Consider the following 54,380-nt stretch of genomic DNA (forward strand, 5'->3'; position numbering starts at 1 on the left):
GACACCGCCGCTACTCCCGCTACCAACTGCGCATCGCGGCCCGCGCGCGCGAACTCGTCGACCACGGCACCCCCATCGAGGCCGCCTGCCGCATCCTCATCCTCGAAGACCAACTCGAAGAAGCCCAACGCATCAACGCCGAATACCGCCGCGCCACCGCCACGGCGGGCAACCCGACCACCACCGCCTGAAACGGCAGCGCCACCGTCGCCGGTTGGGCCCGGTCCGCCGACCGCCCGCGCGGTGCACGACCACCGGATGAGGACGGAACCCGAGCCGGCCTGTTCCGGGGGCCCCGGCCGATACGATGCGGGGGTTTCGACAGTGCGGGACTACGGGGGTGGGTGGCGTGAGCGGTCATGGCGGGGGCGCGTACGGGAGTCCGGTGCAGGGCACGGGCAGCGGGCCGCCGGCGGGGTGGGCCGGCCACGGCTCCCCGATCCAGCCGCCCGGATATGCGTATCCGCCGCCCGGATACGCGTACCCGCCGCCGGTCCCGCCGCAGGGGTACCCGTACGCCCCGTCCTACCCGCCGGTCCCACCGCCGTCGATTCCGCCGCCCGTTGAGCCGTCGCGAGGTCGAAAGATCCTGCGGGGCATCTTCAATCCGTTCTACGCCGCCCAGCGGGCGTTCCGTCCCTCGCGACCCGGGATCGTGGAAGATCCCGACGTCCGTAGGCTCCAACTGTGGCGGACCGTCTTGGGGATCGTCGCCTGGGTGGGCCTGATGGTCACCTACAAGGCCGTCGTCAGCGCCGATGACGTCAAGGCGATGGCGGACGACCGCCTCGACCAGAGCTGGTCCAGTGTCCTGGTGCTGGTCTGCACCTTCCCCGTGGTCGTCGGTGGTTTCACGGCGGCCGCACGGGCCGGGTTGCGGCGCGTCTACCTGCGTCGGGCCCTGCGCTCGTTCGGCGCGGTGGTCGCCATCATGGCGTCCATGGGGACGTCGGCGCTCGCGATGGCGCCGGAGTCGGCGGGGTTGCGGGACGCCGTCGGTCTGCCGGGAAAGATCGCCATCGGGGTGCTGTGTCTGTGGTCGGTCGGGTTCGCCCTCTACGGCATCGGCCTGTCCCTCGTACATGTCTTCCGTACCGCCGACATCCACGAGGTGGTGCCACCGGTCCTCGCCGGTGTGCTGGTCTGGGAGATGGCACTGCTGGACGTGGTCACGGGGGCCTACACCCAGGTTCCGGGGGCTGCCAGGGCGGTCTTCATCCTGGGCGCACCCCTCACGGTCACGGCGCTGTCCTGGTGGGAGTTGCGCCGACTCCGCCGTCACCACGGACTGACGATCCGCAACGCACTGGGGCGCTGAGCGCCTTCTACTGCCCGGTTGGCCTGGTGGAAACACATAAGAATCGACAGAACCGGGTGGAATCGGGTACCAGGGGTATCCGGGGGACAGCCGGGGCGGTCGCCGTGATGCAGCAGGGGACCTGCTCACCTCCGATGATCGACGGCCGTCCCGGTCCGGCCGCTCCCTATGGCGTGCGGAGGAGGGGGGAGTTGTCCGCGGGGGAGGCGCAACCGCCGTTGAGGACGTCGAAGGGGCAATCCCCGCCGGGGCGGGCGGCGCGGCCGGAGCGGTGGCGGTGCCCGAGGGGGCGGAGTCCGGATGATGCCGGCGACCGCGAAGCCACGTCGCAGGTCAACGCCCGGGCGGGCGCGCCAGCCGCGCTCGCCCACCGTGGGATCCGTCTCGGTCATGGGGGCCACTCCTTGCTTCGGGCCTGCCCCGTACGAGCCGCTCGGATCAGCGGTGCACGCGGGCATACGGCGGTGGGATCCGACGCCCCGTGGGTGATCGTGGATGTGATCAGCCACGCGATTGCCCGTCAGTTGCCGCCGGCCCGACAAAGGTTGCCGTTCGAGCGAATCGGCCCGGGAATGCGAAATCCCCAGGGCGGTCGGTATGACCGACCGACCCGGGGGCCCTGCTTCCGCGAGGTTCAGCCCGTGCGCAGGACCGCCGCCAGGGCTTCGCGCAGCGCCGCCTCCGGGTCGGCGGCCGCGCCCTCGGCCCGCCAGGCGACGAATCCGTCGGGGCGCACCATGACCGCACCCCCTGCCGTGGTGCCATGGACCTGCGCCCAGTCGGGGGCGCCGTCCCGGCCCTGCGCACCCTGCCCGTCGTACACCAGATCGGCGTCGGTGCCCGCACCGATCCGATAGGCGTCCAGCCGCACCCCGCCGGCGTCCGCGATACGGCGCGCGGCCGCGTGCCAGCCCCCGGGGTCACCCGCGCCGCTGAGCAGCACCATCGAACGCTCGTAGAGGTCGAGCGTGGAAAGGCGGCGCTCGCCGCGCCGTAGCCACATGTGCGGGGCCCGGCTGCCCGGCTCTCCCGTCAGCCGCATTCCCTCGGGCACGACCTCCTGCTCCGGGTCGGCGCCGACGACGGCGCCCTGCGGGTAGCGGTAGGCCAGTACGACGTTCAGGATGCCGCCCTGCCGGCCGCCGCCCACCCCCGGCGGGGGTGCGAAGCCGGGGTGGCTGTGTTCCACGGAGCGAGCCGAGGCGCGTGCGCTGGTCGCCAGCGCCACCGGCCGGCGCTCCGCCTCGTACGTTTCCAGCAGTCCGGGGCCGGCCCAGCCCTCCACCACCGCGGCCAGCTTCCAGGCCAGGTTGTGGGCGTCCTGGATCCCGGTGTTCGAACCGAACGCCCCCGTCGGGGACATCTCGTGCGCGGAGTCGCCGACGAGGAACACCCGCCCGGCGCCGTACCGGTCGGCGACGCGCTCCGCCGCGTGCCACGACGCCTTGCCGGTCACCCCCACGTCGAGGTCGGTGACACCGACGGCGCGGCGGATGTGCTCCTGGCACCGTTCGTTGGTGAACTCCTCCAGGGTCTCGCCGTCCTCCGGGTGCCAGGGCGCGTGGAAGACCCAGTTCTCCTTGTTGTCGACGGGCAGCAGCGCCCCGTCGGCGTCCGGGGAGGTCAGGTAGCACACGATGAACCGCCGGTCGCCCACCACGTCGGCGAGCCGGCGCGACCGGAAGGTGATGCTCACGTTGTGGAACAGGTCGCCGGGGCCGCTCTGCCCGATACCCAGCCGCTCCCGGACCGGGCTGCGCGGGCCGTCCGCGGCGACGAGGTAGTCGGCACGGACGGTGTGGCGCTTTTCGGTGATCCGGTCCCGCACGACCGCGGTGACGCCCTCGGCGTCCTGCTCGAACGACATCAGTTCGTGCGAGTACCGCAGGTCCCCGCCCTGCTCGCGGGCGCCGTCGAGCAGCACGGGCTCCAGGTCGTTCTGGCTGCACAGACACCAGCCGGTCGGGCTGAACTTCGCCAGCCCGCCGCCGGGGTCGATGTCCTTGAACAGCCACTCGCCCGCGTCACCCACCAGGGACGGGGTTTGGAGGATGCCGTGGTTGTCCGCCAGCAGCGACGCCGCGCTCTTGACGTCCGCCTCGATGCCGGCCACCCGGAAGAGTTCCATGGTCCGGACGTTGTTGCCGCGTCCGCGTGGATGGATCGAGGTCCCCGCGTGCCGCTCGACCAAGGCATGCCGCACCCCGTGTCGCCCCAGGAACAGGGACGTGGACAGGCCCACCAGGGAGCCGCCGACGATGAGGACCGGAACCCGGTGGTCGAATTCGTGCTGCATCGATGCCTCCAGAGGCAGGCGTTCGGGGCGGGGCGCGGGAGTTCCACGTCCTCGTGACAGCGCATCCGCGGGCCCGTCACCCGCGTGGTTCATACGGGTCGCGCACTTCCCGGGACAGGCACAGGATCAAGGCACGCTGACGTCGCGACCACGCGAGCGGCGTTCACCTCTGCCCTCGAAGGAGTTGTACGCAGGATGACCACCACGTCTGAACGTGTTTCAGAACCGCTGAAGCGACAGATGCCGAAACGTGTCTCCCAGTCCGTGTTCGACGGCTCCAGGCTCCGCGTCGTCCTGTTGGTGGATGTGTACGACGGCGCCCAACAGCAGTTCCTGGAGGCGTACGAACAACTCTGCACCCAGGTCTCGTCGGTTCCGGGGCACGTCAGTGACCAGCTGTGCCAGTCGATCGAAAATCCATCCCAATGGCTCATCACCAGCGAATGGGAGAGCGCCCCGCCCTTCCTCGCGTGGGTGAACAGCGAAGAGCACGTACGGATGGTGTCGCCGCTGCACGGCTGCGTCCGGGACACCAGGTCGCTGCGCTTCCACGTCGTACGGGAGACGGGCGGCCCGGCCACCGACACCACCCCCGACCAGCGCCGCCTGCAGACCTCCCCCCGCGTCGGCGACGGTGTGGTCCGCCACGCCCTCACCTTCACCGTCAAGCCGGGCAGCGAGGAGACCGTTGCCAAGATCCTCGCGGACTACGCCTCACCCGAGCCGCGGGTCGACGACACCACCCGGCTGTGCCGCACCTCCCTGTTCATGTACGGCAACCGGGTGGTGCGGGCCGTCGAGGTCAAGGGCGACCTGCTCGCGGCGCTGCGCCACGTAGCCCGGCAGCCCGAGGTGCGGGCCGTCGAGGAGGCCATCAACCCCTACCTGGAGCAGGACCGGGACCTCAACGACCCCGAGTCGGCGCGTCTCTTCTTCACCCGCGCGGCCCTGCCCGCCCTGCACCACGTGACCGCCGGGCACGAGCACCCCGAGGCACAGCGCCACGCCCTCTACTACGAGGCCCGCCCGGACTGCGGCATGCGTCTGGCCGAACTGCTCGCCCAGCACGACGAGGCGGCGGCCGACGACCCGCGCAGCCCGGTGCTGCGCAGCACGATCTTCCAGCGCGACGAGGTCGTGGTGCGCCTGATCGACGTGCACGGCGGTCTCGAAGCGGCCGACCCCGCGCTCTGCCTGGGCCTGACCGACCCCGTCGAGGCGGCCGAACTGACCACTCTCTTCGAGGGCGGCGCGCCCGGGACCGACCTCTCCGCTCTGCGGAGCGGCGACTTCGCACGTCTGCTGGATCTCGCCCGCATGGAACTCATCACCGACCGCCGCTCGCCGGACGCCTGACACGAACGCGCGGGTCGCGGCCACACCACGCCCGGCGCGGCACACAACGGAGGAACGTCGTGATCACATCCAAGCCCCGAATCGTCGGACTCGACGACGTCGAGTCCAACCGCCGGCGCGGCGGCGACCTGCGCGCCCTGCTCACCCCGGCCACGGTCGGCTCGACCAGCGGTTTCATGGGCGTGGCCATCGTGCAGCCCGGAGACCGCATCGGCGAGCACTACCACCCGTACTCCGAAGAGTTCGTGTACGTCGTCTGCGGGCGGCTCGAAGTGGACCTGGACGGTGAGCCGCACCCCCTGCGACCCGAGCAGGGCCTCCTGATCCCCGCCCACGTACGCCACCGCTTCCGCAACGTCGGTGACACCGAGGCCCGAATCGTCTTCCATCTGGGACCGCTGGCCCCGACCCCGCCGCTCGGCCACGTCGACACCGAGGGCACCGACGCCGTGGCGGACGGCGCCCCCCCGGCCGACCTCTCCCAGGTCCGTTCATGACTCGGAGGGTGGCCGTCACAGGTCTCGGCGTGGTGGCTCCCGGCGGCATCGGCGCACCGGCGTTCTGGGACCTGCTCGCCGCCGGGCGAACCGCGACCCGGGGCATCACCTTCTTCGACCCGACGGGCCTGCGTTCGCGGATCGCCGCCGAGTGCGACTTCGACCCGGCGGCCCACGGGCTGGACGCGGAACAGGAAGCCCGCGCCGACCGCTACATCCAATTCGCGCTGGCCGCCGGCGACGAGGCGGTCCACGACGCCGGCCTGGACCTCGCCCGGGAGGACCCCTGGAGGGTCGGAGTCTCCCTCGGCACCGCCGTCGGCGGCACCACCCGCCTGGAGAAGGACTACGTACTGGTCAGCAACGGCGGGCAGCGCTGGGACGTGGACCCACGCGAGGCGAAACCGCACTTGCACCGGGCGTTCTCGCCCAGCACGCTGGCCTCCACGATCGCCGAGCGCTTCGGGGCCCGCGGCCCGGTCCAAACCGTCTCCACGGGCTGTACCTCCGGGCTCGACGCCGTCGGCTACGCCTTCCACACGGTCGAGGAGGGCCGGGCCGACGTCTGTATAGCCGGCGCGTCCGATTCCCCGATCTCACCCATCACCATGGCCTGCTTCGACGCCATCAAGGCCACGTCGCCCAACAACGACGACCCCGCCCACGCCTCCCGGCCGTTCGACAACGACCGCGACGGATTCGTGATGGGCGAGGGTGCGGCGGTCCTGGTGCTCGAGGAGCTGGGACACGCCCGCGCCCGCGGCGCGCAGGTTTACTGCGAGATCGGCGGATACGCCACCTTCGGCAACGCGTACCACATGACCGGGCTGACCGGTGAGGGTCTGGAGATGGCCCGGGCGATCGAGAGCGCCCTCGACCACGCGCGCGTGGACCGTTCGGCGATCGACTACGTCAACGCCCACGGCTCTGGCACCCGGCAGAACGACCGTCACGAGACCGCGGCCGTCAAACGGGCCTTGGGACACCACGCCTACGCCACACCCATGAGCTCCATCAAGTCCATGGTCGGGCACTCCCTCGGCGCGATCGGGGCGATCGAGTTGGTGGCCTGCGTACTGGCCATGCGCCACCAGGTCGTCCCGCCGACCGCGAACTACGAGACGCCGGACCCCGAGTGCGACCTGGACTACGTCCCCCGTGTCGCCCGCGAACGGAAGCTGGGCGGCGTGCTGTCCGTGGGCAGCGGGTTCGGCGGCTTCCAGTCCGCGGTGGTCCTGAACCGGAAGGGGTAGAGGACACGATGAGCCAATCGCACCCACGGCGTGCCGCCGTCACCGGAATCGGCGTGATCGCGCCGAATGGACTGAGCACGGACGCCTTCTGGAAGGCCACCCGGGAAGGCATCAGCGTCCTCGGCCCCATCACGCGCGAGGGCTGTGACCACCTCCCGCTGCGGGTGGCCGGCGAGGTGCGCGCCTTCGAACCGGCGACGGCGGTCGAGGAGCGCTTCCTCGTCCAGACCGACCGGTTCACGCACTTCGCCATGGCGGCGGCCGACTCCGCCCTGGAGGACGCCCGGCTCGGGCAGACCGCCACCGGCGAGGCGCCCTTCTCCGTGGGCGTGGTCACCGCTGCCGGATCCGGCGGCGGTGAGTTCGGCCAGCGCGAGCTGCAACAGCTGTGGGGCAAGGGCAGCCGGTTCGTCGGCCCCTACCAGTCCATCGCCTGGTTCTACGCGGCAAGCACCGGCCAGATCTCCATCCGCCATGGCTTCAAGGGGCCCTGCTCGGTCGTGGCAGCCGACGAGGCCGGCGGCCTGGACGCCCTCGCGCACGCCGCGCGGGCCGTGCGGCGCGGCACCGACGTGATCGTGGCCGGCTCGACCGAGGCACCCCTGGCCCCGTATTCGATGGTGTGCCAGCTCGGCTACCAGGAGCTGAGCACCGAAGCGGACCCCGACCGGGCCTACCGCCCCTTCACCTCCGCGGCCTGCGGGTTCGTACCCGCCGAGGGCGGCGGGATGCTCGTGGTGGAGGAGGAGGACGCCGCGCGAGAGCGGGGCGCCACGGTGCGCGCCGTCATCGCGGGACACTCAGCGACGTTCACCGGCGCCTCCTGCTGGGAGGAGTCCCGCGAAGGACTCGCGCGAGCCATCGACGGGGCCCTGGCCGAGGCCGGCTGCGCCCCCGAGGAGGTCGACGTGGTCTTCGCCGACGCCCTCGGCGTACCCGAGGCCGACCGCGCCGAGGCGCTGGCCATCGCCGACGCCCTCGGCCGGCACGCCAAGCGCGTCCCCGTCACCGCCCCCAAGACCGGCATCGGCCGCGGCTACTGCGCCGCGCCCGTACTGGACGCCGCCGCAGCGGTGCTGGCCATGGAGTACGGCGTCATCCCACCCACCCCCAACGTGTTCGACATCTGCCATGACCTCGACCTCGTGACCACCCGCGCCCGCGCCGCCGAGCTGCGCACCGCGCTGGTCCTGAGCCGGGGACTCATGGGGTCGAACTCGGCGCTCGTGCTCCGGCGCGGCGCTACGGGTGCCCCGTAGCGGGGCACCCCGGAACACAAGGAGAGGAATGCCATGAGTGACCGCATCACCGTGGAAGAACTGGCCGAACTCATGAAGAAGGCCGCCGGGGTCACCGTCGACCCCGCCGAGCTGGAACAGCGCGGCGACTCCGGGTTCGACACCTTCGGCCTCGACTCGCTCGGGCTGCTCGGCATCGTCGGTGAACTGGAGAACCGGCACGGTACGTCGATGCCCCCCGACGCGGAGCGCTGCAAGACCCCGCGGCAGTTCCTCGACCTGGTCAACAGCAGCCTCGTGGCAGGAGCGTGACGTGGCCGGCCACACGCAGAACGAGATCACCATCGCCGCGCCGGTCGACCTGGTCTGGGACATGACCAACGACGTGGCGAACTGGCCGCAGTTGTTCAGCGAGTACGCGTCCGCCGACATCCTCTCCGTCGAGGGGAACAAGACGACCTTCCGGCTGACCATGCACCCGGACGAGAACGGGACCGTGTGGAGCTGGGTGTCCGAGCGCGAGACCGACCGGGACCGGCTGAGCGTCACCGCTCGCCGCGTCGAGACCGGTCCCTTCGCCCACATGAACATCCGGTGGCAGTACGAGGAGGTGCCCGAAGGCACCCGGATGGTGTGGACGCAGGACTTCGCCATGAAGCCGGAGGCGCCGGTCGACGACGACTGGATGACGGACAACATCAACCGGAACTCCAAGGTCCAGATGGCTCTGATCCGCGAGCGCATCGAGCAGGCCGCCGCCGAACGCCGGCCCGCGCCGGTGCTCACCGACTGAGCCGGACGGAGAACCCGATGCACCACACGTTGATCGTCGCCCGGATGGCACCCGGATCGGCCCCCGACATCGCCGAGGTCTTCGGGTCCTCGGACCGCGGGGAGCTGCCGCACCTCGTCGGGGTCGCCCGGCGCAGCCTCTTCCAGTTCGGCGACGTGTACCTGCACCTCATCGAGAGCGAGCGGGACCCCGGCCCCGCCATCGCCAAGGCGAGCGGGCACCCGGAGTTCGTCGACGTCAGCCGTCGGCTGTCCCCGTACGTCACGGCCTACGACCCCGACACCTGGCGCTCGCCGAAGGACGCGATGGCGCACTGCTTCTACCGCTGGGAGCGCGACCGCCGGTCCTGAAGCACGCCACTCACGCCACCGGTCGCCGGGTCCGCTCCTCCGCGGACCCGGCGACCGGCGTCGTACGGGCTGCGACCGGCGTCGTACGGGTTGCGACCGGCCGCCCGCCGCGCGCGGGGCGACCGCGGCCGGCAGGCGTCAGATCTTGACGCAGACCCGGTCTTCGATGGAACGGAACCGGTTGTGGTGTGCGGTCATCACGCAGATGTACTTGCCGCAGTGGCTGTCGACCGAGGCACTGGCAGGGGTGGCGACGAGCAGGGGGAAGGCGCAGGCGGCGAGGAGGGTCACGAGCTTCCTGATACGAGTCATGGGCCGGTCAACGATCAAGGCGGCAAAGGATCACGCCCGGCTCGCGGGGCGCAGAGGGCGGCCCGTTGCCCGGCTCGGCCCCGCTCGGCGTGTGACGGCCATGCTGTCGGCGACCTTGTCGTGCAGGCACTGCTGGTACGGCTTGTCCCAGCAACACCACAGCAGATTCAGCAGGCCGAGTACCGGCACGATGGCGGCCGGCAGCCAGAAGGCCTCACGCCCGACGGCCCGCCAGAAACCGATGGGGGCGGCCGTCCCCCGGCGCACGATCCGGACCCCGCAGATGCGCTTGCCCAGGGTCGAACCGGACTTCCATACGGTCAGGGCGAAGTACAGGACGAACGACGCGACGAGCCAGACGATGAGCAGTGCCTGCGCGAGGGCGCCGCCGCCCGCGTCGATCCACATCATCAGGGGGATGGCCGAGACGAAATATCCGAGGTACCAGAAGATGAGGTCCAGTATTCGGGCGCCGAGCCGTGCGCCGACGTTCGCCAGACCGGCCGGCACCCCGTAGGCGGGGCCGACGGGCGCCCAGCCGGGCGCCGGATACCCGTACCCCTGGCCGTACCCCTGGCCGTACCCCTGGCCGTATGCCGGGCCGTAGCCCTGGCCGTCGGACGGCTGGAACTGCGGCGGGGCGGTGGGCCCGGGCGTTCCGGCGGGGGACTGCGGGTGCTGCGGATACTGCGGGGGGATCGACATGCTGCCTTCCGGGTGGAGAACCGTCTGCATTGCGCGGTGATGATCCTATTGACATCGCCTCGGACGGCTCGGTAGGACTCCCGCCGGCGGTCGGCCGGGGAAGGCCGCCTGACCGGACTGACCTGTCGCGAAGAGCGGCATCGACGCCCACGACAGCATTGCTGACCGGCCGCGTCGGCAGGCGCCGCCCGTCGGTGACCGCGGTGCGGCGCGAGCAGGCCACGGACCGCACCGCGGTCGGGCCCCGCCGGCTCTCGCAGAAGTACCTCGGCGCGGACCCGCCGGCCGAGCCGGAAGAGGTGCTCCGGCTGGTCGTCCGGGTGAGACCACACAAGATCACCGGCTTCTCCGTCTGAGCCCCGCCGCCCGGTTGGCCCCTGTGTGACAAACAGGGGCCAACTGCCGTCAATCCAGGCAGAATTCGTTTCCCTCCGGGTCGGCCATCACGATGATCCCCTCGTCCAGGCCATTGGGGTCGAGCCGGTACAGCCGTTTCGCTCCCAGCGCCTCCAGCCTGGTGGCCTCCACCTCCAGTGCGGCCATGCGCTCCTCCCCGGTCAGGCCGGGTGCCGCACGCACATCCAGGTGCAGGCGGTTCTTGCCCGTCTTGCCCTCCGGGACCTTCTGGAAGAACACCCGCGGCCCCTTGCCGTCCGGATCCGTGATGGCCGACCGGCTGTTGTGGAGCTCAGGCGGCACGCCCCACGCCGTCAGCGCGGCCGTCCAGTCGGCGAAGCCCTCGGGCGGCGGCTGGACGCGGTAGCCCAGCGCCTGAGCCCAGAACGCCGCCTGCGCGGCGGGATCGGCGCAGTCGTAAGTCACCTGGATTTCCTTGGCCATGCAGCCTCAGCCTCCTACCCTCGAAACCTGCCCACGTCGGCGGTCCGGTTGTCTCCCGGAACACACGGCCATCCTCGCACCGCCCTCGGACACCGGACACCCTGACCGCCCCGGGACCGGTCGGCCGGCAGGCAACCGCCGCTTCCCATAAGGGCGCGGGCGGTCGGTGAGGAAGGCGAGGATCTCGTCGCGACCCCGGACCGGGGGTGGCCGGCCTCGGTTTCCGCCGCACGGTCTCGAACGCGACGTCGTATAGCCGCCGGCCTCATGGTCTCGATCACGAGAGGGTCGACGACGGCTCGCGTCACTGATCGCGGGCCGGTCCGTCTGACATTTCGGCGAAAGGCACGGCGCATGCACGTGGTACCCGGGCTCAAGGTCCTGTACTTCGGAACTCCGGTGGTACTGATCAGCTCGCTCAACGAGGACGGTACGGCGAACCTCGCGCCGATGTCCTCGGCGTGGTGGCTGGGTCAGTCCTGCATGCTCGGTCTCGGCAACAACGCCCAGACCACCGCGAACCTGCTGCGGGAGGGCGAGTGCGTGCTCAACCTGCCCTCGTCGGCGATGGTCGATGCCGTGGACCGGCTCGCGCTCACCACCGGGAAGCCGGCCGTGCCGGACCGCAAGGCGCAGCAGGGGTACCGATACGAGCCGGACAAGTTCGCGGCCGGGCGGCTGACCGAGCAGGCATCGGACCTGGTCCGGGCCCCTCGGGTCGCGGAATGTCCGATCCAACTGGAGTGCAAGGTCGTCTCGGCCCATCCGTTCGGCGGCACCACACAAAACGCCACAGCCACCGCCACCGCCATCGAGGTCGAAGTCCTACGCGCCCATGTCGAGGAGGGGCTCGTCATCCCGGGCACCCACTACGTGGACCCGCTCGGCTGGGATCCGCTGATCATGAAGTTCTGCGAATTCTTCGGGGGCGGGCACAACATTCACCTCTCAAAGCTCGCCGAGGGCTGGAACATGCCCCACCCACAGCGCTCGCCCGCCGTCTGAGCGGGCAGCCGACGGCCGCCCCATGGCACCGCTGGGATCTCGTGTCGCCGGGGGAGGGGCGGGCTCGCCAAGCGGAACATCTTCGGGCGCTACAGCGGAGTGATCACGCCATCCCCGGGTATGCGCCTTGCGGACGATGGAGCGCTGGGGCGGGGGAGTACTCCTCAACTGCAACCGTGACCCCACGAGATTTGGAGGGCACCATGATCGTCCTCGGCATCATTCTTCTCATCGTCGGCTTCCTCACCAGCATCAGCATCCTGTGGACGATCGGCATCGTCCTGGTCGTCATCGGCATCGTCCTTTGGATCTTGGGCGCTCTCGGCCACGCCATCGGCGGCCGCAGGCACTACTGGTGATATGCACGTGGCGATGTGCACGCCGGCATGAGGCTGCCGCAGGCTCCGCGGGGCGCGGCCCGTCCGGGCATCCGCCCGGTCTCGGGCAGCAAGGGGAGCCCGGAAAGACGGCCGGGACGGTCGCCGTGACGCAGCAGGGGACCTGCTCACCTCCAATGATCGACGGCCGTCCCGGTCCCGTCTTGAGTAGATATTGCGTCGCAGCGCCCGCGCCGGGGGTCGCCCGCCGGACTCTCGGCGTGACCCGGTCAGGGGAGGATCTCGACGTACCCGTCGGTTCCGTGGACCCGGATGCGCTGCCCGTCGCGGATCAGTCGGGTGGCCCCCTCCACACCCACCACCGCAGGCAGGCCGTACTCTCGGGCGATCACCGAGCCGTGCGTCATCTGGCCCCCCACCTCCGTCACCAAGCCCGCGACTCCCACGAACAGGGGCGACCAACTGGGGTCCGTGTAGGCCGTGACCAGGATGTCGCCCGCCTCGAAATCCGCCTCCGCGATGTCGAGGATGACGCGGGCCCTCCCCTCCACGGTCCCTGCGGACACCGGCAAGCCGACCAGGGAGCCGGCCGGCACGTCGTCGCGCCGGTACGCCCCGGTGACGGACTCGCCGTCCGAGGTCAACAGGCGAGGGGGCGTGAGCTGCTGATACGACCGGAAAGCGTCCTTGCGCTGCCGGATCAGCCGGTCATCGACCTGGTTCGAGCGCACGACGTCATGGAGTTCCTGGAACGTGAGGTAGAAAACGTCTTCCTTCTCGGAGAGCACACGGGCCCGCACGAGACGCTCCGCCTCCGCCAGCAAAGCCTCTTTGTAGACGAAGTAGCGGCTGATGATGCCGTACTTCGGGTACTCCCGGTATCCGATGAAGGTCCGGACCCGGTCGATCATGCGCTTGGTCTCGTCGGCCTTGCGCTCCCCGTCCGGCAGGGCCCGAAGGCGTGACAGCACGTCCTGTTCCTTCTTCCGAGCCGCCTGGCGCCCTTGCTCGAAGCGTCGCTCGGCGGCACCCGGCTCGAAGTTCCTGACGTTGTCGAGGATCACGGGTACGAGCGTGCTGGGGCGCTCGCGCCAACGGGGCCTGGTGATGTCGATCTCGCCGACGCAGCGCATGCCGTACCGGTCGAGGTAGCCCTCGATGGCGTTCCGTGCTTCGGCCCCGCCCGGGAGTTTCGTCAGCTCGTCCAGGAAGCCCTCGTCTTCGACGTCCTGGAGGAAGGCGACCACCCGGGGATGCGGACGGATCACGTCCGCGACGTCGAGCAACTCCAGGCCCATCTGCGAGGTGATGTTGCCGGGGGCGGACAGTGTGAGCGTGTCGGCCGCGTTCTTCTCGCCGAGCCACTCGTGCAACTTGTCATTGAGCCACCACGTGGCCTCCATCCCCGCCATGATCACCTGAAAGTTCAGCGGATCACCGAGGACTCGCTTGTGCTCCTCGAAGGCGTCCAGCAGGAAGTCGAACAGGTCCGGTCCGGTCTTCGTCCGGATGGCGCGCCGCAGGGACCGGACGGACGCCTCGCTGCGCTCGATCAACTCGGTGACGATGGCCGGATTGGTCTCGATCGGGGCGGAGGCGCTGACGGGCCGCGCGCCGGGAGCCGCGTCGGGAATCAAAGGCACGAAATCGTCGCGGTCCAGCACGGTCTCCAGCGCGTCCTTGATCAGCGGATCGGCCCTCCCCACGAGGTCCAGGAAAGCGGTGCGGCTCGCGGGCGAGGCCAAGCGCGGCGTGACGTCGACGAACAGTCTCCCGCCGGCGGCGTGCATCGGCACCATGGCCGTGAGCTGCCACATGGACAGCCCAAGGGGCTTCATGGGGTCGGTCATCATCTGCTGATGGCCGACGGAGACGTAGACGTGATTCCCCTGCTCGGCTGTCTCGGGGACGGGGAACAATGTGGTGATCGGTCGGCTCTGAACGATCCGGAACTCATCGTCGACCAGGCACCATTCGATGTCCTGCGGGCGGCCGAAGTACGCCTCGATCTGCCGCCCGAGCCCCACGAGCCGAAGGACCTGTGCGTTCGTCAGAGCCGGCTGCTCCTGATGCCGCGGGTCGATCGCCACTTCCTGCGTACCGCCGCCGGGCAGAGCGCGAATGGCACGCTGCTTGACGGCGATCGCCTCGACGACGACTTCGCCGTCCCGCACCTTGTAGACGTCCGGGTTCACCACTCCGGAGACCAGCGCCTCGCCGAGGCCGAAGCCGGCGTCCACGCCGGCGACCTTCCGGTTGCCTGTCACGGGATCGGCCGTGAACAGGATGCCGGCAGCATGCGGGAAGACCATCTGCTGCACGACCACGGCCATGTGGACCGTACGGTGGTCGATGCCGTTGCGCCGCCGGTAGGTGACGGCCCGCTCGGTGAACAGCGAGGCCCAGCACCGGCTGACGCACTGAAGGATCGCCGCGGGCCCCACGACGTTCAGGTACGTGTCCTGCTGACCCGCGAAGGAGGCCGTCGGCAGGTCCTCCGCCGTCGCGCTGGAACGGACGGCGTAGGCGGCGTGCTCGCCGTTGTGGACGAGCGCGCGCGTGATCTCCGCCGCGAGATCATCCGGAAGGGCGATGTCCTCGATGGTCCGGCGGATCTCCGCGCTGAGCGTCCGGATCGCCTCCCGATCGTTCGGGTCCAGACGCGACAGCTGATCCAGCCGATCGTCGATCGACGGCGCTTCGGCCAGGACCCGGCGGAAGGCGTCCGTCGTCACACAGAAGCCCGCCGGCACGCGTACGCCCGGCATACGTGACAGCGCGCCCAGGTTCGCTCCCTTGCCGCCGACGAGCCCGAGCAGCGTCTCGTCAACCTTTTGAAGATCCAATACGTACTGCTCGATCATTGCGATGCCTCCGGGGCCGCCGTAACGCGTTGCACTGCACTGTTCGATCGACGCGGGCGACAACGCGCCCCATTCATCGACTAAGACACACACTCGCGCCCTCGTTTCCGCAGGTTGTGGGCTCGGTGGGCGATTCTGCGGCAAGACCCGGGCCTTGCCGCAAGCCCCCCGGTGCGTTATAAGTTGAGAAGGGCAAGGAGAGACATCTCCTTGCCCTTGTCTTTTGCCGCCGACCTGAAGCCGCCGGCACTCACCGCTGCCACGGGATGAACACGTCGGGCCCATGACGGCTCAAGGGCCTGGCTGCGCGGAATTGTCTCCCCGGATGTCGAGGTACCTCGCTGAGCCCACGTCAGGGGGCGGCGGGACCACGGGTTCGAGCCGTAACGTCGCTCCCCGCTTGTGGCTGCCGTCGGACTGCTGCTGCACTCGGTCGTAACGGTGCCCGCTTGCGACTGAAGGAGAATCACATGGCGTCACGAACGCGTTTCGCCGTCGCCCTCGCCGCGGCGGGCTTCGCCATGGCCGGCGGCGGGATCGGCCGGCCGCCGTGCTCAGAGGGCAAGACGGAGCGAAACAATTGTCCTGCGGCAAGTATCATCGGCCGGGGAGTGGTGAGCCGCCGGGTGTTTCGGTTCGTGACATGGCAGCGCGGTTGTCAGAGGTGGAACATGAAGAACGGCGGCGCCGCCTTCGATGATGCGGGCCCGGGCCTCACCCCCGGCGCTCCTGTGCCCGCGGGCAATGAGAGAAGAAGCCATGAGTGATGACCGCGATGCCTGGCTCGGGGCTGCGGAGAGGGCCCTGCGAGCGGCACCTCCGACCGCCCTCCTGGCGGCCGCCGGCGAGTTGCTGGCCAAGTACGTGCAAGCGAGCGAGGTGACCTTGCTCCTTGCCGACTACGGGCTGACCGTCTTGCAGCCCGTGACGCGGCTTCCCCACACCGGAGAGCAGGTCCCGGTCCGTGACGGGGCTCCCGCCGGGCGGGCGTTCTCCGCCGAGGCCCCGATCGTGGAGGTCACCTCCGACCCCGGCATCGTCATCGCCCACCTTCCCATCACCGTACGCGGTGACCGCTTGGGCGTGCTGTCCGTGCGCTTGCCCGAGCCCGTGAAGGGTGCTCCCCGCGTGCTGGAGTTGGCTGCCTTCGCCACGGCCTTCGGGCACGAACTGATCGTCGCTGAGCGGGACACCGATCTGTACTTGCAGGCCCGACGGCGGAGGCGGCTCACGTTGGCTGCGGAGATGCAGTGGCAGCTCCTGCCCGGGCGCGGGTTCAGCCGACCGGAAGTCACCCTCGGCGGCCACTTGGAGCCCGCTTACGCCATCGGTGGTGACAACTTCGACTGGAGCACCAGCGACGACTTTCTCACCGTCACCGTCACCGACGGACAAGGCCACGGCATCGACGCGGCCTTGTTGACCAACCTCGCCGTGAACGCGCTGCGCAACGCCCGCCGCGCCGGCATCGGCCTCGAAGACCAAGCCTGCCTCGCCGACCAGGCCGTCTATGCCGAATACGGCGGCAAGCGGTACGCGCCGTCGCTTCTGCTGAGGTTCGACCTCGCCACCGGCCAGGCGCAGGCGGTGGACGCGGGATCGCCTCAACTGTTCCGGCTGCGCGACGACACCGTGCGACGGGTGCCGTTCGAAGCGCAGATGCCGCTGGGGATGTTCGAGGAGACCGACTACCGGCTGCAGTCTTTCGAGGTGCTGCCGGGCGACCGACTCGTGATCGTCAGCAGCGGCGTCCACGGCTCCCCGAACGAGGGGCGCGATGCCTTCGGCGAGCGGGCACTACAGGAGATCGTCGCCGCGACCCGCACGTCCTCCGCACACGAGACGGCCCGCGCGGTCGTAGACGGCCTGATGCAGCATCACGGTGGCCACGAGCTGCCCCAGGACGCCGCTGTGGTCTGTATGGACTGGCGTGGGAGGCAGCCCTGAGGGTCGACTTGGAAGATCATCCCGGTACCGGGTCGTCACTGCGCGGTGACGCTGTCACGTAGGGGACTGCGGCCCGGCCTGCGGCCTCGTGTCGTCGCCTTCCACGGCGTTCGCGAACGCGCGCAAGCCGTCCAAGAGATTTTGTCGCTGGTCGGACGGCATGCGGGTGAGTACCTCGCGGGCGGCCTCGGAGCGTAGCTCATGCAAGCGATCTATTGCCTCCTGGCCGTGCAGCGTCAAGGTGAGCCCGATCTCCCGCCGATCGTCCTCCAAGCGGCGCCGCTTCAACAGCCCTGCGGCTTCCAGGCGATCACACAGCCTGCTGGTGGCGGGGGCTCCCGTCCCGATTTCCTCGGCCAGCCGGGTGAGGTTGATGCCGGGTAGGCGCATTACCACGATCAAGGCCCTCACCTGCAAGTTCGACAGGCGTGGGGGAGTGGATTGCCCGGCTCGCCCCCAGAGGTCCACCAGAGTTCCGGCCGCTTCCGCCACCTCTCGCGCCATGCCGCGCAGAGGGTCTTCGGGTGGTCCCGCGCGGTCCATTGTGGCCGTCACTCCCCGTGTGCAGGTGCGAATCCTTCTCAGAGAGGAACCGTCCGTTGACGGGCTTCCGACTGAATGGATACGGGTCGTGTGCCCTCTCTGATAAAAGTATCCCTGCCGAGCGCCACAAATGTCCCTGGGCGCGCTGAGTGCCATTCTTCACCCCAGGCCCACCCGCACCGGGCGCAGCGGTCACCGCGTGGTGGAGCGGGCACTGCCCCGCGGCGCTCGATCAGGCGGCCGGTCGGCCGAACCAATCCAAGCAGGTCACCAGCGCGTCGTCGTCCGCGGCGGTGTCACGGTACGCCGCCAGTTCCCGCAGGATGGCGCGGGGCACCGCAGCGGCGGGCAGGAGGCTTGTGGCATGGATGGCACGGGCCAGAGCGCGTTCGCTGTAGGGCTCCCCGCCCTTGCCGGGAGCTCCGTACACACCGTCGCTGACGAAGACCAGCCGGTCTCCGGGAAGGGCGTCGAAGTCCTGGGCGACGTAGACGGACTCCTCGAACATCCCGAGAGGGAACTGCGCCTCGAAACGCACCCGCTCCACGGATCTGTCCCGGTACCGCCAAAGCTGCGGGGAACCGGCGTCCACGACCTTGCCGCGCCCGGTCGCGAGTTCGAACGAGAGCAAGAGGGTGGACACGTACTCCCGTCCGCGGTGTTGCCAGTGGATGGCCTGGTCCGCCAACGCGGCCTGGTCGGCGATGTCGACGCCGGCCCTGCGGGCGTTGCGCAGGGCGTTGACGGCCAGGTTGGTCAGCAGGGAAGCCCGGATCCCGTCGCCCATGCCGTTCGTGACGGCCAGGGTCAGGGTTTCGGCCGTGGTGGACCAGTCGAAGTTGTCGCCGTGAATGTCGTACGCGGGCTCCAACTGCGCCCCGATCGCGTACTCGGGGCGCGCGCAGGCCCGACCGGGCAGCAGTTGCCATTGCATCTCGGCGGCCAGCGTAAGTCGGTTGGCCCGCCTCGCCTGCAGGTAGAGGTCGGTGTCGCGTTCGGCGACGATGATCTCGTGGCCGAGCAGTTCCGCCACGTCTCCCAGCTCCGTGATCGTCTCCGGATCGCACAGCTGCCCCGGCATGCGCACGGTGAGGATGCCCAGCCTGTCCCCCCGTACGGTCACCGGCAGGTGCAGGTCCATCGCGTTGTCCCGGGCGGCGTACTGACCGAACGGCTCTTGACTCTCGAAGGCGCGTCCCTCGGGGGACGTCTGCACCGAAAGGGGTTCCGCCGTGTGAGGCAGAGTCGTGACTTGTTGGAGTACGGACAGGCTGTAGTCCGCCATCAACAAGTCCACCTCGATCGCGTGGTAATGCTCGACCAGCGCGGTGCGAACAGCGGGGAGAAGGTCATGCGGTGCCGCTGTACGCAGGGCCCGCTCCACGGCCAGGAATCTCGTCATGGTCAGGTTCATCTCCTCTGCAGTGGTCCGTGGTTCGAGACAGGCGGGCGCAGACGGTTTTCCCGCCGCCGCGGTGGTCGTACGTGATCTCGACCTCGGTCGCGAGGCGGTGGATCATCGGCCACCCGAACCCTCCCGCGCCTCCGTTCAGGTCAGGCGTTCGCATGCGAGGCGGACGAGAACTGGAGTCGTGGACGAAGACGTCGATGTGGTCCGTGCCGGCCGTCAACCGCAGGACGCATGCGCCGCCGGCGTGGCGCAGGGCGTTCGTCACCAGTTCCGACACGACGAGCGCGACGGTTTCGCGAACCATCGGGGGAACATCCGGTTCAAGATCCTGGAGGAATGCTCCTGCGACCCGACGGCTCCGCGCGACGGCCCCGGGCCGACCCAGGGAAAGGGGCAGGGTCCTTTCCGCGGCGGTGGTTGTCGAATCGGTCCCCGAGTACGGCATCAGGCTCACCCCGGTCTCTCATCGTCCGCGTGTGGTGGCTCCTACCTCGGAGCAACTGCCCGAAATCACAAACGTGTAACGCGCAAGCGGCCCGGCTGCCCCGCGGCGGCAGTCGTCGCCCGGGAACCGCCCCACGTGTGAGGCGCGCTGTGTGGGGCACATGGGCGGTCGCGGCAGCGCCCCCGCCCGGGCCGGGCGGGAGAGGCCGAGGGCCGCACGGAATCGGAAGAGAGGAACTGCCGTGGACGTGAACGTGTGGGGCTACCGCGAAGGGTCGGGCCGGGTCCAGGCCCTCGATCTGAAGGGTTACGAGGTGGAGGCGGCGGACGGAAGCATCGGGAAGGTCGGCAAGCACTCGGACGAGGTCGACTCGTCGTACATCGTCGTGGACACCGGCCCTTGGATCTTCGGCCGGGAGGTCCTCCTCCCGGCGGGCACGGTCACGCGCGTCGACGCGCACGAGAAGAAGATCCACGTCGACAGGACGAAGGACCAGATCAAGGCGGCCCCCGAGTTCACCGGTGACCAGCACATCGAGGACCCCGAGTACTACAGCCGGATCGGCGGATACTACGGCAACCTCCTGGGATGAATCCGCGGTAACGCGCCCGTCAGCGACCGCGGCGCCCGTTAGCGACCGCGCACGGGTCTGGGACCCTGTTCTCACCAACACGCACCACCTGGGGGCTCCGGGATGCCGAACAAGCCCGAGACGGAGGAAGCGGCCCAGTGGTACCGGTTCGCCGCCCTTCTGCCGCGGGCCCAGGGCCAGGACTTCACGGATTGCTGGAAGATCGGGGAACAGGAAGCCGGGCTTGACCTGCTCGTCGCCGGCCTCCTGACGAACCGCATCGCGATCAGCGAGTCGACGCGGGCGGAGATCGCCGTGGTGTCAGAGGTCTGGGGCGTGTGGACGGCGCTGGAGCCGGGGATTCAACGCTGCGTGGGCAACGACCGGGACGACACTCCGCTGAGACTGATCCAGCACGTCGAAACGGTCCCCTTGGACGGCAACACCATCGGCGCGGGCGCCGCCTTGGCCGGTCTGTTCGTCGTTCCGTGGATCACTTGTGACCTGTGCGGACACACCCTGGGACGGGTCTACGACCGCGAACCGTGGGGCGGCCTCTCTCCTCTCGCTCGCGGCTACGTGCTGTTCTTCCCCGGCCAGAACACCGCGACGATCCCGTTCGGCTTCCAGTCGGCGTGGAGCGCGTTGAACGCGGTGCGTCTTTCCTGCAAGCCCGCCAACGACACGTGACCTCGCTGCCCCATGGCCCCCGACCACACGGATGGCGTCATCGAAGCCCGCTGCGTCGGGTATCGGCCGTTCGGGGGAGGCCGGCCCGGTCCGCCGCCGTGCACCGTCAGCGCGTCGGATGCTCGATCACCCTGACGCGAGGCGTTGCGCGGACCGCGCCGTGTGACTCTCCGTAGTACAAAGGTGAGCGGTGCGTAAAAAACCGGTACCGCGGGTACCGGAGCGTCCGTGCACTTGTCTTCCGTAAAGGACCCTTCATGGTGACGTCGATCGAGCCTGTCACGCCGATTCCCGTACGGGGGCGCTCGTGGGGCAGAGTGCTCGTCTCGTGGTTGTCGACGACGGACCACAAGAAGATCGGGCACTTGTACCTGATCGCCTCGTTCGTCTTCTTCGTGATCGGTGGCGTGCTGGCCCTGCTGCTGCGGGCGGAGTTGGCCCGGCCGGGGTTGCAGTTCGTCTCGAACGAGCAGTACAACCAGATCTTCACGCTGCACGGCACGATCATGCTGCTGTTCTTCGCGACGCCGACGTTCGCCGGGTTCGCCAACGCGATCATGCCGCTGCAGATCGGTGCGCCGGACGTGGCGTTCCCCCGGTTGAACATGTTGTCGTTCTGGTTGTTCTTCTTCGGCGGCGTCATCGTCGTGGCGAGTCTGCTGACCCCTCAGGGCACGGCCGATTTCGGGTGGACGGCCTACACCCCGCTCAGCAGCGTGACGCGGACCCCGTACATCGGCGGCGACATGTGGATCATGGGGTTGGCGATGTCCGGCTTCGGGACGATCCTGGGCGCGGTCAACTTCGTCACCACGATCATCTGCATGCGCTCGCCCGGGATGACGATGTTCCGGATGCCGATCTTCACCTGGAACATCCTGCTGACCTCGGTGCTGGTGCTGTTCGCGTTCCCGGTCCTGGCGGCGGCCCTGCTGGTGCTGGAGGCGGACCGCAAGTTCGGCGCGCACGTCTTCGACCCGTCCAACGGCGGGCCGATCCTGTGGCAGCACCTCTTCTGGTTCTTCGGACATCCGGAGGTCTACATCATCGCGCTGCCGTTCTTCGGGATCATCACCGAGATCCTCCCGGTCTTCTCGCGCAAGCCGGTGTTCGGCTACCTCGGCCTGATCGGCGCCACCATCGCGATCGCGGGCCTGTCGGTGACGGTGTGGGCGCACCACATGTTCGCCACGCAGGCGGTCCTGCTGCCCTTCTTCTCCTTCATGACGTTCCTGATCGCGGTGCCGACCGGGGTGAAGTTCTTCAACTGGATCGGCACCATGTGGAAGGGCTCGCTCTCCTTCGAGACGCCGATGCTGTGGTCCGTCGGGTTCCTGGTGACGTTCCTGTTCGGCGGCCTGACCGGCATCATCCTGGCCTCCCCGCCGATGGACTTCCACGTCACCGACTCGTACTTCGTCGTCGCCCACTTCCACTACGTGGTCTTCGGGACCGTCGTGTTCGCGACGTTCGCCGGCTTCTACTTCTGGTGGCCGAAGATGACCGGCACCATGCTCGACGAGCGGCTCGGCAAGATCCACTTCTGGACCCTCTTCATCGGTTTCCACCTCACCTTCCTGGTCCAGCACTGGCTGGGCGCCGAAGGCATGCCGCGCCGCTACGCCGACTACCTCGCCGCCGACGGCTTCACCGCCTTGAACACCGTCTCCTCCATCGGAGCCTTCCTGCTCGGCGGCTCGACCCTGCCCTTCTTCTACAACGTCTGGAAGACCGCCAAATACGCGCCGCGCGTCACCGTCGACGACCCCTGGGGATACGGCCGCTCCCTGGAATGGGCCACCTCCTGCCCCCCGCCGCGCCACAACTTCGTCACCCTCCCGCGGGTCCGCTCCGAATCCCCCGCCTTCGACCTGCACTACCCGGAAGTCGCCGCGTTCGACCACGCGGGCGATCACGGAAAGCGCGACGTCATCGACCAGGACAACGCCGCCGCCCCCCGCGGGTCCCTGCCCGGCTCCGGCCCGGGCCCGGACCAGCCCCGCTGACCGGCACGGACGGCGATGAGCGAGCAGCATTCATCCGAGGTGGAGGCCGGCCTGGCCCGGCTCGAGGGGTACCTCATGAGCCAGGCCGCCCTACACGAGGCCGACGAGGCGGGCGAGAGCTTCGCCCAGGCCCTTTCCTGGCTGGGCCCCGACGAACAACACGTGATCGCCGAGCGTTTCGCCCAACACCACCTGCGGCTCAAGCGGCAGATACTGACAGCGGTCGTGACCCGAGCCGAAGAACTCAAAGCGGAATACAGTCTCCGCTACGCGGTCCTTCGCCGCCGCTTGGTCGGCCTCACCATCGCGGCCTTCGCCTTTCTCGCGACCGTGGTGGCCCTCCTCACCGCGGCGTGAGACCCCTGCCGTGCCGTGATCCGGACCTGCCCCGTCAGAGCGGCGGGGGCGATGTCCGGTCAGGTCCGGATCCCGCGCGCAGGGCCACCTGGTCGCCCCCGCCGGCACGCTCCGCGTGCCCGGCGGCGCGGAGCAGCGCCAGCCCCACGAGCGCGAGCAGGACCAGCACACCGCCGATGACCACGTCATACACCCGATTGCTCTCACCCACCGCCGTCTTCTGCAGTCCCAAGACGAACGGAGAAGCCACAAGCCAGGCACCGCACAGCCCGATGAGCACATCGGACCGTACGCCCGCCCCGTGGTAAAGGCGGGCGGCTGCCGCGAACAGGACGATCGTGCCGACGACGACCTCGTTGACCTGTGCGTCCTTGGGGCCGTCCTGCTGGGCCATCGGAGCCAGGCACAGCACAAGAGCCGCGAGCAGCATCAGCAGGCCGAGAATGTCATCGTGCCAGCCTTTGCTCAGGGTCTCGCGGCCACTCGCCCGCGCGATGGTGTGATGACTGTGCACCGTCATGACGGCCTCCTCATAACGACACGGGCTGTATCACCCGGACCTCACGGTGAACTCACCAGGCGCCTACCCGGCGACGCGCCCCTATGCATTCGCGCGTGCGTCGAGAGGGGTCGGGTAGGGGCCATCACGGGTGGGCGACGACAGGGAAACACCCGGCGAGGAGGTCGGTATGGACCCGTCAGGCGCAGACAGGCTGGTAATCGACTTCATCGGCAATGCCACCCTCCTGCTGAGGTACGGCGAAATGACGTTGCTGACCGACCCGAACTTCCTGCACAAAGGTCAGTACGCCTACCTGGGCAACGGACTGGTGAGCCGGCGTCTGCGCGAGCCTTCGCGCGGGGTCGACGCGTTGCCCCGGCTGGACGCCATCATCCTTTCGCACCTGCACGGGGACCATTTCGACCGGGTCGCCCGGGGCGGCCTGGACCGTCACCTGCCGATCTTCACCACACCGCACGCGGCCCGGCGACTGCACACGTGGCACGGCTTCCGCGAAGCGCACGGTCTTCCGACCTGGCAGGAAGAGGCCTTGCGCACAGGCGACGTCCAGGTCCGGGTCACCGCCCTGCCGGCCCGGCACGCAGGCAATCCCGTGCTGCGACGCCTCCTGCCGCCCGTCATGGGTGCTTTGCTGCGGTTCGGACGGGTGGGCCTGCCCGGGAGCATCAACCTGTACCTGACCGGTGACACGCTGGTCTTCGAAGGGCTGAGCGAGATATCCCGCCGGTTCCCGGGCATCGACCTGGCGGTCCTCCATCTCGGCGGAACCACACTGCCCGGGGGCTTGCTCGTCACCATGGACGCCGACCAGGGGGTCGAACTCGCCCGCCGAGTTGCCGCCGCCCGGTACATGCCGGTGCACTACGAGGAATACACCGTCATGAAGTCGCCCCTGTCCGCCTTCCTGGACGCCGCGCACCGGGAGGGACTGGCCGAGCGCCTCGTGCTCTGCCCACCCGGAGGCACCACAACCGTCGTGGCCGCCCACCGAACGCCCTGATCCGTCACACCGGGAATTCCTCCCGGTCCAGGCGTCGGGCGGCGGCTTCCACGGCGGCCGGGAGCGGTCGCCGCTCGCTCAGTGCGGCCGGGAGTCGTTTGAACATCTCGCGCAGCGCGGTGCGGGCCTCGGGATTCCGCCGGGCCTCCATGACGAGTTCGCGCGTATGTCGCACAGCGACCGGTAGCGGCCGGCGCATCCAGGCCGTCAGCGCGGCGTTGCGGCGCTGAACGGCGGGGCGCCCCGGCCGTACGCCACCGGTCGGGCAGTGGACGGCGACGACGTCGGGGCAGTGGCAGACGCCCCAACCGTGTGCGGCCAAGTCGTAGGCGAGCAGGGTTTCCTCCCCGCCCAGGAAAAGGATCGGGTGGTACCCGCCCGCTTCGAGGTAGGCGTCGCGGCGCGCGACGGCGGCGCAGGCCAGGAAGCCGAGCACCTGCGGCCCGGGCAGGTCGCCTGCGAGACCGAGGGGAGAGGTGGCGAGCCTGCCGTTCAGAGGATCGGCTTCACCTAGCGGGCCGACGTGGACGCCCGCCGCGAGCAGCCCGAGCCGATCGTGCCGGTCCAAGACGTCCGCGGCACGTGCGAGCGACCCCGGTTCCCACCAGGAGTCGTCGTCGCTGAACGCCACGTAGGGAGTGGTGGCGCGGCGAACGCCCAGCGTGCGGCCCGGCGCGCCGAGGTTGCGGCCGGGGGTGAGGACGGTGGCCCGAGGGTGGTGCTCGGCCACGGCGTCGGGGGTGCCGTCGGTCGACGCGTTGTCGACGACGATCACCGGTGGTTCCTCGGGAAGCGCGGCCAGCCGGTCGAGCGTGTGCAGGAGTTGCACGCGGCGGTTGTGGGTGATGACGACCACGGTGACGCGCGCGTCAGGAGTCACAGCCGGGACCTCCGGGTCGTCGGACGGCATCGGCCCGCCCGCAACGCAGCTTCGCCCCCACGGCGAACGCAGGACGAGGCGACAGCATAAGCAGTTCGTCCGCGCGTGGTCCCTTTCACGGCACGCGTGGGTGTGTCGGCTGACTCTGCTCGGGCCGATCAGGGCCACGGCGGCCGACGTGTCGGTGGGCGTCGCTCGTCGGCGCTACCGGTTCCGTGCGGCGCCTGACGGACGTCGCCGCCGGATGCGTTCGATACGGGCCACGGCCGGGCAGGGGTCCGGTGTGGTCATTCCCGTTCATGATGCGAATCCGACCCGGCGCGTCCCCTGGGTGACGTACGCGCTGATCGCTGTCAACGTGCTCGTCTTCCTGCGTACGCCCGGGGTCGTCGACTCGGTGACGGGCGACAGCGGGCTGGTCCAGTCGTGCCGCCTGGATGCCTTCCTGGAGCGGTGGGCCGCCGTTCCGATCGAACTGGTCCACGACCGGCTGCCGCGTCTGGTGCCGACGGGGCAGGCGAGCGTGGGGCCCTTCGAGGCCGGGTGTCTTGCCGGCCCGCCCTCCTACGACAAATCGCCACCGTTGTCGGTCCTGACCGCCATGTTCCTACACGGCAGTTGGCTGCACCTCCTCGGCAACATGCTCTTCCTGTGGATCTTCGGCGACAACATCGAGGACCGGATGGGCCGTGCGCGGTACCTGCTCTTCTACGGGATCTGCGGTTACGCCGCCACCTACGGGTTCGCGCTCTTCAACGCCGACTCGTCCGCTCCGCTGATCGGCGCGTCGGGCGCGATCTCGGGCGTCCTCGGCGCGTATCTGGTGCTCTTCCCCCGAGTCAGGGTGTGGGTGCTGGTGCCGTTCCTCGTCTTCCTGCCGTTGCGGCTGCCCGCCTGGGTCGTCCTGGGCATGTGGTTCGGCCTGCAGGCGCTCTACTCGTACGGCTCGGGCGTCTCCGAAGCCGGCACCGTGGCGTACGTCGCCCATCTCATCGGCTTCCTGACCGGAATGCTGCTCGCCTGGCCGCTGCGCCGGGGTACGACGACCCCTCCGCCCGGGCGGCAGGGCGCGGTGTGGGGACGACAGGCGCGCCCCGGCTCCGCTTGGCGATGACCGGGACCGTTTGAGGGTCGTTTCGTGGCGGACGGCCCGGGCAGGCGCTCCGGGCGAAGTCCGGCAGTCAGGAGGACAGGAGGACAGGATGAACGAGCAGATGCCCGAGGCCGAGAGCGGGGCGCGCAGCACCGAGGTCACGCCGGACCAGGTGCGGGCGCTCCTCTCCGCGCCGGATGATTGGACGCTGGTCTTGATCGAGGGGCACGCCGAGGTCGTCCCGTCCACAGGGCCGGCGGCTCGGCGTTCCGCCGGCGCACTGGAAGTCGCCTCCGGCCGGGACGTCGCCCATCTGGCCGGCGCCGGCCCCGCGACCGAAGACGACGTCGTCGCACTCGCCTCACGGCTCTCTACGATGGTGGCCCAACTCGGGGCGTGACCCGGCGTGTTGGCCCGACCCGGTCCGCGGTGCCCTTGGCAGTGCGCTAGAGGGAACCGGGCTCCTCGGGTCGTGCGTCGAATGCGGCACGGGCGGCGTGGACGCGGGAGGCGTGGTCCGACGTGTGCGGTACCGGCCCGGACCGCACCGCCCTGCGCGCACGCGCCGACGCGCTCGGTCTTGGGCTGGTCGAGCTGTCCTTCACCCCGTCCGGTGAGGACCTGGCCACCCTCGACACCATCGTTGACCAGGACCTGCTGCGGGTCTCCCTCGCCCGCACCTACCCCCTGGAGCGCGTCGCCGAAGCCCATGCCGCCGGCGAGTCGGGGCACACCCGCGGCGAGATCGTCGTCTCCGTCGGCCACGGCACCGACTCCGAAGACGACACCGACATCCATCCGTTGTCGTAGCCTCCTCGGGTCCCGACCGGCCCGTCGGTGTGCGGGCCGCCGGGGACGTGGACGTAGCGGTGCAGTGGGGCCCGCCCCGTGGCGGTGACCATCTCGTCGTACTGACCTGATCTGATCAGTGCCCCGGCCGGACCTTGCCACGGCCCGCCTCACGAGGGTCGTGACCCTGTTCGGAGGAGAGGAACTCCCGGAAGACTTCAGCGGAGCGCGGGTTCCGGCTGCATTGCCACACGCCGTGCGGGCAGTAGTCGGTGATGCTGTGGTAGAGCGGCTTGTGTTCGGCGATCCATGCCAGCATGTTCCCCATGTAGTCAGGGTTGTCACCGTTGCGGAACAGCCCCCATTCGGGGTACGAGATCGGCTTGCCGTGCGCCTCGGCGAAGTCCACCTGCTGCTGGAGCCCGTAGGGCTGTTTGACCTGATCCTCGAAGGAACGGCCGGGGGGTTGGTCGTAGGTGTCCATACCGATGACATCGACCACGTCGTCGCCGGGGTAGCACCTGGTCCAGGCGATCGCGTCACCGCCGCGGTTTGGGGCGAAGTCGAAACGGAATTGGTGGCCCCCAACCGAGCGCATCGCCGCCACGATGCGCCGCCAGTACTTCTTCCAGTTCTCGGGGTCGGGCCGGCAGCGGTGGGTGTAGTTGAAGCCGTTCATCTCCCAGCCCAGCACGATCACCGTGTCCGGCACGCCGAGACCGACCAGACGCTCGGCCAGCCGCCGGAAGTGTTGGTCGTACGTGCCTCGCGCGCCGGAGCGGAGCAGCTCGGCGACCCGGCCGTCGGGGACACCCGCCTCGTTGTGCTCCAGCATGGGCACGTTCAGGACGAACAGCCGATCGGGCCTCTCGTTGCGCCAACCCGCCCAAATGCGCAAGGACTCGGGTGCCCCCTCGATGTTCGCCCAAGTGTCACCGGGCAGGTAGGTGTGCCCGGCGCGCAGCTCGGTGCCCCCGAGCCAGCGCGAGAGGTCCTCCATCCTTTCGACACCGGGCGAGCCGTAGTGGAGGTACGCGCCCACTGCGACCTCGTCCTCGACGTCTCTGCCGAAACCTTTCTGGGGCGGCGTGGCGAGCGCGCCTCCGGTGACGAGCAGAGCGACAGCGACCGTCGCCGAGCAGGCGCCCGCGAGCCAGCGGCCTCGATGGGACATGACGCCTCCCCAAGCTTCGTTGACCGATCGGTCTGGCAGCGACGTTAGTCATCACAGCTGAGGAGTGGGCCGTCCGATGTCCCGATACTGGGCCATTCGCGGCAGCCGACGGCTTTCGCGTGCGCCGAGCGGGTGAAAAGCGTCCCCCTCACCCGCATGTCGCCGGCCGACGGGCCGACAGGTCGATTAAGGGCCGCGCGGCCGTGGCGAACCAGGGCTTCACCGTCACCGGCACGCACGCACGCGGGCCGTGTCGGCTCGCTGAGGTATCCGGTGACCAGGTTCCTCGACCTCGTGGTCTCCACGATCCGCCCCGGCGGCGTGGACCGGAGGCGTCCCCGCGATGAGGACCTGAACCTTCGTTCGCCCACTGGTTGTGGGCTGCTACCGAGACCCGGCAGAGCGAGTACGTGCGGCGGTGACGTGCTGTAGTACTCCTGGAAAGACGTAGGAACACGCTCATTCGGACTTGGAGTCGTCGATGGCCGTTCGCCGTGTCGTGCCCAACATCCAGTCGGCGGCCGCGCAGGAGAGCAGGGAGTTCTATGGTCTGTTGGGCTTCGAGGAGGTCATGAACCACGGCTGGATCATGACTCTCGCCTCCCCGTCCAGCCCGGCGGCGCAGATCAGCGTGATGACCAACGACAAGACCGCCCCTGTCACCCCTGACATGAGCGTCGAGGTGGACGACGTGGACGCGGCCTACGCGGTCATGAGGGAGAGCGGCGCGGAAATCATCCACCCCTTGCAGGACGAGGAGTGGGGCGTGCGCCGGTTCTTCGTCCGCGACCCCAGCGGACGGGTGGTCAACGTGCTCGGCCACCACTGACGGCCCCTCCTGGGCCCCTTGCTCAGCCGCGGACACGGAGCCCACTGACAACCCGATGTGGCTCGTGGCCTCAACTGCCGCCCGTCCGAGGGGTTTTCCTCCCGATGTGGCGGACCTCGTCCGCCCGGCCGTCTACCGTACGGGCATGCCGTGCCGCCTGCCGGTGGTCCACATCAGGAGGATCCGTGTCATCGTCGTATGACCCCCAATACGCTCCCGCCGGTGATGTGGGTGCGGCACTCATGGCCATCGACTCCCGGCTCAAAGCCGTCTACGACGGCAAGACCGCGACCGATCCTCAACAGCAGGTTTTGATCGACCAGTTCACCGCGTCCTTGGGACCCGAGGGAGCCCGCGACCTCGTGGACGGTGCCTGCACGCTCATTTTCATGTTCATGACGTGGCTGAGGAAGGCGCACGAGGCCCACGACAAGGACGTCATCGAGTACGTGGTGCCCCACCTCGTGCAACGATGCGCACGATGCCCAGGAGCGTTCGACCCGAGACCATCCCCACCATGGCCGGCATCGTCATCGCGGCAGGCACCGGCCTGAGTCCCAGTCTGTGGCGCACGCAGTACGGAGACTGGACCGAGGAGGAAATGAACCCCCTGGAGGCCACCGCCTTCCTCCTCGCGGAACACATCAACCGGCTCACCGACGACCGCGCTTACGCCACCCGCCTGATCAGCAACGCCCTGTTCGGCGCGGAGCGGGACTGACCCGCACCACTCCACTCCCGTTACCTGCCCCAGGGTCCCCAGGGGCCCCTGGGCGTTCCGGACGCGCCGGCCCGAGCAGCCGCCGGACGCGTCGGCGGCCTGGGCCAGTCGGGTATCGGGTAGGACGGCGGAGCGACGTACCGCTGTGCATGCCCGCTCCGGCGGTGGGTACGACCCCTTTGTGCGGGAGGGTGCGGGAGCGGTCGAGGGAACGAGGGAGTCGGAAGTGATTCGAAAGCTGCAGGCGGTCGCGCTGGACTGCGCCGATCCGATGCGGCTCGCGGAGTTCTACGCGGGTCTGCTCGGCGGCCGAGTGGTTAAGGACCCCGACGATCCGGACTGGGTGGAAGTGCACGGGTTCGAGGGAACGCCGCTCGCCTGCCAGCGGGTTGACGGCTACCGGCCGCCCGAATGGCCCGGTCAGCGGCGCCCGCAGCAGCTCCACCTGGACTTCGACGTGGACGACCTCGACGGGGAGGAGAAGCGGGCGCTCGCCCTCGGCGCGACGGTGTTGGAGCGGACGGATCAGCTCCGGGCCGAGGCCAACTGGCGGGTCTACGCCGACCCGGCCGGGCACCCGTTCTGCTTGTGCCTCCACTGACTCCACTCATTCCACCACCCCACTGACCCCACCGGGCTTCCCGAGTCATCGCGACCGGGTCAGGTATGCGGCGAAGTCCGGTCGTTGTCGAAGATCCGGTCGAGGTGGTGCCGGAGTACCGCGACGGCCGACTCCGGCGTGCGCTGGCCCACGAGGATGCTCGTGCCCATGGTCGCCGTCATGGCGAGCAGACTGATCGCCTCTGTGCGCGCGTCGATGCCCGGATTGGCCGTGCCCGACGCCCGGGCCTGTTCGAGCAAGCCGGTCAGCGCGTTCTCGGCGGCGTCGGGGTTGTCGATGAACGGCTGTGCTGCGAGCGCCTCGTCGGTCACGGACAGGATCGAGTAAGAGCTGTACAGGAGATGGAAGGTACGGCTCTCCGCGTCGGTCGGCAGAGAAGCCAGCAGCAGCGCCTCGGTCGTGGCACGCGGACCCGGGTTCGGGCCGGCGGCGGCAAGGCGTGCGCCGACGCGCGCGGTGAAGCGGTCGGTGAGGTGCTGGAGCCCGTAGAAGAGCAGCTTCTCCTTGGTCTGGAAGTAGTACTGCACCAGCCGGAGTGACACTCCGGCCTCCGCGGCCACGTCGCGCATGCCGACGGCGTGCAGTCCGCGCCGTCCGGCGACCTGGATCAGGGCCTCGGCGATCTGGGTGCGCCGTTCCTGGTGGTCCACGCGCTTCGGCATGTGCCGTGCCTCCGCTCGTCAGTGGTGAATTCCGGGGCCGGCCGTACCGGACCCTCTTCATGGTACCGCCGTACCAACATCATGGTACGGTCGTATCACAAAGAACGATCGTCCCCTGGAGGTGCCCCGTGCCCGTAAACAGCACCCGAGCGCGTCGCGATGTCGGCCGCTACGTCAACGACACCCTGCGCGAGCGCTACTTCGCTGCCTGCGACGCCGTCTACGCGCTGGGCGCCGCCGCCGATTCGGAGACGGACGTGGAAACGAGCTTCGGCACCACACACGTCTACCGGTACCTCCCCGCGGACCCGGCTGCCCGTTCCCGTACGCCGATCGTCCTGATACACGGCTCGGGCGGTTGCTCCGCCCAGTGGTACCCCAACACCCCCGCGCTCAGCGCCGAACGCCCCGTCTACGCACTCGACACCCCCGGGGACCCCGGACGCAGCGTCCATCGCGAGCCCATGTGGCAGCCCGAGCGCGCCGCCCAGTGGATGGACGAGGCACTTGACGCCCTCGGCCTCGACCGGGTCCACCTCGTCGGCTCGTCCTACGGAGGTTGGCTGGTCATCAACCAGGCGCATCTGCGGCCCGGCCGGCTCGCCTCGGTGACCGCCCTCGACCCCGGCGGCTTGGAGAAGGTGGGCCTGCGCTTCTTCGTCTGGATCTTCGCCAGCCTCTTCGCCACCTTCGCCCCCAAGGCACTGCGCCCGCGCCTCGCCGCCTGGCTGGAGCAGCCCGTCCTGGTCGTGCCGGAGCTGCGCACGATGATCCAGACAGGAGTACGGGCGTTCCGCATCCGCCGTCCCGCCCCGCTACCGCTTTCCGACGGGGAACTCGGCTCCATCCGGACGCCGTTCTACCTCATCATGGGCAAGCGGAGCCTGCTCGTACACCCGAAGCGCCAACTGGAACGCGTACCGCGTCTGATCCCCGGGGCCCGCGCCGAGATCATCGCCGCCACCGGCCACGGACCGCAGATCGACCACCCGGACCTGGTAAACGCCCGGATGCTGCGGTTCATCGACGACATCGACTCCCTCGACCCGGTGGCGACCCGGGGCGCCGGCGACGAGATGTAGCAGCCGGCCACGGCGCCGAAGAGGGCGTGGACGCTGAGGACATGGGTGGTCTTACGGAAGGTGTGCATCACGAGCCCCCGTGGCTGCGGGCCGCGGGCCCCAAGTCCGTCAGATCGGTGTCACCGCTGATCAGGATCTCCGGGCGGAAGGGATCGTGGCGACGTGCGGCTTCCTGTTCCGGTTCATCAGGCGGCCCACGGGGCCGGTCGGCAGAGGCGCGTGCGGGCCCTGCCGCTACGGAAGGGCTCCACGTCGGCGACGTGGCCGGCGATCGGCGCGCCGGTGAGGCGGTGCAACTCGGCGGCCGAGCCGAAGTGGTCGATGTGTCCGTGGGTGACGACGATCAGGGCGAGGTCGCAGATTTTCGCCTCGACGACCGGCCGGGCCGATGCGCGGCTGGGCGGCTGCGCGGCTACGGGACGTTCGTCGTGGTCTCGCACCGGACGGTGACGTCGATCCCCGCGGTGCCGTCGCAGGCGTCCGGCGCGTCGTCACCGCCGTCGAGGACGTCGTTGCCGCCCTCCGCCTCGGGCGTCGGCGCCGTCTGCTGATGGGGCGTCACCGTGGTGGGTGTGGTGGGCGTGGAGGAAGCGGGGGAGGGGCCGGCGGGGCGTTCCTTGTGAGTGCCGTCGCCCTTGCCGTGCGCGGCGTGCCCGGAGTTGCTGTCCCCGATGAGGGTGTCGGTGCCGGGGCCGCCCAGGAGTACGTCCTTGCCGTGGCCGGTGGCCGTGCCCTCGGCGGAGGAATCGCCGGTGATGCTGTCGTTGCCGGGTCCTCCGTCGAGGACGTCCGTGCCGCCGCCCGAGGCGTTGATGCCGCCGCGGCTGTCGCCGATCATGGCGTCGTTACCCTCCTCGCCGAAGAGGATGTCGTTCCCGCCTCCCGACGCGCTGGCGCCGAAGGCCATGCTGTCGCCGCCCATGCGGTCGTCGCCCGGGCCGCCGAAGAGGATGTCGTCGCCTTCGCCGTCGGCGGGGGCTCCCCTGGTGATCAAGTCACCGCGGATGAGGTCGGCGCCCTCGCCGCCTTCGATCCGGTCGTCACCCAATCCGCCCGCGAGTGTGTCGGTCCCCGCGAGACCGCAGATCCGGTCGTTCCCGCCACGCCCGTTGATGACGTCGGCGCCCACAGATCCGATGATGACGTCATCGCCCTCGGTCCCATTGATCGTGCCCGCTCCGGTGATGGTCGCCGGGCGTCCGAAGCAGGTGGCCGCAGGGGTGTCGGCGGCGGCTGCCGGGAGGCCGATGGAGAGCAGCAATGCCGCCGCCAACAAAGGGAGTTTTCGGCCAGGCATGGGGACCTCCGGTCGTCGGACAAGCGGCAGCCTAGGATTCCGTGGGAACATAGGGGGCGAATTGCCTCATGTGCAAAGACCGGGCCGGATGTTGGTGTGCCGTACCCTCCGTTGGCCCAGCAGAGTCGGGGGAAACGCACTGTGCCGACACGCTTCCCAGGGGCGTCAACTTCGCGGGGCGAAGCGTCAGCCGGTGTGAATGCGGCGGGCGGCAGCCACCAGCTCGGCGGGCAGCCCGGGGCCGGCGCAGGCGTGATCGATGAGCAGGCGCCGGTACGAGTCGTCCGGCAGGTTCGGTGCCGGTTCGATGAGTTCTCGCTCCGGTGACGGACCCGATCGCCAGTGCCGCGTCATCCATGTCACCCTGAAGGAAACTGATGTACGACCGCCCCAGCAGTTTCCCCGAGCCGGCCATCTGCCGGCCCGGCCCCAGGAGTGATGCGTGCGCCCCGGGGCGGGGGCGGGGGCGGGGTGGCGAGTTGGTGGTGCATGCCCGGTGAGCCCCCGGTCAGCGCCCGTGGTCGAGGGTTCAGGTGAGCCAGGGGGTGTTCCAGTCATCGACGGTCTCCATGGCCGTACGGGTGTTCTGGGCATCACCCGGAACCGGGCGGCTGGTGGCCAGAGCGGTGAGGATCTTCTGCCATGTGCCGTCGATGTTCCACAGCCGCAGCCGTTCGGCACAGCGGTGCCAGGGACCGTATCGGGTGGGCAGGTCGTGCCAGCGGCGGCCGGTGGTCTGCTGCCACAGCATGCCGTCGATCATGCTCCGGTAGTTCGGCCCGGAGGGGCCGCAGCGCGGCAGCAGGGCCTGGACGGCGGCCCATTCACGGTCGTCGAGGTCGGTGGTTTCGTTCACACCGGTCCAACGACCCTGCCATCGTCCGGGTACGTTTCTGCGGCCCGAGTTCCTGTTGGTCCTCGGGGCCGACCCGTCGATCCGGGCAAGGGCAAGGCCCTTCCCGGCAGCCGCTGTCGTCCCCCGCCACCGTAGCCAGGCGGCCTTCCCTTTCCGGGCCACCACTTGCAGTTCACTTCGTTCGAACCGCAACCGAAGCGGCCGGTGGCGGTGTGGTCAGGCGTCGATGTCGCGGCGGGTGGTCGCGAAGTAGGCGACAAAGGCGACGATGGCCAGGGTCCAGCCGGCGGTGACCGGTCCCAGGCCGAGGTCCAGGCCGCCGCGGGTGTGCGAGACGGCCATCCAGTCGGCGAAGGAGGCACCCAAGGGGCGGGTCAGGACGTACGCCGACCAGAAGGCGGCCACCGCGCCCAGGCCGAGCCGGGCGTGGGCGAGGGCCGGGATGGCGATCAGCGCCGTGAAGACCAGGCCGGAGGCGAGGTAGCCGAGGTGGAAGTTGGTGGCCGTGAGGTCACCGGCGGCGGTGCCGAGCGCGAAGGTGGCGAGCACCGTCGCCCAGTAGAACGCCTCCCGGCGCCGGGTGTTGATGCTGTGCACCGAGAGCGTGCGCTCGGTCGCGTACCAGGCCCCGAAGATCGCGGCGAGGACGAGCATGAAGGCGGGCGTGGCCTCGGTGTACGGGACGCCGAGGCCGACGTGCAGCACGTCGGCCGCCATCGTGCCGAAGACGCTGACCATGACGACGGTCGTCCAATAGACCCAGGCCACGTACCGGTTGAGCCGGAACTGCGCGGCAAGGGATATGGCCAAGGCCACCGCGCCGAGCGCGACCGCGATCATCGGGTCCATCACGTGGGCGAGGAAGTCCGACGCCGTCTCGCCCATTCCGGTGGTCAGCACCTTGATGACCCAGAACAGGGCGGTGACTTGGGGAACCTTGTTCATCGTCTGCCGGACGGGCACGGACGGGCCGCCCTGCCGGAGTTGCGCTGTCGTCATGAGCGGCACAATGGCATAGCTGCCGCTACGTCTACAAGTTTGTAGACAGAGGCTCGGCGGGTCGATATGGTCGGGACCAGGCCTCAGGGCGTGCGGCCCGGCGGCCCATGGCTCGCAAAGCCGTTCACCGCTGCCGTCGAAGTGCCGTCCATCGACTCCGCCGAACGCATCACAAAGATCGCCGGCACGATCGACTCCCCACTTCACAGCCGAAAGCCGAGGCGCATCAGGGGCCGTTGTCCGCAACCCGGCTGATCGACCCGTCGCGCATCAAGCATCGCGCGGCGGACGTGCCACCCGCGCACCCGACCCGTCACATACCGGGCCGTGACCGGCTTACCTCGCCCCGTCGCCCTGCGGCAGCTTGCGCAGAAGGCGGGATCCGGGCGAGCCACGTCGGCGTTTCGTCCGGCGCAGGTGCTACGGGGCGGTGCGGGCCGGGAAGGTGAAGGTGTAGCCCCGCGCGGTGAGCCACGGCAGGTACTCCTTCAGCGCCGCCACGGTCTCGCTGCGGTCGCCTCCCCCGTCGTGGAAGAGGACGGTCGGCTGTGGCGGCAGCTTGTCCTCCACGGCGGCGACGATGGCCGGCAGACCCGGACGGCTCCAGTCCTTGGGGTCCACACTCCAGCCCAGGGGACGCATCCCGCTCGCGGCGGCGATCGCGCGGCTGTCGGGGGTGAAGGCACCGCCCGGCGCCCGGTAGTAGGTGACGGCTACGCCCGGGGCGGCCGCCTCGATCATGGCCTTGCCGTCGAGTATCTGTTGCTGCTGATAGGCCACTGGTTTGTGGTCCATCGTCACGTCGTGGTCGGCGGAGTGGTCGCACAACTGGTGGCCGTCCGCGGCGACCGCGCGCACCAGCGCCGGGTACTTCTGCGCCCGGGTGCCGATCATGCAGAAGGTGGCCTTCACGTGGTTCTCCCGCAGCACCTGGAGCACCTGTGGGGTCCAGCGGGGGTCGGGGCCGTCGTCGATGGTGATGGCGACGTCATGGCCCGGGCCCTGGGCCAGCCGGGAGATCCCCAGCGGGATCCGGGCGGCGCTACGGGCCGACTCCACGTCGTGGGCGGCCGGGCGGTGGCCGGCGGAACCATCGGTGGCGGCGGCGGCCGGTGAGACCGCCGTCGTCAGGAGACCGAGGACGGTCGCCGCCACGGCGGAAGCCGCCCGCCGACGACGTACGGCACTGCTGGTGCTGCCCATGGACGCGCCTTTCCTTTGCCCTCGGCCCCGGTCTCGCGTAGCCGCGCTGCCGATCCAGGCTAGGTCATCGCTTCCCGCCCCTTCCTCCTCCGATCGGCCCGAGGAGCGGCCCCGTTCGTCCGCCGAGCCCGCCCCCGCGCGGGCGGGCGACGGGTCGGTTCCCCGGCGGGGGTCACAACAGGAGGTCGGAGGTGAGATGCGTCACGTCCGGCGGCGGCGCGTACCGATCGACGTGTGGATGCCCCAGCCGACACCCGCACCGACCGTGTACCAGAACAGATCGGGCGCGTTGAACGTGGAGCCGAGGACCAGGCGCGCGACCGTGCTGTGCGCCGAGAGCGCCGCCGGGACGGGGCCGAGCTGAAGGAATTCGACGGCCCAGCTGACCGCCAGCGCGGTTCCGGCTGCCCGTGAGGGCGTCATCCGGGGTGCGACCAGGACGACGAGGGCCAGGAGCAGGACGGTGTACAGCGCGTCCCCGCCGTACTTGGCCACACTGCCCGTCGCAGCGGCCCGCAGCCCGAGCCCCGCGCCGACGGTGGCCGCCGCGGCCGCGGCGGCCGAGAGGCGGCCCCGTACGGGGTCGGCTCCGACGGGGTGGGCGCGGGTTCCGGCGTCGAGGTGCACGTCCCTATCCTGCCCGGGCCCCGTGGGAGCGCTGCGGGGGAGCCCTGCCGGAGGGAGCAGCGGGACGGAGAAGCGGAACGGAGCCACGGGTGGACTGCGTACGGGCAGCCGCTCCGCGCACTGCGTCGCAGCCAGGGCGGCGGTCACCGCACCCGACCCCTCTGCGGTGGCAACCAGGACGGATCCCGGTCAGCGGATGTCGTGCTCGGGGCGGGTCTCGTCGTACGCGCGCCGCGCGTCGGCGATGACGGCGGGTTCGCCTCCTGGCACACCACCGAACCGTCCCCCATGGACTGCCGAATCTGCGCGACACCCATGCACCTGCTGCTGACCATCGACAGCTCGGAATAGGACGGGGCGTAGCCGGAAGCCGTCGGAAGACCAGGGCCTGCCCGCGCACCCGTCCGCCACTCCGACCGAGGTCACGGTGGGACGCTGGGGCGAACTCAAATTCTTCGCCTGCCCGCAACAACCCGGCCACCCGCACCGCTGGAGCATCCAGTAGGCCACGGGGCCAGGCGGGTCACGGCCGGCGTCCGCCCCTGCTTGAGCGGAACCGTCTTTCTTCCGCCGGCCGGAGGAGCAGGCATGCCGTCCCACTGCGGCGGGGTGTCCAAGGCTCATCAGCGGGCGGCGACGAGGCCATCCACCAGAGCGCGGAGGCCGTCCAGGTACGTTCCTCGCCGGTCAGCGGTTCCCAGCGGTCCGCGACCTCCTTGCCGGAACGGACGAATTCGTCCACGATGCTCCAAGGCCGCGGCCGGCCGGATTTCACCGGAGCCGGTCAGGGCGTCGGAGAACTGGGGAGACAGTGACAAAGAACAGCAATCCAAGGAAGCGCTCCGTGGCGTCGGCGGCATTCATACCGCTGCTCGTGCTGGCCGGGCTGCTGTTGGGCCCCGCGGCAACCGCGACGGCGTCCGTCCCGGCTGCGCGGCAGGCTCCGGCCGCGGTGGCGCTCCCGCAAAGCGGTCTCCCTGCCGGCGCCAGTGTGGCGACAAGTCTCCACGCGCCGATGTCGTCCCAAGTCAAGGCCGTCACAGGGAACAAGAAGAGCAAGAAGAAGAGCAAGAAGAAGAGCGGCGGCCTCTTCAAGAAGCTCCTGATCGTCCTGGTCGTCGTCTTCGTGCTGCTCGTGGTCCTGTACGGGGTCCGCCGCGCTCTGCGTCGCAGGTCTGCTTAGCGCACGACGTCGTTGCACCGCCCCTACGCCGCCGGTTTTCCGGCCGGGTCCAACGGTGCTCAGCGGATTGCAAGGGCCGGCCCGGGCCGGCCCCCGGGGGGCGGGCCGGCGGGCCGGACGCCTTCGTCGGCAGGCGCCCGTGCTTTCCGAGGGCTTCTCCCCGCTAGGGCCGTTCGTCGGCCGCTCCTCACCGGTCATCCCCAGCGTGTGTCCTCCCGAGGGCTTCTCGCCACCTCCAGGAACGGGACGATGGCGTCGAGGAAGTGCTCGTTGCGATCGCCGACCACCATGTGTCCCGCGCCGGCCACATCGACGCGCCGCGCACGAGGGACCCTGGCGCAGAACTGGTCGGCGACTTCTTCGCTCACCACGTCGCTGATCCCGCCGCGGACGAGCAGGATCGGTACGTCGGCGTGACGTGCGGCGCGAAGGAGCCGCTCCGCCATGCCCGGCGGGTCCATCCGGCCTTCGAAGCTGTCGAGCAGACGGGGGTCCCAGTGCCAGACCCAACGGTCCCCGTGGCGCCTCAGGTTGTTCCGCATCCCCTCGGGGCCCGACGGATGCCGGCGGTGCGACAGGTGGGCTGACGCCGCCGCGGCCGCTTCCCCCACGTCGGCGAATCCGTCCGGGTGGTCGCGCATGAACGCGACGATCCGGTCAGATCCGCGGGGATCCGGCCGATGCGCCACGTCGACGAGCACCAGGGCGCGGATGGCCGCCCCGGGTGCCTCTCCGGCCGCCAGCAGCGAACTCAGGCCCCCGAGCGAGGCACCGATGAGCACCGGAAGCTCGCCGAGTTCCGCGACGATCGCCCGGACGTCCTCGGCGAACACACCGAGGTCGTAGTCGCCATCGGCCGACCATGCGCTCGTGCCGTGCCCCCGCAGGTCCGGGGCGATCACCCGCCACCCCAGCGTGGCCAGCCGGGGGCCGGTCCGGTCCCAGGCGTGCCGGGTCTGGCCGCCGCCGTGCAGCAGGACGAGCGGGGGAGAGGACGCCTCTCCCCACACGTCCGCCGCGAGCCGGATCCCGCCGTGGCCCGCGAAGTTCCGGAACCGGGGCGCGGCACCGCCGGCTGTCATAGCGCCTTCCGGGTCCGCAGCGGCGCCGACAGTTGCTCGCGGTAGGGATCGGCGGCCGCCGCGGCGAGTACGACGTCCAGCGCGAACAGGGCCCGCGCGAGGAACCGGTCGTCATCGATCAGGGCGGCGACCCACTGGTGCAGCGCACCCACGCACGCGGCGCTGACCACGGCGGCCAACGCTTCGGTGTCGACATCGGCACGCAGGACACCCTGCGCTCGTGCGCCCGCCATCGCCCGGCGGAGCCGGCCGAGCGGACTGCGGTCGAGTACGAGGCCGCTCTCCTCCCAGCCGCGCACCATGCGACGCGACACCACCGGGTCCCCCACGAACAGCCGGACGGTCGAGCGGACCACCTCCCGTGGGTCATCGGTGCTCAAGTCGGCCAGGCAGCGCTCCAGTTCGTCCATGAACCCGTCGGCGAGCGCCTCCCAGATCTTCTCGCGGGGTCCGATCAAGTTGTACACGGTGGCCGGCGAGACCTCCGCCCGTGCGGCGATCCGCTCCGTACTGAGAACCGTTTCCGGGCTCTCCCGCAGGAGTTCGCGCGTCGCGTCGAGGATCCGCGACCGTCTCCGCGCCTTGTGGTGCTCACGCAGTCCACCTCCGGCTGTCCGCATGCGACCACGCCCCTTTCCAGAAACTTAGAGAGCCTTCTAAAAATAGAGGTCCCTCCAGAAGGGTTCGGGCAAACCTCCGCAGAGCTGGGGCTCGCGCGCCGTTGTCGATGTCGATGTCGAGGCCGAGGCCGAGGCCGAACGGCGCGCGGCGCTCGGCCTGTTGGGCCTGAGTCATGGCCGGCCGTGTACGTATGCCCGCCGCGGAGTTCAGACGAGCTTCCACAAAATGTTGACGCACCTCTATCGCAAGGCTGCTTCAAGGCGGACCATCCAGGTATCCGCCAGGCCGCCTGACACGCCGTCGGCCGGCGGCAAGTGACCTGCCTGTCCTGCGCCCGTCGGGAGGTATCACGACATGGATCCGCTCAGCGACTGTCCCGCCACCCCAGCAGCTCAGCCCCGGACCCCGGCTCAGCCTCCGCCCCTGCCCCTGCCCCTGCCCCGGACCTCGACACCGAGCCGCCGCGGCGTTCTGACCGGCCTGGGGATGGCCGCGGCCACTCCCTTCGCCCTCGGCGCCGGGTGGGCACCCCCGCGAGGCCTGACGCCCGTTGGTGAGGGCGCGCCCCTGACCCGGCCGACCCCGACCCTGCTCCGCAACGCCTCCCTGGCGCTCACCATGGACGGCACGCTCGGCCAGGGGCCGTTGGGGACCGTCGAGCACGCGGACGTCCTCATGCGCGACGGTGTCATCGCGGCCGTCGGCACACGGCTCCCGGCCCCGCCGGGCACCCAGGTGATCGACGCCTCCGGCAAGCTGCTCATGCCGGGGTTCGTGGACATCCACACCCACCTGTGGCAGTCCTCGATGCGCGGCGGCTGTGCGGACCGCGATCTGTTCGGATGGCTGGCCGACTGCAACCGGGCGACGTTTCCCCGGATCACGGCGACCGACATGTACCGGTTCGTGCGCCTGGCGGCCCTCGACACCGTGCAGTCCGGCGTGACGACCGTCGTGGACTGGGTGGACGCCATCCCGTACGACACCACCGTCCAGTACGTACGGGCCCTGACCGACACCGGAGTGCGCTTCGTCTACGCCATGTTCCAAGCCGAGCCACAGGCGGCCCTCCTGACCCGGGTGAAGAAGGAACTCATCGACCCGGTGCCCCTCGCCTCGGCGCAGATCGCCACCCACGCCGCGCGGGCCCTCGAAGGACTCAACCGGCTTCACTGGGACATCGCCCAGGACTTGGACGTCATGCTCAACAGCCACGTGCTCGAACGAGCCGAACAGCGGGCGGACGACCCGATCGGCGTCCTGGCCGACATCGGCGCGCTCGGCCCGCGACTGTTGATGAATCACGCGATCCATCTGAGCGACGACGAGATCGCCACCGTCGCCTCCCACGACGTACGGGCCGCGCACTGCCCCTTGAGCAACATGCGGCTGGCCTCGGGCGTCATGCGGCTGCCGGACCTCGGCCGATCCGGCATGAAGGTCGGGCTCGGCCAGGACGGCGGCACCAACGACACCTCGGACTTCTTCGCCCTGATGAAGACCGCCATCGGCCTCCAACGGGCACGTGCCCTGAACGCCGGCGTCTTCCCGCAGGTCCATGACGTGCTGCGGTCCGCCACCCTCGGCGGCGCCGAGGCGATCGGCATGGCCGACAGGATCGGCTCGCTGACCCCGGGCAAGCGGGCTGACGTCATCCTCATCGACCCCGCCGCACTCAACTTCGCACCGCGCTTCGACTGGGTCGGCCAAGTCGTCTTCAACGGACGCCCCGAGAACGTACACGCGGTCTTCGTCGACGGCCGCCCACTCAAGCTCGACGGCCGCCTGGTCGGCGTGGACACCGGGTACGTCGTACGAGAGGCCGAAGCAGCCGCCGCCCACCTCCGGGACACCGGGTGACCTGCGACAACCGGTAGGTGTCCACACCGCTTGCGGGCCCGGCCACCTGGCCGGCCCCGCAAGCGGTACACCGGCATGCGGCCCCGGTCAGTCCCCGCGGTCGGGCAGGATCTCCTTGACCTTGGCCACGGCGAAGCCCCAGCCCTGCGCTACCGTCGGTTTGCCCGGCACGGCCACTTCCTCGGGGTTGGTGAGAACGTCCAGCAGGACGGGGCCCGGGGTCTCGAAGGCCCGGCGTACCGCGTCGTTCAGCTGGGCCGGGTCGGTGACCCGGATCCCCGTCAGGCCGAGGGCCGTGGCGACCGCGGCGAAGTCGGGGTTGTCGAGTTCCGTACCGAACTCCGGCAGGCCCATCTGCTCCTGTTCGAGCTTGACCATGCCCAGCCGGCGGTTGTCGAAGACGACGAGCCTCACCGGCAGCCGGTACGTCTTGATCGTCATCAGGTCGCCCAGCAGCATGCTCAGGCCACCGTCCCCGCAGAAGGCGACGACCTGCCGGCCGGGTGCCCAGAGCTGGGCTCCCAACGCCTGGGGCATCGCGTTGGCCATCGACCCGAGGTTGTACGAACCGATCAGACGCCGGTTGCCGCGCATCGTGACGAAGCGGGAGAGCCAGACGGTCGCCATACCGGTGTCGGAGGTGAAGACGGCGTCCTCGTCCGCGTACGCGTCCACCGCCGCGGCCAACGCCTCGGGGCGGATCTCGTGATCACGGTTGTCCAGCGCCGCCCGCAGCTTCCCGGTCAAGCGCCGCTCGTGCGTGGGATCGGCCAGTCGCCGCTGCCCTTCCTGCCACGCGACGAACCGCTTGCGGGCGTCGTCCAGATGGGCCCGGTCGGGGACCGTCTTCAGTAGTGGCAGCAGAGCCCGAAGCGTGGCGCCCACATCGCCCGCCAGGCCCACGTCGACGGGGGTCCGGCGCCCCAGGTGGTCCTCACGAGCGTCGACCTGGACCACCTTGACACCCTCCGGGTACCACTCCCGGTACGGGAAGTCGGTCCCCAGCATGAGGAGCGCGTCCCCGCCGTCGAGCGCGTGGGCGGCGGCGGGGTTTCCGATGAGGCCGGTCTGGCCCACCTGGAAGGGGTTGTCTTCCTCGAACCCCTCCTTCGCCTTCAAGGTGAGCACCATGGGCGCGGCGAGCGACTCTGCCAGCTCCATGACCTCGGCGCGGGCCCCGCGGGCACCCTGCCCGACGAGCAGGGTCACGCGGGACGCCTCGTTCAGCACTGCGGCGGCCCGCACGAGCGCCGGGTCGTCGGGGCGGGTGACGGCGCGGTCGAGGGCGAAACGCGTGGGACGCTCGTCGGCCGGCTCCTGGTCGCCGAGGTCCGCCGGAACGGTCAGCACCGCCACGCCGCCCCGCGTCACCGCGGCCCGTACCGCGGACTCGAGCAGGCGGGGCATCTGGTCCGGGGAGGTGACGGTGGCCCGGAAGACGGCCACGTCACGGAAGAGGAGGTCGTTGTCGACTTCCTGGAAGTAGTCGCTGCCGATCTCGGAGAGGGGGACCTGACCACAGATCGCGAGGACGGGAGCATGGCTCTTGGCGGCGTCGTAGAGACCGTTCAGCAGGTGTACGGAGCCGGGTCCCACCGTACCCATGCACACCCCGAGGGTCCCGGAGAGCTGGGACTGCGCGGCGGCGGCGAAGGCCGCGGCTTCTTCGTGACGGCAGCCGACCCACTCCAGGCCGTCGGTGGTGCGGATGGCGTCGGTCAGCGGGTTCAAAGCGTCTCCGACGACGCCGAAGACATGCCGGACGCCCAGCTCCTCGAGTGCGTCGACGATCACGTGGGCGACGGTACGTGCCACAGAAGTGCCCTTCGGTCCGGTTACGGCTCCTCGTTGCGGGTGCCGGGATCAAGAGGTGAAGCGGTCTGGATCAGCTGGTGAAGCGGTCTGGATCGGCCGCCGCCCAGTCGCCTGCCCAACCTTCGGGCACAGATGCGAGCAGCTCTCCGGGGGCGAGCCAGGCATGGAGTTCGGCGTAGGAGCGGACGGTGTGCGGGTCCACCCGGTGCAGCAGCATGTGGGGCCGCAACCCGCTAGCGTCCTCGACGCCCATCGACGCCATGATCTGGAGGGCGCTCTTGACGGTCGCCTCCTGGTAGCGCCGTACGCGCTGCGACTTGTCACCGACATCCACGGCGCGGGCGCGCCTCTCGTCCTGGGTCGCGACGCCGACGGGGCAGGTGTTGGTGTGGCAGCGCTGCGCCTGGATACAGCCGATCGCGAACATCATGGCGCGGGCGGCGTTGGTGTAGTCGGCCCCCTGGAGGAGGCGCTTGACGAGGTCGCTGCCGGTGGCGACCTTGCCCGAGGCGCCGATACGGATGCGGTCGCGCAGCCCGGTGCCCACGAGCGCGTTGTGCACGGTCATCAGCCCTTCGCCGAGCGGCAGCCCGACGTTGTCGGCGAACTCCAGGGGCGCGGCTCCCGTTCCGCCCTCCGCCCCGTCGACGACGATGAAGTCGGGCGTGGTGTCCTCCTCCAGCATGGCCTTGCACACGGCGAGGAACTGGCGTCGCGAACCGACGCACAGCTTGAACCCGACGGGCTTGCCGCCGGCGAGTTCACGCATGCGGGCCAGGAAACGCACCAGCTCGCGCGGGGTGGAGTACACGCGGTGGTACGGCGGCGAGATCACGGTCCGGCCCTGCGGCACCCCGCGCACCTTCGCGATCTCCGCGTTCACCTTGGCTCCCGGGAGGACGCCGCCGATCCCGGGCTTGGCACCCTGGCTGATCTTCAACGACACGCATCTGACCTGCGGGTGCGCGGCCTTCTCGGCGAACTTCCGCTCGTCGAAGCCTCCGTCGTCCGTACGACAGCCGAAGTATCCGGTCCCGATCTCCCACACGAGGTCCCCACCCGGGCGCAGGTGATATTCGGACAGGCCGCCCTCACCGGTGTCGTGGGCGAAACCGCCGAGCCGAGCCCCGGTGTTGAGGGCCGACACCGCGTTGCCCGACAGGGAGCCGAAGCTCATCGCGGAGACGTTGAGCAGGGCCATGTCGTACGGCTGGGTGCAGTCGGGACCGCCGATCCGGACCTTGGGCGGATCGGTTCGCACCGGGAGCGGCGCCATGGAGGGGGTGAGGTACTCGCTGCCCGGCCGGTAGAGGTCGAGTTCGGTGCCGAACGGTTCCTCGGCGTCGGTGCCCTTGGCGCGCTCGTAGACGATGCTGCGGGTGTCCCGGTCGAAGGGGCGGCCGTCGAAGTTGCGCTCGATGAAGTACTGCTGGATCTCCGGCCGCAGTGCCTCCAGAGCGAACCGCAGATGCCCCAGGAGGGGGTAGTTCCGTAGGACGGAGTGTCGCCGTTGCAGGAGGTCGTGCAGGGCGATCAGTACGAGCGACAGCAGGGGTACGGCCGCGGCCCACCACCAGGGCGAGGCGAGGACGGCGGCGGCCGAGGCGAGCGCCGTCGCCGAGCCGAGCAGGACGACCGGAAGTATCTTCAGCACGCTCCGCTTGTGTCCGAATGGGGCTGCGCCAACCCCGACACCCGAACGCGGAAGTGTCTCATCGGTCACCCCCGAGGGCACCGGCCGCCGGCCCCGCACGGCACGGTCCGGAGTCCGCCGTCAGGCTATCGGGTGCCGGGCTGCGGGTGTCCGACCCTTCTCCGCCTTTGCCGTGGACGGAGACTGCGCACGGCCGGGTCGGCCCGAAGACCACTGGGCGACCTGAAGACTCACCCGCTGTTTCGCTCCTGGGCAGCCAGGATCTCATCGCCGTGCTCGAAGGCCCAAGAGCCGAAGGCGTCTATCGGACCGAGCAATGTCCGTCCCAGGGCGGTGAGTCCGCACTCCACACGGGGTGGCGCTTCGCCATAGGCGTGTCGTTCCACCAGACCGTTGAACTCAGCCGCCGCAGGGTCTCGGTCAAGACCTCGGGGCGAATGCCGCCGATGCGCTCGCCGAGTTCGCCCGGTCTCAGTGGACCATCCCGCAGGACCCACAGCATGGCTGAACGCACATGCGTACGGAGCGCTCGACGTCGGGGGCACGAAGATCGCCGGGGCTCCCGTCGAGCCGACGGCACAATGGCGGCGCGCGTGCCGGCAGCGCGCCACCTCGACGCGGGCAGGGGAAGCGCTCACGCCGCTCCCACGCTGAACAGGGCGCCGCGGGCGGCTTCGGCGTCGTCCCCGGGCCAGCCCGTCACGGTGATCCGGGTCTCCTCGCCGGGGAGCAGGGTGATCAGCCCACGGTCCGCGACGGCTCCGGGCGCGAGCCGGTCGGCCTGCAGCAGGAGGTCCCGGACCACGGTGCGGGCGGTGACGACCACGTCGACCGGGCCGTCCCCGGCACCGGACTCGATCCGTACGTCGTACTCAGGGAACGCGTAGCCGAACTCCTTGTCCACCACCGGGAAGTGGACCGCGCGCAGGCCGTCGGCGTCGGCGACGAGGAACTCGTTGGTGGAACCCTCCGCGGGGAGCAGCTGCGCCGGGACCACCTGCCTCATCACCGTGCGCGCGTCGGCCTCCAGGGCGAACCCGGCCTCTCGCAGCACCGTGCCGTCGGCGTCGAGGCGGCGCAGGGTGACCGTGGTGCCCCAGGGCGAGCCGGATTGGTTGTCCAGGACCAGCACGGGCCCGTCGTCCGCGGGGAGGAGGGCGAGCACGCGGTCGGCGTACACCCGGCGCAGCTCGTGGTAGAGCGGCTTGCGGCGGCCGTCGCCGTCGATGGCAGCCCAAGAGCTCCCCGGCCAGCAGTCGTTGAGCTGCCACACCACCGTGCCCGCGCACACGGGCCAGTTGGCCCGCCAGTGCTCGATGCCCGCGGCCACGGCCCGCGCCTGGACCACCTGGGCCAGGTAGTGCCAGCGGTCGAAGTCCCCTTCGGGAAGGCCGAAGTGGCGCTCGATGCCCCGGTTCAGTTTTCCGTTGCCGTCCTCGGCCTTCTGGCGGTGAAGCATGCCGGGCGAGTCGGGGGCGAGTTCCTCGCCCGGCAGCGCGCGGCGCAGCGTCGCCAGGGCGGCCGGCGCCTGCCAGCCGAACTCGGCGCAGAAACGTGGGACGTCCGCCCGGTAGTCGGCGTAGTCCCGGCGGTTCCACACCTCCCAGGAGTGGTGGGTTCCGTGGCGGGGGTCGTTCGGGTGGTGGTCCCAGGAACCGGACCAGGGGCTGCCGGCCGTGTACGGGCGGGTGGGGTCCAGCTCGGCCACGACCCTGGGCAGGAGTCCGAGGTAGTAGCCCTCCCCCCAGGAATCGCCGGCGAGCGGTTCCTCCCAGTCCCAGTCGCGGAAGCCCCACAGGGTCTCGTTGTTGCCGTTCCACAGGACCAGGGCCGGGTGCGACATGAGCCGGACGACGTTGTCGCGCGCTTCCGCCTCGATCTCCCGGCGCAGCGGTTGCTCTTCGGGATACGCGGCACAGGCGAAGAGGAAGTCCTGCCAGACCATGAGTCCGAGCTCGTCGCACACGTCGTAGAAGGCGTCGTCCTCGTAGATGCCGCCGCCCCACACGCGGATCAGGTCGACATTGGCCTCGGCGGCCTGGGTGAGCCGGGTCCGGTACCGGTCGGGGGTCACGCGCGAGGGCAGGACGTCGTCCGGGATCCAGTTGACGCCCCGGGCGAAGATCCGTACTCCGTTGACGACGAAGGTGAAGGGCGTGCCGTGCTCGTCGGGGGAGCGGTCGACGGTGACCGTGCGGAAGCCGATGCGGCGCTCCCAGGTGTCGAGCGGCTGCCCGTCCTCGTCGAGCAGGGTCACGGTCAGGCCGTACAGCGGCCGGTCGCCGTACCCGCGCGGCCACCACAGCTCGGGTTCCGCGACGTCCAGGCGGAGGACGGCCTCGTCGTCCTCGAAGGTGGTCCGCGCCACGGTTCCGGCGACGGTGGCGCTCAGGGTGAGGGGTCGGCCCGCGCCGCTCGGGGTGCGCTCGGTGCGGACCCTCAGCTCGACCCGCCCGGTGGTGCCGTCCGCGGTGACGAGGGGGCGCACTTCGGCGAGGCGGCCGGTCGACCAGTGCTCCAGTCGTACCGGACGCCACATGCCGGCGGTCACGACGGTCGGGCCCCAGTCCCAACCGAAGCCGCACGCCATCTTGCGGATGTACTGGAAGGGTCCCGGGTAGACGTTCGGGCGCTCGCCGGTCAGGGCGCGGACGCGGTCGGCCTCCTCGTACGCCGACGCGAACCGGACTTCGAGCGGGCCCGTTCGCCCGGTGACGTCAAAGCGGTGGAGGCGGTGCATGTTGCGGGTGCCGCCGAGGCCTTCGCCATCGAGGACGACCTCGGCGGCGGTGTCGAGGCCCTCGAAGACCAGGTGGGCGCGTTCGTGCCCGCTGTCGTGGCGCAACTCGGTGACGTAGCTCCACTCCTGGCGCCCTATCCAGGCGACCTCGGTCTCGTTGTGGCCGATGAAGGGGTCGTGTACGACCCCGGCGGCCAGCAGATCGGTGTGGACGCAGCCGGGGACGCGGGCGGGGAGCAGGGCGTCCCCGTGTCGCAGGATCCACCCCTCGTCGAGCTGGGTGACGTCCTTCATGGTGTGCGGCTCCAATCGCCTTCGGGGCGTGAAGTGCTCCAGGCGCGTGCGGCGTCCGACGCCACCGTGCCGCCGTCAAGAGCATCGCCGAAGAGCCGGGCCGGCGCCCCACGCTCTCCACCCGAAGCGCCAAAGACTTTACCGCCAGGGACACACGCCTCTGTGCGGGCGGCCGGCGCGGCGACGGTCGGGAGCGACTCGGACAGGTCAAGAATTCTTGACATCATGTCGAAGTTGACTGACACTCCGGATGTCTGGTTTTCTTGACATGGGGAGTGGGCGTGGCAGTCGAAGAGAAACGTGCCTGGAGCATGCTGGTGATCGCGGCCGGGTCGTACGCGGTGTATCTCTGGGTGGTGTTGGGACGCTCCACGACAGTCGAACTGTCCCGGGCGCCCTACGTCGAGGCGCTGCTGTGGACGATTGGACTGTCGATCGCCGCGTCGATCGTCTCCCATACCGTGATCGCCGCCTCCACAGCGCGCGAGTCGAACGTCAAGGACCAGCGGGACCGGGAGATCCACCGCTTCGGCGAGTACGTGGGCCAGGGGTTCGTGGTCGTCGGAGGGATCGTCGGACTGGTCCTGGCCATGGCCGAGGCCGAGCCCTTCTGGATCGCCAACGCCATCTTCCTCGCCTTCGTCCTGTCGTCGGTGCTCGGCTCGGCGGTCAAGGTCATCTCCTACCGGTTCGGCTTCCACCCGTGGTGAAGGCGACGAGGGTCACCAACACCATTCGCGCCCAGCGGTTCGCCCACGGCGAGATGACCCAGGCAGAGCTCGCCCGCCGGATCGGCGTCAGCCGCCAAACGGTCATCGCCATCGAGCAGGGCCGCTACTCACCGTCCTTGGAAATGGCCTTCCAGATCGCCCGGACCTTCGGGGTCCCCCTGGAAAGCGTCTTCCAGTACGCGGCCCCGGCCACCGGCCCGGACCAAGCCGGCAACGAGGGAGACACCAAATGAGAGCCATCGTCCAGGACGTCTACGGATCCACCGACGTCCTGCGCCTCGACGAGATCGACCGGCCCGTACCCGGTCGGGGGCAAGTGCTGTTGCGCGTCCACGCGGCCGGCGTGGATCAGGGAATCTGGCACCTGATGGCCGGCATGCCCTACGCCATCCGCGCCGCGGGCTTCGGCCTGCGCGCGCCCAAGCAGCGGGTACGCGGCATGGACGTCGCCGGCCGTGTCGAGTCCGTCGGAGCGGGCGTCACCCGCTTCCGTCCGGGCGACGAGGTGTACGGCACCTGCGCCGGCTCCTTCGCGGAGTTCGCGTGCGCGGACGAGGACGAGTTGGCCCCGCGGCCGGCCCGCCTCACACCCGAACAAGCGGCGGCCGTCACCGTCTCCGCGCGCACCGCGCTCCAAGCCCTGCGCCTCGGCCGGCTGGAGCCCGGCCAGCGGGTCCTGGTCATCGGCGCCGCCGGCGGAGTCGGCACCTGTGCGCTTCAACTCGCCAAAGCCCTCGGAGCCGCCCACATAACCGCCGTGTGTAGCGGTCCCAAGGCGGACCTGGCCCGCTCCCTGGGCGCCGACGACGTCATCGATTACACCTGTGAGGACCCCACCGACGGCGTCCAACGCTACGACCTCGTCCTGGACATCGCGGGGAACCGCCCCCTGACCCGGCTGCGACGGATCCTGACTCCCCGGGGGAGCCTGGTCATCGTCGGCGGCGAAACCGACGGCCGCTGGACAGGCGGAACCCAACGTCAGCTCTGGGCGCTTCTGCTGTCCCCCTTCACCCGCCACCGCCTGCGGGTGTTGGCCTCCGCCCACCGGTCCGAAGACCTGCGCACCCTGGGGGAGTTCATCGAATCCGGCGCCCTGACCCCGGCCCTCGACCGCACCTACCCCCTGGCGGAAGTACCACAGGCGATAGACCGCCTCCGGGCGGGCGAGGCCCACGGCAAGATCGTCATCCGCGTTCACCCCGGCCCCTCCATCGGCTGAAACGGACCAGCACCGAGCCACCGGGTCGCCGTCGCGCTCGTGGAGCTACGCCCCACCGCCGCGTAGCGGGGCGGCGAGCGTCCATCGCCGGGAAGCCGCCAGGCCGGCGCGCGGTCCTGCTCCGCGAGCGGCACCCCCGCCTCGGCCGGAGCCGCGACGACGCGACCAAGGGCCTCCGGCTCGTCGCCGGTGAACCCAAGGTCCCGCCGACCGTCGAGGCGCCGGCAGGGATGGATGCCGGCACGCTGCTCACCGCCCAAATCAAGATCAGCGGCAACAGGGCACGTCATCCGCCTGGGGTGTCCTCGGCCTCCCAGCGCAGGAGGTCGCCCGGCTGGCACTTGAGCACCTCGCAGAGCGCGGCGAGCGTCGCGAAGCGCACCGCCTTCGCGCGGCCGTTCTTGAGTACCGCCAGGTTGGCCGGGGTGATCCCCACACGGTCCGCGAGCTCTCCCACGGACATCTTCCGCTTGGCCAGCATCACGTCGATGTCGACGGCGATCGGCATCAGATCACCTCGTCCAACTCGGCCTGCATGTGCGCCGCTTCGACATCGCGGGCGACGGCCTGGGCGAGCAGCGTCCGCAATACGAGCACGATGAGCGCGACCCCCAGGATGGCAACGCCGACCCCGCCCATGATGACGGTGACACCGGGGTCCTCCCGCTGGCCCGGCGCATTGACGGCCGTGACCGCGAACCACACCAGGGCAGCCGCCACGATCGCGCCGATCACTCCGTCCACGTACCGGAAGGCGGCGTGGGAGAACACGGTTCCGCGTCGCACCATCGTCACCAGCCGCCATACGCAGACCAGGGCGACCTGGACCGTCACCATGCCCGGGATCGTGATCAGGCGCAGCGTGCTCAGCGGGAGTGAACCGTCCTCCGGGTCGGTGGCCAACGCCCAGACCATCAACGCCTGTACGAACACGGTGCCGGCCAGCACCAGCGCGAGCACGGCGCGCAGCGCGCCCACCGTCAGCTTTCCCATGACCCGTCCTTCCATCGACTCGCGATGTAAATCTATCGAATGTCGATAGGTGAAGCAAGCGTTTGAGGCGGAGGTAGGCGGTGGTGGGCCCGACTCGTGTTCCGGCCGTCGATTCGACGCGCAATCGATTGCTATTCGAGGGGTTCTCGCTTGTGCGCTGTCATCGTCGTGGCGCCAGGTTCCACTGGGGACGAAAGGACAAAGGGAATGACCAAGTCAGGGCGCAGGTTCGGCATCGCTGCTGTGGTGGCCGCGTTGGTGGCCGTGATGATCGCCGTCGTGGGACCGCAGGGAGCCAGCGCGCAGGACCAGGCGCGCCGAGGCTGGGACCACTTCGGGTTCGGGGTGCCGTGGGAGGAGTCCTACGGGTACTCGCAGGCCATCAGAGCCGGGGACACGATCTACATCTCGGGTCAGCTGTCGCATGACGCGGCCGGGAACCTCGTGGGCGTCGGCGACTTCGAGACGCAGGTGCGCACGTCGTTCGCCAACCTGGACAAGGTGCTCGCGCATTACCGGATCCCGCGCAGCCAGATCGTCAGCATGAAGATCTACACCAAGGACCTGCGCAAGAACTTCGACACGGCCGCGAAGCTGCACAAGGAGTACGTCGGCAACCACCGCACGACCGACACCATCATCGGTGTCACCGACCTGGCGTTCCCCGATCAACTGGTGGAGATCGAGGCCACCGCACTGGTGTCGCCGCGCTCCTGACCGAGCGGGCCGCGCGGCGACCGCCGCGCGGCCCCTCGGCGCGTCGCCCGCTTCGCCGGGGCCGGCCCGCCCCAAGTCGACCCGTATCGGCTGACCCATGAGGCTCCGTCTCCGTGGTTCGCAATTCGGACACCTGCGGCGCGGCCCGTTCTCTTGCCCGCCTGCCGAGGTAAGAAACACATAAAAATCGCATGCATGCACGGGGTTCCGACGGGCAGAAGGCGCTTCGGAGGTTGATAACTATGGTTCCCCTGCTTCTCGTTCTTCTGCTCGCTCTGATCCTCTTCGGTGCCGGTTTCGCGGTGAAGATCCTCTGGTGGGTCGCCATCGCGGTGCTGGTGCTGTGGCTGATCGGTTTCGTCGCCCGCCCGAAGGGTGGTAGCGGCCGCTGGTACCGCTGGTAGCCGTATGGCGGCAGTGCGGTGGTGACATGCAGGGCGGTGGCCTGCCATCCCTTTCCGGGGTGACGGGCCGCCGCCCTCAACATATTCTCTGCGCTCCCGGCAGGCTGGAATCTGTGACCGCGAGGTGAGGGTTGAACGTGCGGCGCGGAGAGGGTCTCGACGGTATTAAGCGAGTGGAGTATTCGACGCACGAGGGGCCGTAGCCGCGTGCTACTGTCGATCTCGGTTGCAGTCGTGGTTCCCACAACTTCAAGCGCTCCGGCCGGTCTGCGTGCCATACGGGAGTGCTTTACATTCCGGTGATTTCCGGTTGGGGCATCATCGCGGCGACACGACGTCTGTGCAGCAGTGCGGATGCCGTGTACCGCCCCCAAGGAGATCTGACATGGCATCTGGCATCGTCAAGTGGTTCAACCCCGCCAAGGGTTTCGGCTTCATCGAGCAGGACGGTGGCGGTCCTGACGTGTTCGCCCACTTCTCGAACCTCGCCGCCCAGGGCTTCCGCGAGCTGCTCGAAGGGCAAAAGGTCACCTTCGACATCGAGCAGAGTCAAAAGGGGCCGACGGCCGAGAACATCGTCCCTGCCTGACGCTGACGCGCCTTTTGCAGCTGGGGCCCGCATCCCTCGGGGTGCGGGCCCCAGCTGCGCGCATTTCGCGCACTTGTTTCATCTGTGAGATGTCCGCCCTCTTCGGCGCCTCCGACGGTGAAGGTCGCTTCCGATCCGCGGCACGCCGATTTCCTGATTCGATGTTCGCTTGACGTCAATCCGCGCAACACCTGCACCGGTATCGGTTTCCTGCGGTCAGGGTTTTGGGTTTTGCTTTGGGATTCATTCCGACCTGTTCATGTGATTCGCCGCGCCGTTTCTCGCTGCGGGAATTCCGCATCGGCCGCCCGGCGCGCGGTCTGTGCCGATATGGCGGTCGAAGCGGTTCTGTTCGTCATGGACGGCGCCCGCACGGGACATCTGCTCACCCGCGACGAGGACGGCCTGTGCACCGCACCGGTCACCCGCGCCCAGTGGGGCTCGCAGTGTCCGCCGGTAACAGGCGCGTTCGTACGAGCAGGGTCATCTCGGGGAGGGCCGCGCCGGGGCCCGTGTGCGCTCGTGGGCGCGGTCCGCCCGGGTGAAGCTGTCGGTGCCTGGCCGGCGGGCGGGCGCGGTATGGGACGGCCCGGCCGTCGGCCCGTCATGCGGTCGGCCGTGGCCGTGCGGTCACCGAAGAGCCAGTGGCCGCCGGCGGCGTCGTCCGGGTCGGTGGCGCCGAGGTCGTGTGTGATGATCTCCGCGCCCGGCGGGACGAGTCGTCCGGGTGGTGCCGGGGGTGCTCAGCGGTTACCGGCCTTGGCCTGGGCGGCGGCGACGTAGCGGACGGTGAAGAGCATGGGGACGACGAACCCGGCGGCCTGGACGAGCGTTCCGGTTGTCGAGTGCCCCTGACCCGCGTGGGCGAGGGCCGCGAGCGCGCCGGCCGTGACGGTGAAGCAGACGGTCCACACTCCGGTGATGACGACGTTGATCCGGACGAAGCGCCGCCGGCCCCAGACCTCGCGCGGAGTGGTGCGCTT

Annotated in this window: 60 protein-coding genes and 4 pseudogenes (1 of these 64 running past the window's edge); 36 read left to right on the forward strand and 28 right to left on the reverse strand. The window is 69.8% G+C overall.

The features are described 5' to 3' along the window. Positions 1-191 (forward strand): annotated as a pseudogene (locus ABZ934_RS23505) (MerR family transcriptional regulator); the annotation flags it as partial. 464 nt (positions 192-655) lie between these two features. Then, a complete protein-coding gene (locus tag ABZ934_RS23510) occupies positions 656-1,318 on the forward strand; it encodes a hypothetical protein (protein WP_361316504.1) in 663 nt (220 codons plus the stop codon). A 634-nt stretch (positions 1,319-1,952) separates the two neighbouring features. On the opposite strand, the gene ABZ934_RS23515 is transcribed toward ABZ934_RS23510, so the two are convergent. Next, entirely contained in the window at positions 1,953-3,614 is a 1,662-nt protein-coding gene (locus tag ABZ934_RS23515; protein ID WP_361316507.1) for an FAD-dependent monooxygenase, read from the reverse strand. A 195-nt stretch (positions 3,615-3,809) separates the two neighbouring features. On the opposite strand from ABZ934_RS23515, the gene ABZ934_RS23520 reads away from it, so the two are divergent. The 7 genes from ABZ934_RS23520 to ABZ934_RS23550 are packed head-to-tail and all read left to right on the forward strand — an operon-like array spanning position 3,810 to position 9,101. After that, positions 3,810-4,970 (forward strand): SchA/CurD-like domain-containing protein, encoded by a 1,161-nt coding sequence (locus ABZ934_RS23520; protein WP_361316510.1) that lies wholly within the window; start codon positions 3,810-3,812, stop codon positions 4,968-4,970. 59 nt (positions 4,971-5,029) lie between these two features. Next, positions 5,030-5,467 (forward strand): cupin domain-containing protein, encoded by a 438-nt coding sequence (locus ABZ934_RS23525; protein WP_361316512.1) that lies wholly within the window; start codon positions 5,030-5,032, stop codon positions 5,465-5,467. Next, positions 5,464-6,720 carry a beta-ketoacyl-[acyl-carrier-protein] synthase family protein gene (locus ABZ934_RS23530; protein WP_361316515.1) on the forward strand — a complete coding sequence of 419 codons (1,257 nt, stop codon included), beginning with the start codon at positions 5,464-5,466 and terminating at the stop codon, positions 6,718-6,720. Before ABZ934_RS23525 ends, ABZ934_RS23530 begins: the two co-directional genes overlap by 4 nt. A gap of 8 nt (positions 6,721-6,728) precedes the next feature. Next, positions 6,729-7,979 (forward strand): ketosynthase chain-length factor, encoded by a 1,251-nt coding sequence (locus tag ABZ934_RS23535; RefSeq protein ID WP_361316518.1) that lies wholly within the window; start codon positions 6,729-6,731, stop codon positions 7,977-7,979. Between the two features lie 33 nt (positions 7,980-8,012). After that, positions 8,013-8,270 carry an acyl carrier protein gene (locus ABZ934_RS23540; protein ID WP_361316521.1) on the forward strand — a complete coding sequence of 86 codons (258 nt, stop codon included), beginning with the start codon at positions 8,013-8,015 and terminating at the stop codon, positions 8,268-8,270. Position 8,271: 1 nt separating this feature from the next. Continuing rightward, positions 8,272-8,751, forward strand: a complete 480-nt coding sequence (locus ABZ934_RS23545) for an SRPBCC family protein (protein ID WP_361316524.1) — start codon at positions 8,272-8,274, stop codon at positions 8,749-8,751. Between the two features lie 17 nt (positions 8,752-8,768). Continuing rightward, a complete protein-coding gene (locus ABZ934_RS23550; RefSeq protein ID WP_361316527.1) occupies positions 8,769-9,101 on the forward strand; it encodes a TcmI family type II polyketide cyclase in 333 nt (110 codons plus the stop codon). A 138-nt stretch (positions 9,102-9,239) separates the two neighbouring features. Here the strand turns inward: ABZ934_RS23550 and ABZ934_RS23555 are convergent, their stop codons facing one another. Together ABZ934_RS23555 and ABZ934_RS23560 are read right to left on the reverse strand one after the other, a co-directional pair. Then, a complete protein-coding gene (locus ABZ934_RS23555) occupies positions 9,240-9,413 on the reverse strand; it encodes a hypothetical protein (RefSeq protein WP_361316529.1) in 174 nt (57 codons plus the stop codon). Between the two features lie 30 nt (positions 9,414-9,443). Beyond that, positions 9,444-10,118, reverse strand: a complete 675-nt coding sequence (locus tag ABZ934_RS23560) for an RDD family protein (RefSeq protein WP_361316532.1) — start codon at positions 10,116-10,118, stop codon at positions 9,444-9,446. A gap of 194 nt (positions 10,119-10,312) precedes the next feature. On the opposite strand from ABZ934_RS23560, the gene ABZ934_RS23565 reads away from it, so the two are divergent. Next, a complete protein-coding gene (locus tag ABZ934_RS23565) occupies positions 10,313-10,474 on the forward strand; it encodes a hypothetical protein (protein ID WP_361316535.1) in 162 nt (53 codons plus the stop codon). 49 nt (positions 10,475-10,523) lie between these two features. Here the strand turns inward: ABZ934_RS23565 and ABZ934_RS23570 are convergent, their stop codons facing one another. Then, entirely contained in the window at positions 10,524-10,958 is a 435-nt protein-coding gene (locus tag ABZ934_RS23570; RefSeq protein ID WP_361316537.1) for a VOC family protein, read from the reverse strand. A 354-nt stretch (positions 10,959-11,312) separates the two neighbouring features. Between ABZ934_RS23570 and ABZ934_RS23575 the strand changes: the two genes are divergently transcribed. Next, positions 11,313-11,963 (forward strand): flavin reductase family protein, encoded by a 651-nt coding sequence (locus tag ABZ934_RS23575; protein WP_361316540.1) that lies wholly within the window; start codon positions 11,313-11,315, stop codon positions 11,961-11,963. 203 nt (positions 11,964-12,166) lie between these two features. Next, a complete protein-coding gene (locus ABZ934_RS23580) occupies positions 12,167-12,322 on the forward strand; it encodes a DUF6131 family protein (protein WP_361316804.1) in 156 nt (51 codons plus the stop codon). 248 nt (positions 12,323-12,570) lie between these two features. Here ABZ934_RS23580 and rph read toward each other — a convergent pair whose 3' ends face one another. Next, positions 12,571-15,165, reverse strand: coding sequence for a rifamycin-inactivating phosphotransferase (gene rph / locus ABZ934_RS23585; RefSeq protein WP_361316806.1), 2,595 nt, complete (start codon positions 15,163-15,165; stop codon positions 12,571-12,573). Between the two features lie 470 nt (positions 15,166-15,635). Between rph and ABZ934_RS23590 the strand changes: the two genes are divergently transcribed. Next, positions 15,636-15,932, forward strand: coding sequence for a hypothetical protein (locus ABZ934_RS23590; protein ID WP_361316543.1), 297 nt, complete (start codon positions 15,636-15,638; stop codon positions 15,930-15,932). After that, complete coding sequence (locus ABZ934_RS23595) at positions 15,925-17,112, forward strand: PP2C family protein-serine/threonine phosphatase (protein ID WP_361316545.1); 1,188 nt, start codon at positions 15,925-15,927, stop codon at positions 17,110-17,112. The genes ABZ934_RS23590 and ABZ934_RS23595 overlap by 8 nt, the downstream gene beginning before the upstream one ends. A 54-nt stretch (positions 17,113-17,166) precedes the next feature. Here the strand turns inward: ABZ934_RS23595 and ABZ934_RS23600 are convergent, their stop codons facing one another. The 3 genes from ABZ934_RS23600 to ABZ934_RS23610 all read right to left on the reverse strand — a co-directional run bounded on the left by ABZ934_RS23600 (position 17,167) and on the right by ABZ934_RS23610 (position 19,511). Then, entirely contained in the window at positions 17,167-17,811 is a 645-nt protein-coding gene (locus tag ABZ934_RS23600; RefSeq protein ID WP_361316547.1) for a MarR family winged helix-turn-helix transcriptional regulator, read from the reverse strand. 76 nt (positions 17,812-17,887) lie between these two features. Then, entirely contained in the window at positions 17,888-19,057 is a 1,170-nt protein-coding gene (locus tag ABZ934_RS23605; protein WP_361316549.1) for a PP2C family protein-serine/threonine phosphatase, read from the reverse strand. After that, complete coding sequence (locus ABZ934_RS23610; RefSeq protein WP_361316809.1) at positions 19,005-19,511, reverse strand: ATP-binding protein; 507 nt, start codon at positions 19,509-19,511, stop codon at positions 19,005-19,007. Before ABZ934_RS23610 ends, ABZ934_RS23605 begins: the two co-directional genes overlap by 53 nt. A gap of 241 nt (positions 19,512-19,752) precedes the next feature. Here ABZ934_RS23610 and ABZ934_RS23615 point away from each other — a divergent pair, with 241 nt between their 5' ends. The 4 genes from ABZ934_RS23615 (at position 19,753) to ABZ934_RS23630 (ending at position 23,135) form a co-directional block, all read left to right on the forward strand. Further along, positions 19,753-20,103: a PRC-barrel domain-containing protein gene (locus ABZ934_RS23615; protein WP_361316553.1), complete on the forward strand. Its 351-nt coding sequence runs from the start codon at positions 19,753-19,755 to the stop codon at positions 20,101-20,103. Positions 20,104-20,205: 102 nt separating this feature from the next. Further along, positions 20,206-20,772 carry a hypothetical protein gene (locus ABZ934_RS23620; RefSeq protein WP_361316556.1) on the forward strand — a complete coding sequence of 189 codons (567 nt, stop codon included), beginning with the start codon at positions 20,206-20,208 and terminating at the stop codon, positions 20,770-20,772. A gap of 257 nt (positions 20,773-21,029) precedes the next feature. Beyond that, positions 21,030-22,778, forward strand: coding sequence for a cytochrome c oxidase subunit I (gene ctaD / locus ABZ934_RS23625; RefSeq protein WP_361316559.1), 1,749 nt, complete (start codon positions 21,030-21,032; stop codon positions 22,776-22,778). Positions 22,779-22,793: 15 nt separating this feature from the next. Further along, a complete protein-coding gene (locus tag ABZ934_RS23630; RefSeq protein WP_361316562.1) occupies positions 22,794-23,135 on the forward strand; it encodes a hypothetical protein in 342 nt (113 codons plus the stop codon). A 34-nt stretch (positions 23,136-23,169) separates the two neighbouring features. Here the strand turns inward: ABZ934_RS23630 and ABZ934_RS23635 are convergent, their stop codons facing one another. Continuing rightward, entirely contained in the window at positions 23,170-23,655 is a 486-nt protein-coding gene (locus ABZ934_RS23635; RefSeq protein ID WP_361316564.1) for a hypothetical protein, read from the reverse strand. A 169-nt stretch (positions 23,656-23,824) separates the two neighbouring features. Here ABZ934_RS23635 and ABZ934_RS23640 point away from each other — a divergent pair, with 169 nt between their 5' ends. After that, entirely contained in the window at positions 23,825-24,658 is an 834-nt protein-coding gene (locus ABZ934_RS23640) for an MBL fold metallo-hydrolase (protein WP_361316567.1), read from the forward strand. A 4-nt stretch (positions 24,659-24,662) separates the two neighbouring features. Here the strand turns inward: ABZ934_RS23640 and ABZ934_RS23645 are convergent, their stop codons facing one another. After that, a complete protein-coding gene (locus tag ABZ934_RS23645; RefSeq protein WP_361316570.1) occupies positions 24,663-25,538 on the reverse strand; it encodes a glycosyltransferase in 876 nt (291 codons plus the stop codon). Between the two features lie 283 nt (positions 25,539-25,821). Between ABZ934_RS23645 and ABZ934_RS23650 the strand changes: the two genes are divergently transcribed. The 3 genes from ABZ934_RS23650 (at position 25,822) to ABZ934_RS23660 (ending at position 27,441) form a co-directional block, all read left to right on the forward strand. Continuing rightward, positions 25,822-26,652 (forward strand): rhomboid family intramembrane serine protease, encoded by an 831-nt coding sequence (locus tag ABZ934_RS23650; protein ID WP_361316573.1) that lies wholly within the window; start codon positions 25,822-25,824, stop codon positions 26,650-26,652. Positions 26,653-26,740: 88 nt separating this feature from the next. Beyond that, on the forward strand, positions 26,741-27,031 hold the full coding sequence (locus tag ABZ934_RS23655) for a hypothetical protein (protein ID WP_361316576.1): 291 nt from the start codon (positions 26,741-26,743) through the stop codon (positions 27,029-27,031). Positions 27,032-27,153: 122 nt separating this feature from the next. Further along, positions 27,154-27,441 carry a zinc-binding dehydrogenase gene (locus tag ABZ934_RS23660; RefSeq protein ID WP_361316578.1) on the forward strand — a complete coding sequence of 96 codons (288 nt, stop codon included), beginning with the start codon at positions 27,154-27,156 and terminating at the stop codon, positions 27,439-27,441. 115 nt (positions 27,442-27,556) lie between these two features. Here the strand turns inward: ABZ934_RS23660 and ABZ934_RS23665 are convergent, their stop codons facing one another. Next, on the reverse strand, positions 27,557-28,594 hold the full coding sequence (locus ABZ934_RS23665) for a glycosyl hydrolase (protein ID WP_361316581.1): 1,038 nt from the start codon (positions 28,592-28,594) through the stop codon (positions 27,557-27,559). Between the two features lie 481 nt (positions 28,595-29,075). Here ABZ934_RS23665 and ABZ934_RS23670 point away from each other — a divergent pair, with 481 nt between their 5' ends. The 3 genes and pseudogenes from ABZ934_RS23670 to ABZ934_RS23680 all read left to right on the forward strand — a co-directional run bounded on the left by ABZ934_RS23670 (position 29,076) and on the right by ABZ934_RS23680 (position 30,745). Then, entirely contained in the window at positions 29,076-29,423 is a 348-nt protein-coding gene (locus tag ABZ934_RS23670; RefSeq protein WP_361316583.1) for a VOC family protein, read from the forward strand. Between the two features lie 185 nt (positions 29,424-29,608). Further along, positions 29,609-30,144 (forward strand): annotated as a pseudogene (locus ABZ934_RS23675) (hypothetical protein). 226 nt (positions 30,145-30,370) lie between these two features. Beyond that, positions 30,371-30,745, forward strand: a complete 375-nt coding sequence (locus ABZ934_RS23680) for a VOC family protein (protein ID WP_361316586.1) — start codon at positions 30,371-30,373, stop codon at positions 30,743-30,745. Positions 30,746-30,804: 59 nt separating this feature from the next. Here the strand turns inward: ABZ934_RS23680 and ABZ934_RS23685 are convergent, their stop codons facing one another. Beyond that, positions 30,805-31,428, reverse strand: coding sequence for a TetR/AcrR family transcriptional regulator (locus tag ABZ934_RS23685; protein ID WP_361316589.1), 624 nt, complete (start codon positions 31,426-31,428; stop codon positions 30,805-30,807). Between the two features lie 128 nt (positions 31,429-31,556). On the opposite strand from ABZ934_RS23685, the gene ABZ934_RS23690 reads away from it, so the two are divergent. Beyond that, positions 31,557-32,510, forward strand: coding sequence for an alpha/beta fold hydrolase (locus tag ABZ934_RS23690; RefSeq protein WP_361316592.1), 954 nt, complete (start codon positions 31,557-31,559; stop codon positions 32,508-32,510). Positions 32,511-32,695: 185 nt separating this feature from the next. On the opposite strand, the gene ABZ934_RS23695 is transcribed toward ABZ934_RS23690, so the two are convergent. From ABZ934_RS23695 to ABZ934_RS23725, 7 genes are all read right to left on the reverse strand, one after another. After that, the gene (locus ABZ934_RS23695; RefSeq protein ID WP_361316595.1) at positions 32,696-32,950 is read right to left on the reverse strand and encodes an MBL fold metallo-hydrolase; all 255 of its coding nucleotides are present in this window, start codon (positions 32,948-32,950) and stop codon (positions 32,696-32,698) included. Next, positions 32,923-33,783: a calcium-binding protein gene (locus ABZ934_RS23700; protein WP_361316598.1), complete on the reverse strand. Its 861-nt coding sequence runs from the start codon at positions 33,781-33,783 to the stop codon at positions 32,923-32,925. Before ABZ934_RS23700 ends, ABZ934_RS23695 begins: the two co-directional genes overlap by 28 nt. Positions 33,784-33,993: 210 nt before the next feature. Continuing rightward, entirely contained in the window at positions 33,994-34,161 is a 168-nt protein-coding gene (locus ABZ934_RS23705) for a hypothetical protein (RefSeq protein WP_361316600.1), read from the reverse strand. A 175-nt stretch (positions 34,162-34,336) separates the two neighbouring features. Next, positions 34,337-34,663, reverse strand: a complete 327-nt coding sequence (locus tag ABZ934_RS23710) for a transposase (protein ID WP_361316603.1) — start codon at positions 34,661-34,663, stop codon at positions 34,337-34,339. A 216-nt stretch (positions 34,664-34,879) separates the two neighbouring features. Continuing rightward, positions 34,880-35,662 carry a hypothetical protein gene (locus tag ABZ934_RS23715; protein WP_361316605.1) on the reverse strand — a complete coding sequence of 261 codons (783 nt, stop codon included), beginning with the start codon at positions 35,660-35,662 and terminating at the stop codon, positions 34,880-34,882. A 420-nt stretch (positions 35,663-36,082) separates the two neighbouring features. Further along, positions 36,083-36,865 (reverse strand): polysaccharide deacetylase family protein, encoded by a 783-nt coding sequence (locus ABZ934_RS23720; RefSeq protein WP_361316607.1) that lies wholly within the window; start codon positions 36,863-36,865, stop codon positions 36,083-36,085. A 201-nt stretch (positions 36,866-37,066) separates the two neighbouring features. Further along, positions 37,067-37,492, reverse strand: a complete 426-nt coding sequence (locus tag ABZ934_RS23725) for a DUF2809 domain-containing protein (protein WP_361316609.1) — start codon at positions 37,490-37,492, stop codon at positions 37,067-37,069. Positions 37,493-37,693: 201 nt separating this feature from the next. Between ABZ934_RS23725 and ABZ934_RS23730 the strand changes: the two genes are divergently transcribed. After that, positions 37,694-37,843, forward strand: a complete 150-nt coding sequence (locus tag ABZ934_RS23730; protein ID WP_361316612.1) for a hypothetical protein — start codon at positions 37,694-37,696, stop codon at positions 37,841-37,843. Between the two features lie 493 nt (positions 37,844-38,336). Continuing rightward, positions 38,337-38,675 (forward strand): hypothetical protein, encoded by a 339-nt coding sequence (locus ABZ934_RS23735; RefSeq protein WP_361316614.1) that lies wholly within the window; start codon positions 38,337-38,339, stop codon positions 38,673-38,675. A gap of 194 nt (positions 38,676-38,869) precedes the next feature. On the opposite strand, the gene ABZ934_RS23740 is transcribed toward ABZ934_RS23735, so the two are convergent. After that, the gene (locus ABZ934_RS23740; RefSeq protein ID WP_361316617.1) at positions 38,870-39,757 is read right to left on the reverse strand and encodes an alpha/beta hydrolase; all 888 of its coding nucleotides are present in this window, start codon (positions 39,755-39,757) and stop codon (positions 38,870-38,872) included. After that, entirely contained in the window at positions 39,754-40,377 is a 624-nt protein-coding gene (locus tag ABZ934_RS23745; RefSeq protein ID WP_361316620.1) for a TetR/AcrR family transcriptional regulator, read from the reverse strand. The genes ABZ934_RS23740 and ABZ934_RS23745 overlap by 4 nt, the downstream gene beginning before the upstream one ends. Positions 40,378-40,864: 487 nt before the next feature. Between ABZ934_RS23745 and ABZ934_RS23750 the strand changes: the two genes are divergently transcribed. Further along, positions 40,865-42,238, forward strand: coding sequence for an amidohydrolase family protein (locus ABZ934_RS23750; protein WP_361316622.1), 1,374 nt, complete (start codon positions 40,865-40,867; stop codon positions 42,236-42,238). A gap of 87 nt (positions 42,239-42,325) precedes the next feature. Here the strand turns inward: ABZ934_RS23750 and ABZ934_RS23755 are convergent, their stop codons facing one another. The 4 genes and pseudogenes from ABZ934_RS23755 to ABZ934_RS23770 all read right to left on the reverse strand — a co-directional run bounded on the left by ABZ934_RS23755 (position 42,326) and on the right by ABZ934_RS23770 (position 48,741). Next, positions 42,326-44,053, reverse strand: a complete 1,728-nt coding sequence (locus ABZ934_RS23755) for a thiamine pyrophosphate-dependent enzyme (RefSeq protein WP_361316625.1) — start codon at positions 44,051-44,053, stop codon at positions 42,326-42,328. A gap of 70 nt (positions 44,054-44,123) precedes the next feature. After that, positions 44,124-45,704, reverse strand: coding sequence for an FMN-binding glutamate synthase family protein (locus ABZ934_RS23760; RefSeq protein WP_361316812.1), 1,581 nt, complete (start codon positions 45,702-45,704; stop codon positions 44,124-44,126). Between the two features lie 233 nt (positions 45,705-45,937). Next, a pseudogene (locus ABZ934_RS23765) lies at positions 45,938-46,287 on the reverse strand (helix-turn-helix domain-containing protein). A 54-nt stretch (positions 46,288-46,341) separates the two neighbouring features. Then, on the reverse strand, positions 46,342-48,741 hold the full coding sequence (locus ABZ934_RS23770) for a glycoside hydrolase family 2 protein (RefSeq protein ID WP_361316628.1): 2,400 nt from the start codon (positions 48,739-48,741) through the stop codon (positions 46,342-46,344). A 281-nt stretch (positions 48,742-49,022) separates the two neighbouring features. Here ABZ934_RS23770 and ABZ934_RS23775 point away from each other — a divergent pair, with 281 nt between their 5' ends. From ABZ934_RS23775 to ABZ934_RS23785, 3 genes are read left to right on the forward strand one after another with little or no spacing between them, the layout of a single operon-like run. Next, on the forward strand, positions 49,023-49,451 hold the full coding sequence (locus ABZ934_RS23775; protein ID WP_361316630.1) for a hypothetical protein: 429 nt from the start codon (positions 49,023-49,025) through the stop codon (positions 49,449-49,451). Next, entirely contained in the window at positions 49,448-49,705 is a 258-nt protein-coding gene (locus ABZ934_RS23780) for a helix-turn-helix transcriptional regulator (RefSeq protein WP_361316815.1), read from the forward strand. Before ABZ934_RS23775 ends, ABZ934_RS23780 begins: the two co-directional genes overlap by 4 nt. Beyond that, the gene (locus ABZ934_RS23785; RefSeq protein ID WP_361316633.1) at positions 49,702-50,694 is read left to right on the forward strand and encodes an NAD(P)-dependent alcohol dehydrogenase; all 993 of its coding nucleotides are present in this window, start codon (positions 49,702-49,704) and stop codon (positions 50,692-50,694) included. Before ABZ934_RS23780 ends, ABZ934_RS23785 begins: the two co-directional genes overlap by 4 nt. 286 nt (positions 50,695-50,980) lie before the next feature. On the opposite strand, the gene ABZ934_RS23790 is transcribed toward ABZ934_RS23785, so the two are convergent. Both ABZ934_RS23790 and ABZ934_RS23795 read right to left on the reverse strand, forming a co-directional pair. After that, positions 50,981-51,202, reverse strand: coding sequence for a helix-turn-helix transcriptional regulator (locus tag ABZ934_RS23790; protein ID WP_361316636.1), 222 nt, complete (start codon positions 51,200-51,202; stop codon positions 50,981-50,983). Beyond that, entirely contained in the window at positions 51,202-51,687 is a 486-nt protein-coding gene (locus ABZ934_RS23795) for a DUF2975 domain-containing protein (protein ID WP_361316638.1), read from the reverse strand. The genes ABZ934_RS23790 and ABZ934_RS23795 overlap by 1 nt, the downstream gene beginning before the upstream one ends. A gap of 207 nt (positions 51,688-51,894) precedes the next feature. Between ABZ934_RS23795 and ABZ934_RS23800 the strand changes: the two genes are divergently transcribed. The 4 genes and pseudogenes from ABZ934_RS23800 to ABZ934_RS23815 form a co-directional block, all read left to right on the forward strand. After that, a complete protein-coding gene (locus tag ABZ934_RS23800; protein ID WP_361316641.1) occupies positions 51,895-52,404 on the forward strand; it encodes a RidA family protein in 510 nt (169 codons plus the stop codon). A gap of 242 nt (positions 52,405-52,646) precedes the next feature. Continuing rightward, a complete protein-coding gene (locus tag ABZ934_RS23805) occupies positions 52,647-52,808 on the forward strand; it encodes a hypothetical protein (protein WP_037792689.1) in 162 nt (53 codons plus the stop codon). A gap of 385 nt (positions 52,809-53,193) precedes the next feature. Then, on the forward strand, positions 53,194-53,397 hold the full coding sequence (locus ABZ934_RS23810; RefSeq protein ID WP_361316644.1) for a cold-shock protein: 204 nt from the start codon (positions 53,194-53,196) through the stop codon (positions 53,395-53,397). Between the two features lie 330 nt (positions 53,398-53,727). After that, positions 53,728-53,832 (forward strand): annotated as a pseudogene (locus tag ABZ934_RS23815) (CBS domain-containing protein); the annotation flags it as partial. Positions 53,833-54,140: 308 nt separating this feature from the next. Here ABZ934_RS23815 and ABZ934_RS23820 read toward each other — a convergent pair. Continuing rightward, on the reverse strand, positions 54,141-54,380 hold the 3' end of the coding sequence (locus ABZ934_RS23820; RefSeq protein ID WP_361316647.1) for a hypothetical protein. Its footprint extends 315 nt past the window's final position; the window shows 240 of its 555 coding nt (coding positions 316-555); its start codon lies off the right edge, out of view — the gene reads right to left on this strand; the stop codon is at positions 54,141-54,143.

The sequence above is a fragment of the Streptomyces sp. NPDC046557 genome (assembly GCF_040645975.1).
Taxonomy (GTDB): Bacteria; Actinomycetota; Actinomycetes; order Streptomycetales; family Streptomycetaceae; genus Streptomyces.

Bases quoted from the DNA above. Each gene is read 5' to 3' on its own strand.
- ABZ934_RS23520 (WP_361316510.1), top strand. From the start codon at position 3,810: ATGACCACCACGTCTGAACGTGTTTCAGAACCGCTGAAGCGACAGATG.
- ABZ934_RS23560 (WP_361316532.1), bottom strand. From the start codon at position 10,118: ATGTCGATCCCCCCGCAGTATCCGCAGCACCCGCAGTCCCCCGCCGGA.
- ABZ934_RS23530 (WP_361316515.1), top strand. From the start codon at position 5,464: ATGACTCGGAGGGTGGCCGTCACAGGTCTCGGCGTGGTGGCTCCCGGC.
- ABZ934_RS23665 (WP_361316581.1), bottom strand. From the start codon at position 28,594: ATGTCCCATCGAGGCCGCTGGCTCGCGGGCGCCTGCTCGGCGACGGTC.
- ABZ934_RS23685 (WP_361316589.1), bottom strand. From the start codon at position 31,428: ATGCCGAAGCGCGTGGACCACCAGGAACGGCGCACCCAGATCGCCGAG.
- ABZ934_RS23540 (WP_361316521.1), top strand. From the start codon at position 8,013: ATGAGTGACCGCATCACCGTGGAAGAACTGGCCGAACTCATGAAGAAG.
- ABZ934_RS23805 (WP_037792689.1), top strand. From the start codon at position 52,647: ATGGTTCCCCTGCTTCTCGTTCTTCTGCTCGCTCTGATCCTCTTCGGT.
- ABZ934_RS23790 (WP_361316636.1), bottom strand. From the start codon at position 51,202: ATGCCGATCGCCGTCGACATCGACGTGATGCTGGCCAAGCGGAAGATG.
- ABZ934_RS23670 (WP_361316583.1), top strand. From the start codon at position 29,076: ATGGCCGTTCGCCGTGTCGTGCCCAACATCCAGTCGGCGGCCGCGCAG.
- ABZ934_RS23785 (WP_361316633.1), top strand. From the start codon at position 49,702: ATGAGAGCCATCGTCCAGGACGTCTACGGATCCACCGACGTCCTGCGC.
- ABZ934_RS23795 (WP_361316638.1), bottom strand. From the start codon at position 51,687: ATGGGAAAGCTGACGGTGGGCGCGCTGCGCGCCGTGCTCGCGCTGGTG.
- ABZ934_RS23740 (WP_361316617.1), bottom strand. From the start codon at position 39,757: ATGACAGCCGGCGGTGCCGCGCCCCGGTTCCGGAACTTCGCGGGCCAC.
- ABZ934_RS23595 (WP_361316545.1), top strand. From the start codon at position 15,925: ATGAGTGATGACCGCGATGCCTGGCTCGGGGCTGCGGAGAGGGCCCTG.
- ABZ934_RS23750 (WP_361316622.1), top strand. From the start codon at position 40,865: ATGGCCGCGGCCACTCCCTTCGCCCTCGGCGCCGGGTGGGCACCCCCG.
- ABZ934_RS23515 (WP_361316507.1), bottom strand. From the start codon at position 3,614: ATGCAGCACGAATTCGACCACCGGGTTCCGGTCCTCATCGTCGGCGGC.
- ABZ934_RS23620 (WP_361316556.1), top strand. From the start codon at position 20,206: ATGCCGAACAAGCCCGAGACGGAGGAAGCGGCCCAGTGGTACCGGTTC.
- ctaD (WP_361316559.1), top strand. From the start codon at position 21,030: ATGGTGACGTCGATCGAGCCTGTCACGCCGATTCCCGTACGGGGGCGC.
- ABZ934_RS23580 (WP_361316804.1), top strand. From the start codon at position 12,167: ATGATCGTCCTCGGCATCATTCTTCTCATCGTCGGCTTCCTCACCAGC.
- ABZ934_RS23535 (WP_361316518.1), top strand. From the start codon at position 6,729: ATGAGCCAATCGCACCCACGGCGTGCCGCCGTCACCGGAATCGGCGTG.
- ABZ934_RS23640 (WP_361316567.1), top strand. From the start codon at position 23,825: ATGGACCCGTCAGGCGCAGACAGGCTGGTAATCGACTTCATCGGCAAT.
- ABZ934_RS23600 (WP_361316547.1), bottom strand. From the start codon at position 17,811: ATGGCACTCAGCGCGCCCAGGGACATTTGTGGCGCTCGGCAGGGATAC.
- ABZ934_RS23605 (WP_361316549.1), bottom strand. From the start codon at position 19,057: ATGACGAGATTCCTGGCCGTGGAGCGGGCCCTGCGTACAGCGGCACCG.
- ABZ934_RS23630 (WP_361316562.1), top strand. From the start codon at position 22,794: ATGAGCGAGCAGCATTCATCCGAGGTGGAGGCCGGCCTGGCCCGGCTC.
- ABZ934_RS23555 (WP_361316529.1), bottom strand. From the start codon at position 9,413: ATGACTCGTATCAGGAAGCTCGTGACCCTCCTCGCCGCCTGCGCCTTC.
- ABZ934_RS23705 (WP_361316600.1), bottom strand. From the start codon at position 34,161: ATGACGCGGCACTGGCGATCGGGTCCGTCACCGGAGCGAGAACTCATC.
- ABZ934_RS23575 (WP_361316540.1), top strand. From the start codon at position 11,313: ATGCACGTGGTACCCGGGCTCAAGGTCCTGTACTTCGGAACTCCGGTG.
- ABZ934_RS23635 (WP_361316564.1), bottom strand. From the start codon at position 23,655: ATGACGGTGCACAGTCATCACACCATCGCGCGGGCGAGTGGCCGCGAG.
- rph (WP_361316806.1), bottom strand. From the start codon at position 15,165: ATGATCGAGCAGTACGTATTGGATCTTCAAAAGGTTGACGAGACGCTG.
- ABZ934_RS23715 (WP_361316605.1), bottom strand. From the start codon at position 35,662: ATGACGACAGCGCAACTCCGGCAGGGCGGCCCGTCCGTGCCCGTCCGG.
- ABZ934_RS23800 (WP_361316641.1), top strand. From the start codon at position 51,895: ATGACCAAGTCAGGGCGCAGGTTCGGCATCGCTGCTGTGGTGGCCGCG.
- ABZ934_RS23570 (WP_361316537.1), bottom strand. From the start codon at position 10,958: ATGGCCAAGGAAATCCAGGTGACTTACGACTGCGCCGATCCCGCCGCG.
- ABZ934_RS23810 (WP_361316644.1), top strand. From the start codon at position 53,194: ATGGCATCTGGCATCGTCAAGTGGTTCAACCCCGCCAAGGGTTTCGGC.
- ABZ934_RS23745 (WP_361316620.1), bottom strand. From the start codon at position 40,377: ATGCGGACAGCCGGAGGTGGACTGCGTGAGCACCACAAGGCGCGGAGA.
- ABZ934_RS23770 (WP_361316628.1), bottom strand. From the start codon at position 48,741: ATGAAGGACGTCACCCAGCTCGACGAGGGGTGGATCCTGCGACACGGG.
- ABZ934_RS23720 (WP_361316607.1), bottom strand. From the start codon at position 36,865: ATGGGCAGCACCAGCAGTGCCGTACGTCGTCGGCGGGCGGCTTCCGCC.
- ABZ934_RS23550 (WP_361316527.1), top strand. From the start codon at position 8,769: ATGCACCACACGTTGATCGTCGCCCGGATGGCACCCGGATCGGCCCCC.
- ABZ934_RS23610 (WP_361316809.1), bottom strand. From the start codon at position 19,511: ATGCCGTACTCGGGGACCGATTCGACAACCACCGCCGCGGAAAGGACC.
- ABZ934_RS23590 (WP_361316543.1), top strand. From the start codon at position 15,636: ATGGCGTCACGAACGCGTTTCGCCGTCGCCCTCGCCGCGGCGGGCTTC.
- ABZ934_RS23655 (WP_361316576.1), top strand. From the start codon at position 26,741: ATGAACGAGCAGATGCCCGAGGCCGAGAGCGGGGCGCGCAGCACCGAG.